Below are 56,959 nucleotides of genomic sequence, written 5' to 3'. Positions count from 1 at the left end.
CGGCCCAACACCTGACTCAATGCACGCCATGAACTGCCCGTTGATGGCGTCGATTTTCGTTCGGTACGGTTGTGAAAAATCCCGCAGGTGCACGCCCGCATCCCGCAACATTTGCCAGCCTCTTCTCGTCACCAGTGGGTTCGGGTCATACCTGCCGATGACCACCTCCCGGATGCCTTCACGGATGATGAGCGCACTGCAGCTTTCCTGGCGCTGGTCGGGAGTCAATTCGACGCAAGGCTCGAGCGTGGTGTACAGCGTCGCTTGTGCCAGCGGCACGCCAAGCGCCTTCGCCTGCTCGAAGGCATCGCGCTCGGCATGAATGCCGCTCCGCCGGGACCCGGTCGCAACAACCCTGCCGGCATGGACGATGACTGCACCCACCTTGACCCTGCCTTCGCTCTTCGCCATTGCTTCCACCGCGTGCTCGAAGAAGGGCATGTCAGACAGCTGGTGCACGGCGCGGTTCCTTTGCAGGGCTATTCGAAAGCGGGGACGGCCGCGACCGGAATCGGCGGCCAAACCAGTTTTTCAGTACTTTTGCGACAAGCCAGTCGCTTTGGGCAACCCAGCGACATGCGCCTGATGGAATGTGCTCACGCGGACAACCATGCGCAAGCGCCGTTGCAAATGTTGATGGATTCAGGACAGTGTGTTGTTTTTCTCCAAGCCGAGAAAGCGCACTTGCCCGATGTTGCCGGGTGATGTGATCGCCGTAGCCGGACGGGGTTCTGTGTAAGCGTCGTTTGGTGAGCAGCAACAGTGGGCCCAGGGCGACCGACACCGTGGCGAGTGACCGATGGCAGCATCCGGCAGCCGTGCGGCTTGCCGATGCATCTCGTATCAACCTTGGCCCTGGCGCGAGTTTTGCTTCCACAAGACTGGGCCGGATTGGTCCGGTGTTTTCAAGGACGCTCATGTATACGCAAAACCTGTGCTCCATTGTGCCGACGCAGGCCGACTACGCGACCGTGAAGTCGAAGTTTTCGACGCTCAAAGACACCAACGTGAGCGGGACAATGACACGTCAGATTCAGCGGATGCTCGACAACATCGACACGCTCTCTGGCTCTGGTTCCGCCGAAAAGCTCCTCGACGGCGCTGGAGTGAAGGACAGCGATATCGCCAACCTGTCTCCCGACGAACGGGCCCGGCTATCGGAGAAGGTGACCAACCGCTACATGAGTGCCATCAAGGAAGCGGCAGGGGATACGGGAGGCAGCTTCGCCGACGTCTACGGCAACTGCAAAGACGCGGCCGCAGCTTCTGGTAGCTCCGTGTCCCCGCGTGCAGCAACGCCCCCCAAAGCCGCTTCAGCCGGCGCAGGAACAGCCGCCAGCCCGGCTGACGGGTCATCTGCGGCCGTTGACCCGCAAGGGCCCGGTCCAGCTGCGGCGCTCGTTGACCTCTTGGTGCGCAGCATGGGCCTCGGGATGCACAGAAAGCATGCCGATGCAGCAGTGAAAGATCCCGGTGCGGGCAGCAGTTCCGCGGTGAGTGCAGGAACAAAAGCGCCCTGAAATCCGGCTTGCGCGAACAATCGTCTTCTGGGGTTGGCCAGGGCTCCGGGGAGCGGCGCTTGGTCCGCCGGAACTTTGACGGTTGCCGTCCACCACGAGGCTTCTTCCGCAAGGCAGTGACAAAAAAGCATCCCTTGGTGATGCGCCACAATCTCATTCGGGCGGAGTGCCTCTTCGGCCACACGGCTTTTGGCCGAAGATGCCGCCCAGGCCGTCTCCCTCCCAGCGACCGACAGGGAGGGAGGYGGCAGGCCGGTGCTGCAGTCCGCGCACGTGCGTGCAGTCAGGGACCCGCTGACCAGATGACGCTGCCTTTCCAGACAATCTGTGCAACGCCATCGTTGCGAATATTGAACCAAGCGCCCGGGTGTCCGGCAGTGCCACTGGCCCAGCGGGCGGCGCCATTGGTGTCGTACTCAACGAGATTGCCGTCACCTTGCATCACCGTCGTCGGAATGGCGTAGCCCGCTGTGCCGCTCGAGTAGAGCTTTTGCGTGCCGCGATAGACGACCAGGTCCCCGTTCGGATCTTGCGAAACGTGCACCAGGTTGCTGCACGAAAAAACCGGATGGGTCGCGTCGATTTTCTGGTTTGCCGTCAGCGTTCCGCACTCGGGCATTGGGTCGAGCGGACCCGGGTCGGTTGGCACGACAGGCGAAAGCGGGTCGATGCCCTTCATCATCCGGCTCGCGTTCCACACGACCCGGAGATACCAGTCCGACGGCAGGGACAGCCCGTCCGCGTCCTGGTTTATCCACGTGGTCTGGCTGGGTGCCTCACTGGCGTTGCGGGCGTTCTTCACAAGTGCCGTCCCTTCATTCACCTCGTCGAACATGGCAATCTTGATGAACTTCACGCCAGCACTCTTGGCGTTGTACACCTGCTCCCACAGGAACTGCCCGCCGACGCGTGGCGCGTCGTTGGTGGCAAGCTTGGTTGTCGCGTCCCGGCCGGATGAGCCCGGGATGGCCACAGGCATGTAGAGCTGTTTGCTTGCGGCCGTCAGGGCAAGGTCCGGGACAATCTTGGTTTGCTTCCAGTTGTCGACCCCGGCAACCGTGCTGTAGGCGCCAACGGTCCAGGGCTGGATGATGTCTGCTTCGGCCAGTACGCGTGCCCAGTCCGGATCCGCACCACGGTTGGGGTCTTCCCAGTTGTTCGGTGTTCCGACCATCACCTCGGCGTGCGCGACATCCTTGAACCAGCGGATGATGCGCTCGCCAAGCGCAGCGCGCGGGACATGGCTGCCGTCCTTGGGAAAACCCATACCCCAGAGGGAAACCACCGGCTTGCCGGATTGGCGCTGGTAAGCGGAACTGTCCGTGATGTGCAGCTGGGAGGTCAGGTACTGCCAGTCGGCGGAGAGGTCGGCGATGACCTGGTCGTCGGATACAACGTCGTAGTACCCGCCGTGGGAGAGGTCGTACTCGACGGCAAAAGTGCGCTGGTTATCCTCCGCGGCCGCCATGGCATGGCGCAGCACAGCGTCATCGCCGGCTTTGTAGTTCGGGATCTCACCGGTAAAACGCTGGATGAGCGCGCCGTCGATGCCGTACTCCCTCATCCAGCGGAAATGGATGTCGGTGGTCTCCTTGCGGAAAGACGAAAACAAATAAGCAGGCGCGCCATTGATGGTCAGCTTCGCCAGCGGGCATCGTCCCGCCGGGCTCCATTCGGTCGTGATGGGATAGTTCGTCACATAAATGTCGGTTCCACTCGGAGTGCTGCCGGTCCAGTGGGAGTAGTTGCTCTCCGGGCTGCCATCACCGGGGCAGCGAAACCACCCCTGGTAGCCGACGAGAATCTTTCCGTCGAGCGTCGACGGGTCGACCGGTGCCGAGTCGGCGCTGGCAAGGGAGCTGACCGCAGTCAGCGAGAGGCTGAGCGCTGCGGCAAGGCGTCGGGTAACGGGGGACGTGGTCATGGGTTCTCTCGGCACAAGCCCCGAAATGGGGCGGTCGACATTGTCACCGAGTCTTTTTCCGCCATTCGTGCGGCAACGCACACGATGGGTTGGCAACGCAAAAAAACGCGTGTGTACAAACATCATCATCGCGCGGCGTGTCTTGTTCGTGCTGCAAGCGTGCTGTGCTGTCTGGGGCACGACACTGAAAGAACTGCCAAATTCAGTCACAGTCGGCTTTCGGTGTGCAAGAGACACCGATCAAAGCGTAAACGGTCGCGTGTTCGCTTTCGCTTTTTCGTCGGGGTTGTCCGTTCGATGCGCGGCCCATATGAGATGCGTTACCCGCAATGGTTTTCGGACACTTTGTTGCTTTGGTGCAATCGGACAATGACGCAATCCACGATTCTCGCCGGTGGTATATGCAAAGCCTTTCTGACGCCTTGCCGCCTTCGCAATCGATGAGGTAAAAACCATGGCCTCAGGCCGTCCCACGCCTTGGCATGCAGCAGACATCACCATCCGGAAGCTGTACGGGTTGCCAGAACCGACCGACCCTGTTTCCCGCGCCTCGGTGCTGTTGTCGCACGCGTCGTTTCGCGCCCTGTTCGACGCCGTATCACCCGATGCCTATCTGGGCGACATGGCTGTGGCGACCTATCTCGGCGTCTCCAAGCTCACCATTGAGCGCAAACTCAGCGAAGCGTTCCGGGGACCGGAGAACTCGTGGCGAAGTGCGCTGGCAGGCCACGTGTCGACCGGGGGGCCAGCAATGGCTGACCTCCGCCTTCGCTGGTCGTTTGTCACCGGCGAACTCGAACCGATGCTCCATGCGGAGAAAAAACGCACGGACGTCCGCAGGCATGACCTGCAGTCGCGAAGGAAGTCCCCTGCAGACATCGGCCCGGTGCACGGTCTTTGTACCGTGGCAGACGCCCAGCAGTTCGTTGTCGATTCGGCGGGTTGGATTGTGGGCGCGCTGGGACAGGCAAGCATGTCAGCGGGCGTTTTCATTGGCGCTCTCAACAAGGGCGGGGCCATCGTCAAGCTCGATCCGGTGTCTGCCCTCAGCCTTGCATGGTCCGACGCCATCGCCCGGGAGGCGTGGGATACGGCCATCCGCGATGTGCTCGCCGGTCACGTTGACCAGATTCTTAGACAGTTGGACGAAGGAGCCATGGCCACAGGCAAGATGGGTGACCAGACGCAGCCCACCTTCGTGTTTCCGCGCCGGAAGCATTCGCACCTGTAAGGATTGGGATATGGGAAAGTTCGGATCTAGTTCCGCCGGAACGGCCTGCCGGCGTCCCGCCCGTGATCCAGGTCCGCATCAGCGAAGTCATCTGTCAAGACGCGGCTGGCCATCCGTTGCCGGCGCATGTCTAGCCTGCCTAGCCCTGGATGGTTGTTGTCCCGGGTAGTCCACCGCAGGACATTGGCTGGTTTGTCACCATGTGCTGGCAGTTGCCGGCGCACTGGCTCTGGGCTATGCGCCCTGACCAGCGACCGGGTGAAACACAGTTTGAACGCCCTGGTCTTGCCACAGCGAATGCACGCCTGACCAGTGCTGGCGTTCCGAGTGCCAGTGGCTGATGCACAACTGGAGTGCGCGGTCTGATTCATGCCGCGCTGCCTCAGCAGGGCAGCGGGCAAGGGCCGCCAAAAAGGTGTGTTTCCAGAATTCATTGATGGTCATGCAGGTTTCCTGGTAGCGAAGACACAAGATCTAACCTGGTCTCGCTTGCTGTCAACCACGTTTGCCTGGACAAAGGGCCGCACTGATTTTTTCTCGGCGTGACGCTGCGCACCGGCTCCGGGCCACCTGCATGTCACCGGGCACGCAAGCTTCGGTTGCGCGCTTGTGTAAGTCAGCATCGCTGCTCTGAACGAAGTTGTGTCGTCTTCGCGAAAGTACGAGCGTGGTTTTGTCTTCAAAAGTCATTTTGTCGCAATCCAATCCTTATTTCGAAGGATTGGATGAAATTCGTAAATATTTGGTTGACAGCCACTCGGTGGATCCATAACTTCCCGTTCGTCGTGCGGTCAATGTCCCGTTAAAAAGGGCACGTGACGACAGAAATCCCTGTTTCTTTTGTGCGCTCGGGGGAGCGCGCAGGTGCAAGTGTGCCTGCAGGAAGCCGGGCCAAATTGGCGATCTACGCCAAGTTCAACATTCCGGCCTGCATTCAGGTCGAACTGGGGAGTGTTTCAATGAGTGTTGCTTCTTACCGTCGTGCCCTGCGGCCGACCGCGCTTGCCGCCGCCATGCTGGTCAGTCTTGCCGCTTCGCCTGCCTTGCTGGCGCAGGCAACGACTGGATCAATTTTCGGTCAGGTGCCGGCCGCTGCCGGTGAAGCTGTTGTCGCCACGAGCGATACTGGCTTTAGCCGCGAAACCGCGGTCGATGCCGACGGCCGTTATCGCCTCGGAAACCTGCCGCTGGGTAGCTATACGGTCAGTCTCAAGCGCGACGGCGCCATCGTCGATTCGCGCAAAAATATTCAAATCAAGGTGGGCGGTAGCACCGACGTCTCGTTCGCAGGTGCCGGTGGCGCTTCAGCCGCTGCTGCCCAGTCGCTCGACTCCGTCACTGTTGTCGCCAATACGCTGCCGCCCATCGATACCACGCAGGTGGATGCGCGCACGGTCGTCACCGCCGAAACCCTTGCACGCCTTCCACTTGGCCGCAATGCCGAAGCCATCGCGCTCCTTGCGCCCGGTGCAGTTCCCGGTTCGAGCAACCTTGGCAACGGCCGCTACCGCACGGTGTCGTTCGGCGGGTCGGGTGCGTCAGAGAACGCTTACTACATCAATGGCTACAATTCGTCGGACCCTTACCGCAACCTCGGCGGTGTCGGCTTGCCCTACGGTGCAATTGACCAGCAGGAAGTCTATACGGGCGGCTACTCCGCCAAGTATGGCCGCTCCGACGGTGGTGTGATTTCGCAGGTCGGCAAGCGCGGAACCAATGAGTGGCATTTTGGCGCCCAGGTTCTTTGGGAGCCGAAGTTTGCCTCGTCTTCGCCGGGCAGCGTGTATTACGGCCGTCGCTCCCTTCCTGCCGGCTACGGATATCAGGAGCCGGATGAAGTCGGCTCCATCTATCGCTCCGGCAAAGACAACGGCAAGTGGACGACGACCTACTCGGCCTACGCGGGTGGTCCGTTGGTCAAAGACAAGCTCTTTTTCTTTGTCGCAGCGGAAGCCGAAAAATCCGAAGGCACGAGCACGTCGACACGCGAGGCCAATCCGGTCGCCAACAACAACTACACCTACAACCTGCCGAAGTACTACGCAAAACTTGACTGGAACATCAACGACTCCAACATCCTCGAACTGACGGGCATTCATTCCACTGACGAACAGCGCGGCGTGTACACCGGCTACGACTACGCCACGCGGGAAACGACCGGAAAGACGGGTGCGAGTGCCGACACCTCCAAGCTCGAGTCGAAGTACGCCATTGCGAAGTACACGTCGTACATCACCGATGACATCACCTTGTCGGCGACTTATGGCAAGGGCTGGACGACCGATTACCTGCAAAATCCGACACCCGGCATTGACCAGCAACCGTATATCTGGAACCCGCAGCTCCAGAACCCGGCACTCAACGGGGGTAACCCCATCTCGAACCTGAACTCGAACAACAACTCCCAGGATCCGGGCGCTGGGAGCAACACGCACGGGCTGCGCCTTGACCTCGAGTGGATCGTTGGCGACCACCACCTTGCCGGTGGCATCGACAACATGCACTACAAGGGCACGAATGAAGGCACGTCCACCAGCGGACCTGGCTATTACTGGCGGTATGGTGTCTCGGCCACGCCGAACAAACCCATTAGCGCGGCACTTGGCGCAGGCGCCCCTGGTGGCGACGGCTACTACGTGAGCCGCCGCATCTTCTCGAGCGTAACGAACATGTCGCTCGACCAGCGCGCCCAGTACATCGAGGACCGCTGGCAGGTCACCGACAAGGTGCTGGTGAGCGTCGGTGTGCGCAACGACGGGTTCAAGAACTACAATGATCAGGGTCGCTCCTACGTCAACAACCAGGCGCAGTGGGCTCCGCGCCTCGGCGCTTCCTGGGATGTCTTCGGCGATTCGTCGCTGAAGATCTACGGCAACCTCGGTCGCTACTACCTCGCCCTGCCGAATAATGTCGCAGTCCGTGGTGCGAGCCCGTCGACGCTGACCTACGAGTACTTCACCTATTCCGGTATCGACAGTCTCGGTCGCCCGACTGGTCTGAAATCAATCAGCAGCAACGGCCCGGCGTCCCCGGATGGCGAATATGGCCAGACGATTGATCCGGTGTCCGTCTCGGCACGCGACCTGCGCTCGCAGTACCAGGACGAAGGCATCCTCGGCTTCGACAAGACCTTCGGGGCTGGTTGGGTCACGGGTGCAAAGGTGACGGTGCGCAAGCTGCGTACTGCCATCGATGACGTGTGCGACACCGGTCTCATCGGCGACAAGCTCGCTTCCGAGGGCATCGACCCCGCTTCCGTGTCGATCCCCGGCTGCGTCATCTTCAACCCAGGCTTCACCAATACCTTCAGCCTCGCCAACGCCAATGGCGTGGGTCGCACCGAAGTGCAGATGAGCGAGGCCGACTGGGGTTTTTCGGACAAGGCCAAGCGCGCGTACTACGCGCTCGACCTGTATCTCGACCATCCCTTTGACGGCAAGTGGCAGGGCCGCATCGACTACACGTTCTCGCGCTCTTACGGAAATACGGAAGGCCAGACCAAGTCGGACATCGGTCAGACGGACATCTCCAAGACCCAGGACTGGGACTCCGCGTTGCTGATGGAAAACGCCAACGGCCTCCTGGCCAATGACCGCACCCACCAGCTCAAGGCCTACGGCGCCTACCAGATTGCGCCCGAGTGGCTTGTTTCCGGCAACCTGCGTTTGGCTTCCGGCTCGCCGAAGTCCTGCCTCGGTTACCTCGACGGCCAGGCAAAACCCGATCCCCTCGGTTACGGTTCGGCGTATCACAACTGCAACGGCCAGCCGTCGCACCCGGGCGACAAGCGCAACCCCTGGTACAAGCAGCTCGATCTGGCGTTGACTTATCGCCCCGCGTACTTCGACAGCAAGCTCGCCTTTGGCCTGTCGGTCTTCAATGTGACGAACGAGCGCAAGCCGCTCAATTCGTTCTCGACGTACGAAGCGTCCTCGCCGCAGACGGTGCTCAACAACTACGACGTCGGCCAGTACTACCAGACCCCGCGTTATGCACGACTGACAGCGACGTACGACTTCTAAGTCCTTGGACTTGACCTGAACAATCAAAATAACGCCCAGGGACGGGCGCAGATTTCCCCGTGCCGCTTCCCCCCGAAGCGGCTCTTTTTTGGGTGTTCGACACAGGTCTGCGGCAGGGTCGTGTAAGAATTGGTCCTCTGACGCGTTGATGAGCAAGGGCAGGCGAAGCAGGGGTAACGCGACCACGCGGTCGCTGTTGTCCTCGTGTCCAGGCAATACGCTCCCGTCGCCGCGCAGGTCGGACGCTACAGTTCGAAGACGAACTCGACCGTCACCTACGCGAACAAGTCAGATGACCCATCGCCGGGGTCAAGGGAACGATGGTGTTTCGCACCCTCTTCGGCGACCCCATCAAGCGGCTGGGTATCGCAATGACGGACGCCATCGACGTAGCAAGACCCTGGTCTGGGAACGGTCGGCCGACTGGAATCAGTTTGAAAAGGAAGGCAGCGAACTGGCCTTTATGCCCTTTGAGAAAATGAGAAGCGCGTTTGAATCGTCCGTGGTGCTCGTGGCTGACGGGCCCCGCTCCCGGCCGACAAATGAAAACCCTGGTTCGCGCCCGGTGTCAGGCCCGCGGAGCAATTGCACCGGCGACCCCAGACCGCAAGGATCTTCGGCGGCGCAACTCAGGCGGCGACACCCTCGTCAAAAGCGTGCATGCCGCGAACAAACCCTTCGCGGCCAGCAATGCGCGCGAACCATTCGGACAGGCGAGGACGGGTAACCCAGTGGTCGTTGCCCCGGATGGAGGCAATCAGCGTCGCTGCGGAGATGTCGGCGAGCGTGAACGTGTCGCCGGCCAGGTATGGTGACGCGTCGGCAATGTGCTCGAGCCAGTCGAGGCGCGACAAAACCATGTCGTTGAGCAAAGCCGAGCCCGGACGCTGTCCGGACAGGTGAAGCATGAACGCGGCTTGCGAGAAGGCGACCATGTCAGTGGCAACCATGAAGAGACGTTCCATGGCGTGGGCGTGCGCCAGGGTCCCTTCCTTCGGCATCAGGGGCGTCGTGCCTTTGCTCGACGCCCACAGCATGATGGCAAGGGACTGGGACAGGACGAGTGGTGTGCCGTTTGAAGTGTCGACCATGGTCGGCACTTTGCCCGTTGGGTTGAGCTCAAGGAACGCCGGCTGCATGTGCTGGCCACGGCCAAGGGCGACGCGGCGCGTCCTGTAGGCGAGGCCCGCTTCCTCAAACGTCACCGCAACCCGAAGACAGTTGCCGGTGCGGTCACCAAAAAGTTCAATCACGACAAGTTCCTGTGCGCACTCTCGAAAAAGCGAAGGTCAGCGGCGCCTTGGCTGGTCGCGTCCTTCGCCGCCCGACAGGTAGCCGGGACTTCTGGATGCGCTGCCGTGCTTCGTCGCGCAACGCGGAAGTGTCCACGGGAACGCCGGGAATCGCTTGTTTGTTGGCCGGATTTTTGCCTGAAACGCGCAAAGAGCGGGCATATTTACCTCGTTGAATGCAGGCTGGCCGCCGTGCGACCCTTGCCGCCCTTGTGCTGGCTGGTGGCCGGTCAGCCGGACCCTGGAAGGAATGACATGACCTCTGTCTTGGATACCGAACTTGTCTTGCCGGAAGAAACCCATCTGGCAACCTTGAGGCAGGTGCTGGAGGAAGCTTTCGACACGCGCGTGACATCAGCCGCGCGGGAGCTCAAGGACCTGGTTGAGCCGCTCGTTTCAAAAGCGAGGTCGTCGGAAACAGTCRGGGACTTTGGGCAGATCGAAAAGGCGTTCAAAGGTTTTTTCGGACGTCTTCTCAAGGAAGACAACGTCCTTGGAGTCGACCATGCCTTCAGCTGGCCAAGCCGCGACGGCGGCCGCGCGGTGGACCGTGTTACTTTGGTTTTCGATGAGCGCGAAAAAACAATTCGCGCGCTGACGCTCCACACCTGGTCGTCCCTTGTCGTCAGTCCATTGGGGAAAATGTCGGAAAGCATGGGTCGAAGGGCCGTTCAGCAGGCGGCCATTACCTACCGGCGCCATCTGGAAGTGTCGATGGATGCGTCGCGGGTCTGGTTGCGAAAAGAGTTGCGGGAAAAGGTCCGTGATGACTTTTCGCGCCGGCACATTGAAGACCTCGCGGCGCAGGCGAGTAGTGCCAGCATCGCTGCGAGCGAGGCCACGATTGTCATGGCAGACCAGGGCCGCAAGACACTCGCATGGGCTCGCTTCGCCGCGGGCTCTGCATTTGTGACCTTCCTGGTTTATGTTTTGCAGGCCTTGCTTGGGCTTGCACAGATTGGCTATACAAAAAATCTGCTCGAGCTCACGAAGTGTGGCGATACAACCCAAACGCGCGCCGTCGTGGTGCCCGACATCGTCTGTCCCCCGCCTGAGGTCACCGGAAAAGGCGGTCATTCAAATTCGGGGGAGGCGTCTCCGGCCGTCACACCGAAGAGTCCATCGACGACCAGCAGCTCGTCGGTGTCCACGCTTGTGCGGTAGCCAATAATCGTGGTGAGATCGGACGCCTGACGCGCCTGACGCGCCTGACTGCGGTGGATGCTCAGCCGGGAAGGGGTGTGCAGGTTCCCTCCGCGCACCCCTTTTCCCTTACGGCGTGTAGTGCCAAATCACGTTACCCTGGTACACGACCTGGGTCGTGCCGTCGTTTCGAACGTTGAAGTAAGCACCCGGATGACCGGCCGTGCCTGTCGCCCAGCGCGGCACGCCATTGGCGTCGTACACGACGAAGTTGCCGTCCCCCTGCATGCCAGCCGTGCCAGGCCTGGTGCCAGCGGTGCCGGCGGCATAGAGACTGGTGCCGTTTTGATACACGGCCACCTCACCGTTGGTGGCAAGGGTCAATGACACCGTTCCGTCGCAAGACTGGAGTGGGTTGCCGACCGTCACTGACTGGTTGGCCGTCATCACGCCGCAACTCGGCGCCGGGTCGAGCGGGCCTGGATCCGTGGGCATGGTGTCTGACGGTTCCACTTCGCCATGGAACACCCGGCCGGCCTCGTACATCACGCGGAGATACCAGTCCGACGRCAGCTTGTAGCCGTCGGTGTCAAGATTCACCCAGGTGCTCTGGTCGGGCGAGGTCGCTGCACTCGGCGACGTCTTGATGAGCTGCGTGCCCTCGTTGATTTCGTCGAACATCGCAATCTTGATGAAATTCGTGCCCGCACCGTGTGCGGCGACCACTTCCTGCCACAGCTGTCGGCCGCCGCGTCGCTCGGTGCCCGTGTCGTCGGCGGTGTCGTCGCTCCTGCGGCCGGCGGTGCCGGGGATGAGGACCGGCATCAGCAGCTGCCTGTTGGCGTCCGTCACCGCCTTGTCCGGGATGAGATTGCGGGTCCGCCACCCTTCAACGCCGTTCGGAGGCGGCTTGTTGTCGATGACGCCCACGGTCCAGGGCTGGACGACGTCGAGTTCGGCAATCACTTCCGCCCATCCCGGTTGCGTGATGCTGCGCCAGTTCGGATCCACACCGCCCATCACCTCAGCGTGCGCCACCGTCTTGAACCACTGGATCATCTTGTGGACAAGTTCGGGCCGCTGGGGTTTGCCACCCGCGTCAATCATGCCAATCCCCCAGATGGAAACGAGCGGCTTGCCCTTTTCTTTCTGGTAGGCCGGGCTGTCAGTCAGGTGGACATCGTTGACCAGATGCAGCCAGTCGCTCTCGATGTCGTTGAGAATGACGTCGTCACTTTGTGAGTAGTAGGGAATCGATTGCCCATTGACCGTGATGTCGCCGTGCGACAGGTCGTACTCTATGGCGAAAGACCGGCCGTTTTCTTCGGCCGCCTTCATGGCATGGCGAAAAATGGCTTCATCCTCCGTCCGGTAGCCGGCAACTTCTCCAATGAAGCGCTGCATGAGCGCACCGTCGATGTTGTACTCGCGCATCCAGCGGAAGTGGATGTCGGCAGTCTGCTGCGGGAACGACGAAAAGATGTAAGCGGGACCACCGTTGACGGTCATGTAAGGGTTGAGACAACGGGCGGGTCCGTCGCCGAAGTCGCTCACATCCGGGTAGCTCGGGGGATAAAAATGGCCGGGCTTCGGTTCGGAACCGGACCAGTGGAGCCAGTTGTTGTCGGGGCTGCCATCGCCAGGGCAGCGGAACCACCCCTGGTAGCCGACCATCACCTTGCCCACGATGGTGTTGGTATCGACCGGCGGACTGTTGGCAGACGCGGAAAAAGACCAGGTGGCGGCGAGCGCAAGTGCAGCGAGTGCGGCGCGGTAGATCGGGCGGCGGCGGAATGCAAGGTGGGGAGGGAACATCGGAAGTCTCCGTGGGGCGCTGGGGACGACCGGCAGGTGCGATGGGGCATCGCACCTACACGCGTCGGGCGAGTGATTTCACCGCGCCGATGGTGCGTTCAAACCATCCATACCAACAGGGCACCAATCACAAAAAAGGACGTTCGTCATGCAATGGGCGAAAGTCTGGCAAGGTGAGGGAGGCGTTTCACGCCCTCCCTTCCTTCCTCGGTCCTCAGTCTTCGCCCGGGCGCAGCGTTTCGGGTGGGACGATAACGTCGACGCGGCCGGTCGCGACGTCGTAGACCATGGCCGAAACGGTGGCTTGGCCCGAGATGTCGGGATTGCCACGGAGGGACTCGATATCGATGGACACTGCCTTGTAAGGGTCGTTGATGGCGAGCACTTCGAGGTCGGCGTGGTCTACACCCATGTACTTGGCTACCAGCTCGGGCGCTTCGTGGTAGCACCCCTTGATGCCACAGTCGGTGTGCTGCAAGAGGACAAGGTTCCAGCCGGGACCGAGGTCGTTGCCCCGCGAACGGGACAGGGCGCGCAACATGCCAAGCGTCTCGAACAACGCAGGATTGACGCGACCGCCGACGTTGCGGACCACGGCCGCTTCACCAGGCCGAAGCTTGAGGATGTCCATGGGATCCACACGCGGGTCGAGGCAGCTGATGATGAGGGTCTTCAGCGACGGCATCATCTTCAGTTCGGAGACGAAGCCGTCTTCGGCGAAGCTGGCATTGCGATCTTGCAGGGTCGAGATGAGGTCCACGGGTTGTTCCTGTCGGTTCAATTGAACGCCCGGTTGTTCGGGCAAGAAGGGTTGACGCTCAGCCTGCTTTGCGACCCGGCCATGGCACATCGGTCCAGGACGAGAGGTCCGCGTTGGCGCCTGCTGCCACGGCGTCGAGGGTGTCGCCCACGATGCGGGGCGGCGGGGCTGGCCACAGGGGGGCGTTGAGCAAGGAAGGCGGGGGCAGCGCCAGGACGCCGATGACTCGCGTTTCCTGCGCCGCGAAACTGTCGCGGACACTGCGGGTCAGCGACCGCGCCGCCATCTGGGACGCCGCATACGTCGGCGAATGAGCAGCAGACATGCGGTTGGACGCCATCAAAACGTTGACCAGCACACCGTTGTTGTGGGCAAGGATCGGCGCAAATCGCGCCGTCATGTCGAGCAGGCCGAGGTAGTTGACCTCCATCTCAAGACGGGCGGCATCGACGTCCGGTGGGCCGGAGTGGCGCAGCGTGGGCGCCTGGTGCGCGTTGTTGATGAGCAGGCTCACGTCGCCAGCCACTGTCGCCGCTGCAGCCACCTGATAGGGGTCGGTGACGTCAAGAGGCAGCGGAGCGAGCCTGCGGTCGCCGCCCTTGAGCAATGCGCGCAACAAAACCGTGTCGGTCGCTGCCACATAGACTTTCTTGGCGCCGCGAGCCAGCAGCTCCGCAGCAAAGACGGGGCCCAGCCCCGCTTCGGCAGCTGTGACCAGGGCAACACATCCAACGATATCCACGGTGTTGCTCCGGTCATAAACAATGGGGCTGGACCGGCGCAGCTTCGCGCCGGTCCAGGTGCTTACTTGCCGTTGAGCTGGTCGGCGTGGAGGCGGGCGAACTCACCGACGGTCATTGATGGACGGCCCGTGAGCATCTCGACGTTGTTGTCGGCGCCACTCATGTGGCCAGTCTGGTAGTCGGCCATGGCGCCCCGGAAGTGCTCGACCGGGTAGCTCGGCACGCCCATCTTGGCGAGCGAATCGCAGTACTCGTCGATAGGCAGGTCCTGGTAGACAATCGTGCGCCCAAGCGCCTCGGACAGTTCGGCAGCCATCTGCGTGTGGTCCATTTCAACCGGGCCCGACAGGTTGATGGTCTCGCCAATGTGGCCGTCGGCGTTTTTCAGCAACGCTGCGATGACTCGGCCCTGGTCGTCTGCGGCAATCGGCGAATGACGACCCTTGCCGGCGGGGATGCGAAGCACGCCTTGCTGGATATAGGGAAGCTGGAAGGGATAAAGGAGCCATTCGAGAAACAGGGTGGGACGAAGGTGGACAACCGGCACACCCGACCAGTCAAACACCTGTTCGGCGATGTACGTGTCACGGCATGAATTGCTGGTTGACTCGCGGTTGGCCGAGCGCTGGGAAAGGTTGAGAACGTATTTCACGCCGGCTTCCTTCGCCGCCTGGGCAAAGTTGACCGTGGCGGCAATCAGGCCTTCCTGGACGGGATAGACGAAGTAGGCTGCATCCACACCCTGCATGGCGGTGCGAAGCGAATTGATGTCGGTCATGTCACCAACCACAATCTCGGCGCCTTGTGACTGCAAGGCATTCGAGCGGTCGTCAATCTTGCGCACCATGGCGCGCACTTTCAGACCGAGAGCGAGGGATTCGCGAACCGCAGCGCGGCCGGTGTCGCCGGTTGCACCAGCAATGAGGACATTCTTGGACATGACAGGGTTTCCTGGTTGGGGGTTGTTGATGCGCCGCCGGTGCCAAAGTGGCGAGGCTGACGCGAACCGRAAGGTTGCCCGGGACGGGCGTTGCGAATCCGATGGAAGAACTATCCGCCCGTCGGACGAATGCCGGTAGCCATGCATTCCGGCTAAGACTTATCCTGAATCAGCATGGGCAACGCCGGACGGTCGAAAACGCCGTGCATGCACTTCGCACGCACGTCATCCGTCGCCGCTGCGCCTCCATGTCTTCTCGTTTCGCAGGACCCCCATCACATGAAAGACATCCTTTCGCTTCGCCTCTACACCCGGGTCGCCCGCCTCGGAAGCTTTTCGGCGGCCGCGCGCGAAAGCGGTCTTGCCCAGTCCCAGGTATCGAGGATGGTGGCTGACCTTGAAGCGTCACTCGGTGCGCGCCTGTTGTCCCGTACCACACGCGCGGTGCAGCCGACCGAAGCTGGCCTCGAGTTCCTCTCGCGCATGGAGCCCATTCTCGCCTTGCTCGAAGACGCGGAAAACAGCGTGCGGGAAACCGGGGAGCTGCGCGGTGTGCTTCGGATTGGCATGCCGTCGACCATGGCCATCCGCGTGGTCATTCCCCGCCTGTGGCTCTTTGCCGAGGCGCACCCGGCGCTGCACATTGACTTCATGCTCGACGACCAGTGGCAAGACATGGTGCGTGAAGCGGTCGATGTGGGAATTCGGGTGGGAAGCCTGCCGGACGGAGCGGGCACGGCAAGGCTCGTTGGCCGCATGCGCCGCGTGGTGGTCGCATCCCCCGCCTATCTGGCTCGCCACGGCGTTCCCGAGCGTCCTGAGGAGATCTGCCGCCACCGGGTCATCGGCGGCCCTGCGGCGTCGCAGGTGTCGTCCTGGCAATTCGAAAGGGACGGCGTTGTGGCAGACGTCGATTTGCACCCGGTGATGTCGTCGAACGACACGGCAGGCGCTCTGGCGGCCGCGGTAGGTGGTCTGGGGCTGACATCCACCACGTCATGGGCCTGCAAGGAGGAGCTCGACCGTGGCGCCCTCGTCGTGTTGCTGCCCGACTGGACAATGGCGTCGCTGCCGGTGCACGCCTACTTTCCCCTTGGCCGGTCCACCCGCCTCGCTGCCCGGGCGTTCGTTGACTTCATCGCCGGAGAACTCGCTGGCGTCGACRACCCCGGCAGCTGACCGGGTCGCCCGTCGCGGCCGACAGTGTTTTTGGGCAAAACGGCATGGCGCAGACAATCGGCCGGGGCAGGGCGGGGGTCATGATGGGCCTATTCCCGACATGAGAGACCGCCATGGACTTCCTCGAAACCATGCTCGAGCGCAACAAGGACTTTGCCGAGAACGGCTTTGTCGATGACCTCAAGATGCTCCCCAGTGCGCGTACGGTCATCATCGGCTGCGTCGACCCCCGGGTGGATCCGGCCGACATCTTCGACCTTCAGCCTGGCGAGGCCGTGGTCATCCGCAATGTCGGCGGCCGCATCAACCGCGCCCTCATCGAAACGATGGGCATCTTGCGTACCGTGGCCCAGTCGAAGGGCAAGGACATCGGGGAAGGCTGGAACCTGGTCATGCTTCACCACACCGATTGCGGAATCATCGGGTGCTATGAGCATGCACCGGCATTGCTTGCCAAACACCTCGACACCACCGAAGACGCCCTCAAGGACATGGCCATCGCAGACCCGGTTGCCGCAGTGGAGCAAGACGTCGCCACGTTGAAGGGCATGAGCCAGTTGCCGGGTGGCTTCATGGTTTCGGGGCTGGTCTACGATGTTGCCACGGGCCTGACCCGGACCATTGTCGCCCCGCACCGGCTCCGCGACGAAGCCGTCTGACGGACCCGCACCATGAATGCCGGACAGACTGTGCGCCAGTCCAGACTGTTGCTCTTGCTGTGCGTGTCGGTTCCGTCGTTCATGATCAATCTCGACGGCAACATCGTTGCCGTGTCGTTGCCGTCGATTGCGCGCGCGTTGCATGCGGATTTTGCGTCCATCGAATGGGTCATCAGCGCCTATACACTGCCGTTTGCCGCACTGGTGATGCCCGCCGGTGCRCTCGCCGACCGCTATGGCCGAAAGCGCATCCTCCTTATCGGGCTTGCCCTCTTCACATTGGCCTCTCTCGCCTGCGGTGCATCGCCAACGGTAGCCATCCTCAATAGCGCACGCGCGGTCCAGGGGGGCGGTGCTGCGTTGCTGCTGAGCGCTGCACTGGCGCTTCTTTCAGCAGGATTCCAGGGCCCGGGAAGGGCTGCTGCATTTGCCTTTTGGGGGTCGGTCATCGGCATTGGCATCACCCTCGGCCCCCTTGTGGGCGGTGTGTTGACGCAGACCCTCGGCTGGGAATGGGCGTTTTACGTCAATGTGCCCGTGGGCGCTGTGATGTTCGCGCTGAGCGTGTTTGCTGTACCCGAATCGAAAGACCCCGACAGCGCCAAGCTCGACTGGTGGGGATTTGCCACGCTCGCCTCGAGCCTGTTCCTGCTGACCTACGCCCTGATTTCGGGCAACCACCGCGGATGGTCTGACCGGCTCGTCGTGATTTCGCTGGCGTGGTCAGTCGCCCTGTTTGGCGCGTTCATTGTTGTTGAAAAAAAGCAGGCGCGGCCGATGCTCGACCTTGCCTTTTTCAAAGTGCCGACTTACGTCGGTGCCAACCTCGCGGGATTGACCTATGCCGCAGCGTTGCTGACGATGCTCACGTTTTTGCCCCTGTATTTCCAGGGTGGCATGGGTATTTCCCCCATCGCGGCAGGCCTGATGATGTTGCCCATGGCACTGCCTTTGTTTGTGGTGCCCCGCATCGTCTCCCGCTACCTCGACCATCGCTTTTCAGGCCGCGCTCTGCTGACCATTGGCCTCGGATTGGTGAGCCTCGGCCTGACGGCGCTCGCAGTGCTTGCCTCCAGTTTCCATGCCGCACCAATGATGGCGTGGATGGTGGTCGCCGGCATTGGTGCCGGGATACTGAACGGTGAGACGGCCAAGGTCGGGTTGAGCGTCATTCCGCCCTCTCGCGCTGGCATGGCCGCCGGCGTTGGCGGCACGGTGCGCTTTGCAGGCATCGTCGTGGGTTTTGCAGCCTTGGGTGCTTTGCTCTACCAGAAGGTGACCAGCACCCTCGTCCACGCTCTCCCGGGTCTTTCGCATGAGCAAATGCGCGCTGCCACAGGAGAAGTGGTGGCGGGAAACCTGCATGCAGCGGCACAGCTGGGGACGGGGGCAATGTCGGCCGTGGTCGACAGCTTTGCAAGCGGCTACCAGTGGGTCTTTGGTGCAGCGGCCCTGGTCGCCGCTGCCGGTGCGTTGGCCAGCTGGACACTGGTTGCGCCCGTCATCATGGGCGAGGTGTCTCCAAGCCGGGCGACCGCGGTCGCCGGGATCGAATGAAGACGCGGCGGGCCTTGTTCCGCCGCGTCTTTGACCGGAGACGAAGGCGAGGTTCAGGCCTCGGGACCAACGAAGGCCGCTTCGATGTTGTTKCCGTCGACGTCGAGGATGTAAGCGGCGTAGTAATCGGGATGGTATTTCGGACGCGGACCCGGGGCACCATTGTCCCGCCCGCCGGCTGCAAGCGCCGCCTCGTGGAATGCGCGCACTTCAGCGCGGGAACTGGCGGAAAACGCGACGTGGCAGTAACCCGGACCACTCGCCGAGCCGCCAATCCAGAAAAAAGGTCCGGTCTGGTCACCAAACCCGGCTGCTGCGAGTTTGCCGCTGTCCGGATCCTTGACTTCCATCAGTGGCGACGCCGAGAGCGTGGCCAAAACGGGCTTGTAAAACGCAAACGACTTTTCAGTGTCGCCAACGGCAACGAATACATGCTTGATCACAGAAACTCTCCTTGGTTTGGCTTGAATGGCAATCTGATGATGACGCAGGGTGGGGCAACGCGGCGTGTTTCCGACTGCAATTACGGCGCTATCGATGCGCGTAACACGAACACAACCGGTGCCTTGATAGTATCAGCGTAATGCAAGGCATTCCGTCGGTGAATCACCGGCTTTGAAAGAAAGAAGATGAAGGAAAGCCCATGTCGACCCAACAAGCCAGCGTGACCGAACACCGCGTCCCCACCGAAAACGGCAACCTCTTCGTCAAGGATTACGCAGGCGGTGGAGACCCGTTCGTGCTCATGCACGGATTCCCGGACAATCACCATATTTACGACGCGCTCGCACCCCTGCTTGCCGCCGGCGGACGCCGCACCATCGTGTTTGACTTTCTCGGCTTTGGCCAGTCGGACCGGGCCAGCGGCAAATACGGGTTTGCCCAACAGCTCGGCGACCTCAAGGCTGTTGTCCGCGAGCTCGACCTCGGAGGCGTTGTGCCCGTCGGTCATGACGCGTCAGGCCCGGCCGCGCTCAATCTGGCAGTCGAGCAGCCTGAGAGCGTCGCGGGCGTCGTGTTGCTCAACAGCCTTTATGCGGCGGGGTCCAACATTCGCGTGCCGGAACTCGTGATGCTGTTTGCGACCGCCAACCTCAATGCGCTGAGCAGTGCCATCGCGGCGGATCCCGCCCAGCTTGCCTGGCTTTTGAAGTTCCAGCAGAAGATGTTCCACGATGCGCTGCCCGCGGACCTGCAGCCAGGCTTTGTGGCAAAGACCGCATCCATCATCAATGACAATTTCCTCGGCGAGCGCAGCTCGGGGGAAGCGTTCGCCGAGCTCGCCGCCGACCTGCTGCCTGAAGTCGGCAGAAACACCGCGCAGATCGCGCGCCTGGCGGGCATCACGGTTCCGGTGTCGCTCATCTGGGGTGACTACGACGCCTATCTCAATCCCGGCGTGGCCAAAGACCTCATGCCGCACCTCAAAAATGCGACGTTCAAGACGCTTGCCACCGGCCACTGGCCACAGCTCGACGCGCCGGCTGATGTGGCGCGCCTGATGCTGGCCTGACACGTCTTCCGGCATGAGTACCTTCCGGGGGATGCAAACCCCGGTCCTTCCCTGAGTTGAAGCCATCCACCCATGAATACACAGCATCAGACCCCCATCCTCGTGACCGGCGCAGCCGGCCGCATCGGTTCCGTCGGCCGCATGGTGACCGAGTTGTTGCTCGCCCAGGGCTTTCGCGTCCGCGCGCAGGTCCGCGTTGACGACGAGCGCGCAGCGCTGCTCAGTGACATGGGCGCCGAAGTCGTCGTGGGCGACCTTCTGGACATCAATGCCGTGCACAAGGCCATGGATGGTGTCGACCGGGTTTGCTTTGGCATGTCGGTTGCGCCCACTTATCTTGAAGCGGCAACCAACGTGGCGGCGGTTGCAAGGCATCACGGGGTCAAGGCGTTCATCAACCTCTCCCAGATGACCGTCAATGAAATGGACATCTTCAACACGACCGACAGCCCGCAGCAAAAGCAGCACTGGCTCTTTGAGCAGGTGTTGTCATGGTCGGGCCTTCCCGTCGTTGAGGTGCGGCCCACCGCATTCATGGAAGGGCTGTTTACGCCAGTTGCAAAGGGCATTGTGGCCTCCGACCGCATCATGGCGCCGTTCGGCACCGGCAAGAACTCGGCGATTGCCGCATTTGATGTGGCCCGCACCATCGCAGTCATAGCAGGCAATCCTGACGCGCACATTGGGCAGACCTATCACCTGACTGGCCCCGTCTCCCAGGACATGAACGCCGTGGCCGCCGAATTTTCGGCAGCACTTGGTCGCACCATTACCTACGTTGACGTCCCGGTTGAAGCGATGAAGGCACAACTGGCGTCTTTCGGCATGCCACCGCACGTCGTCAGCCACGTGGCCACAATGGCGGGACTGCACAAAAACAACCGCTACGACCGCTCGAGCAATGATGTCGAAAGCCTCACCGGTTCCATGCCGATGAGCCTGACAGCATTCGTCAAGGCAAATGCTGCGATGTTCACCTTGCCGCCCGCCCCGAACTGAAAGCCGGTTAAGCCACGCGCAGGCTTCTGCGTGCGCGTGGAAAGGCTTCACGGAGTCATGGGGTCACGTGGCCCGGCAGTGGGGCTGGTTGGACTTTCAGGACAAACCAGTGCTCGCGCCCTTTTTCATCCCGGCAGCGGTAGAGCTCAGGCACCAGTCCGTTTTCGGCGCACCAGGCGGCAAACGGACGCCACACGGGGTTGTAAGGATGCGTTTCACTGCGGATGTCGTAGTCCGCGTTCCAGCGAAACGTTTGCAGGATGAGGGCGACGGTCATGTTTTGGCCGTTGCCGAGAAATACCGGCTTGACCTCGGCATGGGCGAGGATGCGCCCCGTAAACCACGTTTTGGCCTGGTCGAAAAAGTCCCGCACAAGGCCGAGGTCCTGCTCGGCACACGGACCGAGGTCGACCGCGCTGCGCTCGAGTTCGCGCAGGCAGTCTTCGGTCTTGCACGCTTGAGTTGCGCGGAGGATGTCGCCGAGGGACGTTTCGGTCATGCAATGCTCCATGCCCGGGTGTCGGTCACCGGGCGTCAGGGTCTGAGGGCGACGGGGCCGGCGTCGTCGGGGGCGATGTCCGGGCGTCGGCCAATGGCGCTGTCGGGTTGAGCGGAAAGCCGTCCCAGCCGCCGCCGAGGGCGCGGACAAGATTGACGGTCGATGTTGCCCGTGCACCCCGCAGTCGCACGGCGACCAGCTCGGCCTGCAACTGCACCCGCTCGCTGTCGATAACGTTGAGATAGGCAACGGATCCATCGTCGTATTGGACGCGCGACAGTTCGGCCGCGCGCGTGGAGGCCTTGACCTCGTCATTTTGCACACCGGTCTGTGCGCTGAGGATGCGAAGGTTCGAGAGGTTGTCTTCGACTTCCTGGAATGCGACGAGCACCTGCTGCCTGTATCTGGCGACACTTTCCTCAAGCCGGGCGTGCGCGTTGGCGAGGTTGCCCTTGCGGACGCCCCCGTCAATGAGCGGCAGGTTCAGTGAGGTGCCGACGAGGGGGCCAAGCAGGAATGTGCGGCTCGACCACCTGAAAAGGTCGCCGAAGTTGCCCGACTCGTATCCGCCCGCACCCGTGAGGACAAGAGACGGAAAATAGGCGGCGCGGGCGATGCCGATGCGGGCGTTTTCCGCAGCCATGGCCCGCTCCGCTGCAGAGATGTCAGGTCGCCGCTCAAGCAGCGACGACGGCAATCCGGGTGGCAGGAAGACGGACACGGTCTCGAGCGGCTGGGGCGGCATGGCAAAGGTCGACGGCGACTCGCCGACGAGAACCGCGAGCGCATGCTCGGATGCGGCACGCTGGCGCTCGACCGTCATCGCGTCCGATTGTGCCGAAGCGAGTTCCGCTTTGGCCTGGGCGACTTCCAGGTCGCTGACGTCACCGGCGTCCATCCGGTGCTGGACAAACGTCAGTGCCTCCGTGCGAAGGTCCACCGCCCGGTGGAAAACGGCCATCTCCGCATCGAGTTCCCGCAGGTTGAAGTAGTTCTCGGCCACGTCCGCCTGCAGGGCGAGTTTCACCGACTGGTACAGCGCCTCGCTCTCTTCGGTGTCCGCGCGCGCTGCATGGACCGTTGAAGCCACCCGGCCGAAGAGATCAACTTCGTAAGACACCGTGCCCTGAGCGCGCCACACGGTCTGGGCGGCCGGACGGGGCGCGTTGTCGGGTACCCCAAGCGACCCTGGTGCGTACTGCTGGCGCGTGGGACTCAAGCCGGCACTGATTTGCGGAAAGCGCGGTGAATCCTCGACCCGCTCGATGGCCCGCGCCTGTCGCACGCGGGCGGCGGCCGCAGCGAGGTCCTGGTTGGCCTGCCGGGCACGCGCTTCGAGGTCGTTGAGTCTTGCGTCGCCAAAGACGGTCCACCACTGGCCGCGTGCCATGGCTTCAGCCGGCACGGCCTGTTGCCAAAGCGTCCCTTCGGCGCCCTGGTACGTTTCCTTGAAAGCCGTGGCCGACGGTACGGCCGGCACGGTGTACGACGGAGCCAGAGAGCAGCCGGCAAGGGCCATGAGCGCGCCACCGAACAAGCATGGGAAAGGCAGCTTCATCTCACACTCCTCCCGGACCCGCGTCATCGATGCCGATGACCCGAGCGTTGTGGCCATGCTTGTCGATGAGGCGCTTGCCGCCGGACACACGCCGCAGCAGGACGTAAAAGACCGGCGTCAGCACCAGACCGAAGAACGTGACACCCAGCATGCCAAAGAATACGGCGATGCCCATGGCGTGGCGCATTTCAGAACCCGGACCCGAGGCGAGAATCAGCGGCAGCACACCCATGATGAAAGCAATGGACGTCATCAGGATGGGGCGCAGCCGCAGCCGGCTCGCCTCGATGGCAGCGTCGACAATGCTGCGTCCTTGCATCTCGAGCTCGCGTGCGAACTCGACGATGAGAATGGCGTTTTTGCATGCAAGGCCAACGAGAACCATCAACCCCACCTGGGTGAAGATATTGTTGTCGCCGTGGTTGAGCCACACGCCGGCCAGCGCGCACAAAATGCTCATGGGCACGATGAGGATGACGGCAAGGGGCAGGGTGAGGCTTTCGTACAGGGCAGCAAGGGTGAGGTAAACCAGCAGAAGGCTCACGGGAAACACCAGCAAGGACGCGTTGCCAGCGATGATTTGCTGGTAGGTCAAGTCCGTCCATTCGAGCTTGAACCCGCGGGGCAATGTCTCTGCTGCAATACGCTCGACTGCAGCCTGCGCCTGCCCCGATGAGTAGCCCGGCGCCGGGCCTCCATTGATGTCGGAGGCAAGGTACCCGTTGTAGCGGACCACGCTCTCCGGACCAAAGGTGGTCGTCACTTTGACCAGCGACGACAGTGGAATCATCGCGCCGGCGTTGTTTCGCGTTTTCAGCAAGCCGATGTCTTCAGCGTGCGCACGGAAGGGTGCGTCAGCCTGCACGCGCACCTGAAACACGCGACCGAGCCGATTGAAATCGTTGACGTACTGCGAGCCGAGATAAACCTGCATCGTGTTGAACACATCCGTGATGGCCACGCCGAGCTGCTTGGCGTTTTCCCGGTCGAGATCGACTTTGAGTTGGGGCACGTCAATCTGGTAGCTGGTAAACGAGGGTCCAAGTTCCGGGGTCTTGGCTGCCTTGGCCAAAAACGCCTTCGTTGCTGCGTTGAGCGCGCTGTAGCCCTGTGCGCCGCGGTCTTCAATCTGGAACTTGAATCCGCCAAGCGTGCCAAGGCCAAGGATAGGCGGCGGTGGGAACACGGCGATGTATGCGCCCTTGATTGACGCGTACTTCTTGTTGAGGGCCGCAGCAATTTCACCTGCCGACTCGCCCGCGCCGCCCCGTTCGGCAAACGGCTTGAGGGAGAGGAACATGACCACCGCATTCGACGAATTCACAAAGCCGTTGATGGACAAGCCGGGATGCTGGACGGCATGGGCGACGCCGGGCTGCTTCATGCCAATCTCCCCCATCTGCCGCACCACAGCCTCGGTGCGGTCCAGCGACGCGCCATTCGGAAGCTGGGCAATGGAGATGAGGTAGTCCTTGTCCTGGGCAGGAATGAAGCCACCCGGAACAATGTGGCCGACGAACACAGCCAGTCCGAGCAAGACGGCATAGAGACCGAGCATCATGCCCTTGCGCCTGATGACGCGGGATACGCCGCGACCATAGCCGTCGGACGCCCGGTGAAAGACCTTGTTGAACCGAACGAAGAAGGGGCCGAGCACACGGTCCATGCCGCGCGCGAGCCAGTCTTTCGGCTCATCGCGCCCCTTGAGCAAGAGGGCGGCGAGCGCGGGCGAAAGTGTCAGGGAGTTGAATGCGGAAATGACGGTCGATATCGCAATCGTCATCGCAAACTGCTTGTAAAACTGGCCGGTCAGGCCATTCATGAACGCAAGGGGCACGAACACGGCCACAAGCGTCAGCGCAATGGCAACAATTGGCCCGCTGACCTCATTCATGGCCTGGTAGGTCGCTTCCCGCGCAGACAGGCCGGACTCGATGTTCCGCTCGACGTTTTCAACCACCACGATGGCGTCATCGACCACGATGCCGATGGCCAGCACCATCCCGAACAAAGACAGCGCATTGATGGAGTATCCCAGCAGCAACAGCAGGGAAAACGTGCCGACAATCGACACTGGCACGGCAAGTAATGGAATGAGGGACGCCCGCCAGGTCTGGAGAAAGACGATGACGACCAGCACGACGAGGCAGATGGCTTCAATCAGCGTGTGGATGACCGCCTCGATGCTCGAGCGGACAAACAGGGTTGGGTCATAGACGATGTTGTACTCGACCCCTGGCGGCATGTCCTTTTGCAAGTCGGCCATCGCCTCCCGCACATCATGGGAGACCTGGAGCGAATTTGCGCCGGGCAGCTGGAATATCCACATCGACGCCGCCTGCTTGTTGTCGAGCAGGGCACGCGACCCGAACTCCGCCGCGCCAAGCTCAACACGGGCGACATCACGAAGGTGCGTGACGGCCCCCTTGGTGCTCTTGACGACGATGTTGCCGAACTCCTCTTCAGACTGAAGCCGCCCTTGCGTGTTGATGCTCAGTTGCAGTGGCACTTCCGTTGTCATCGGCGACTCACCGATGACGCCAGCCGCCACGGGAATGTTTTGCTCGCGAATGGCCGCCGTCACATCTGACGCCGTCAGTTCGCGCTCGGCCAGTTTCCCGGGGTCAAGCCAGATGCGCATCGCGTAATCGCCTGAGCCTTTCGGGACCACCTGGCCCACGCCCTGGATGCGCTCGAGGCGCTCTTTGACGTTGATGAGCGCATAGTTACGCAGGTATGTCTGGTCGTAACGCCCATCCGGCGAGGTCAGGTGCACGACCATCGTCAGCGTCGGCGACGATTTCAGGGTTGTCAGGCCGAGGAGCTGCACGTCGGGCGGCAGGCGGGGGAGGGCCTGGTTGACCCTGTTTTGCACCAGCTGCTGCGCCTTGTCCGGGTCAACGCCGAGACGGAAAGTGACCGTCAGTGCCATGTTGCCGTCAGAACTCGCCTGCGACTGCATGTAAAGCATGCCTTCGACCCCGTTGATTTGCTCTTCGAGCGGGGCGGCGACGGTGTCGGCAATGACTTTCGGGTTTGCGCCCGGGTAAGACGCGTAGACGACGACCGTCGGGGGTACGACTTCCGGATACTCGGAGATGGGCAGCTGGAACATGGCAATGACGCCCGCCAGCAAGATGAGTGTGGAGAGCACACCGGCAAAGATGGGGCGGTCGATGAAAAACCGGGAGATGTTCATCAGGGCGTTCCTCGGGCAGTCGCCGCGTTCACGGGCTCACCGCCACGGAAGACTCGCCGGTCATCGGCACTGTCTTGGCTTTGACCGGGTCACCGGGGTGGACGCGCTGGAGACCCTCGACCACGATGCGGTCGCCTTCTTTCAGGCCCGACGAAACAATCCGGAGGCCGTCGACCGTCGCGCCGAGGACAACTTCCCGGTACTGCGCGTGGTCCTTCTCGTCGAGCAACAAGACGAACTTCTTGGCCTGATCCGTCGACACGGCGCGGTCGTCGATGAGAATGGCAGGATGCGAACTGCCACCACCGACCGCCACGCGGGCGAACATGCCAGGCAGCAGCGTCGCATCCTTGTTGTCAAACGCCGCGCGCACACGGATGGTGCCGGCCGTGCTGTCGAGCTGGTTGTCGACAGAGGCGACTTTGCCGGTGCGGGAAAAACCCTGCTCGTTGGCCAGCCCCAGCCGCACCGGTCCTTCCGCTCCCGCGCCCTTGTTGAGGTAGCGCAAGAAGGTGTCTTCGTCCACATCAAAGCCCGCGTAAATCGGGTCGATGGAGACGAGCGTCGTCAGCGGCGGCGCACTGAACCCGGCGGCAACGATGTTGCCAACGGTCTGCTCGGCGCGTGACATGCGCCCGTCGACGGGTGCAACAATTTTGGTGTAGCCAAGGTCGACCTTCGCCGACTCCAGCGCTGCCTCGGCTGCCTTGACGTTGGCCACCGCTTCCAAAGACGAGTTGGCGCGGTCGTCAAAGTCGCGTTTGGAAATGGCGTTGCCGGCAAGGAGTTTCTGGGCCCGGGCATAGTCTTGCGTGACAAACTGCGCGCGCGCCTTTGCCGCTGCGACCTGGGCTTCGGCACGGTCGACAGCGGCCTGGTAGGTGCGGGGGTCAATGAGGAAGAGCGGGTCACCCTTCTTGACCATCTGGCCGTCTTTGAAATACACGGCCATGATGGTGCCCGGGACGAGCGCCCGCACGTCAACGTGGTCGACGGCCTGCAGCCGTCCCGAATAGCTCTGCCAGTCGGTAATGGTCTTGGCGGTGACCACCGCGGCGTCGACCTCGGCCGGTCCCGGCGCAGGAGCGCTTCCCGAGCCCTTGCAGGCGGCCAGTGCGGCGGCCGACACGACAACGCCAACCCTGATTCCCCGAATAACCATCTTGCGCATGCCAGGCATGACGTGCCCCTGTGTGTGCCAGCCATCCAGGAGCCGGATGACTTCGCGATCAAATCAGGTACCGGGCCGCCGCCTGCATGGGGCAGGCACGCAAACAGAACACCCTTCCGCGAAAGGTGCGACAGTTCCTTTTGGCCGGCGCTACGGTACCAATGTGCGGTGGACGACCATGCGCCACCTGGAACCATTGTTCACGTGCGTTGCACATCCTGATAGGAGCGGCGAAACGTTTTTGCCCGATTGGACTTGCATCGCTCGCCCGCACCCCGCAGCCAAATTGGGCAATTGGGACCGGACGATCCAAGCGCACAGCCGGCATCTTGCCGATGCTGCACGGAACCGTATCAGGAGTAACAGCCATGACTTCAATTTCTTCCCTTCGCCGCGCCACGGCCAGTGCCCTGTGCGCTGCTGCCCTCGCTCTCGGTGGTCTCGCGTTCGCACCAGCGGCCCTTGCCGCAGACGCCCCCAACGCAGCGGCCACAAACAAGGTGCCCACCACGAAAGTTGTGGCCATCGGCAGCTTCACAAAAAAGCCGACCAAGGCCCAGCTCGACGCCATGGTGCCCAACGAGGTGTCGGACACGGCGTGGATCTACATGGACGGAAAGCTCGACCAGTGGTTTGCCCGGCAAGATGAGGAAGGCGTGGTCTTCCTCATGAATGTGTCGTCCACCGCCGAAGCGCAGGCGTTGCTTGAAAAACTGCCGCTTGGCCGTGCTGGCCTGATGAAGTTCCAGCTCATCCCGGTCGGTCCGCTATGGCCGCTGACGTACCTGATGCACGCGCGGCCCGCCGCTACGCCCTGAGGTGGCGGAAGCAGGGAGCGCCGTCATCACGGCGCTCCCTGTTTTGTTGTCAGTGCATGGAAGACACGGTGTCTTCTGCTGCAGCGATGATCGCGTCAGCGACCACGCGCGGGTGGCTGAGCAACGACACATGGCTCGACGGCACGCGGATGACGGCAGCGCCGATGTTGGAGGACATCTTCTCCTGCAGGGCCGGTGCAATGAAGCGGTCTTGCGTGCCGAGCACCCATATGGAGGGCTTGCTGTGCCACGCGGCCCGCGTGACCTTGTCAGCAAAGCAACGCTGGGCCCACGGGCCCTGGGTTGAGGTAATCAGGCGCTCCTCGTCTTTGGGCAGGTCCTGCGCAAAGTAAGTGTCGATGCCGGTCTCGGGCAGCGTGAGGAAGCCGGCAGTGTCTTTGACAAAAAGTGCAGCGTAAGGGGGCGGCGGCGAGCCTGCGATGAGGTCATTGATGGACTGGCCCGCATCAGGCGCGAACGCGTCGACATAGACAAGGTCCTTGACCTTGTCGCTGTTGCCGGCTTCCGTGATGACCACGCCGGCCCACGAGTGACCGACGAGCACGACCGGACCATGTTGCTGTTCGATAGCCCGCTCCGTGGCCGCCGCATCATCGGCCAGCGACGAGAGGGGGTTTTGCACAGCAACGACGTGGAGGCCACGGGCTTGCAGCAGTGGAATGACCTTTGACCAGCTGTTGCCATCGGCAAAGGCGCCGTGGACCAGGACGACGTTGACGTCGGAAAGGTCGGGCGGATGATGATGGCCGTGTCCGTGATCGTGGTCGTCGCCACTGGCAAAGGCGGGCGTGTCTGCAAATGCAGCCAGGCCAAGGGCAACGGCGATGGTGACTGACAACAGGCGTTTCATGCGGGATTCTCCGGAAGGGATGCCGGCGTGTGGGCGGCTTCCCATCGTGGCCCTGCGAGTAATGTTCCCGCTAGCACGTAGCAAAGATTATTGCCCGAAGGAGGCCGCGGGCATGGTGCAAAGCGCGATGCCCGCTTTACGCATGACGCACATTCTGCCCCTTTACTGCGCACCCGGGGACTGGCGGACCCGTTCAAACGCTTCCTGGCGGTTGGCCATCCGACCCCACCGGCTGGGTGGTGTGCCGACCATCGACGTGAAAATGCGGGTGAAATGGCTCTGTGTCGCAAAGCCACACGCGTTGGCAACTTCCAAAAGCGACAGCTTGCCCTGGCTGATGAGCTCTTTGGCGGAATCAATGCGGCGCACCAGCAACCAGCGATGCGGGGGCATGCCAAACGTTTGCACGAACGCGCGCGAAAAGTGACTCACCGACAGGTTGCAGGCGCTCGCGAGCTCTTGGACAGGGAGCTTGCCATCCAGACGCGAGCTGATGAGCTCGGCGGCAATGCGTGCCTGCCAGGAAGTGAGCGCCTGGCGCGCCCGTGTCGGCTCGCGGTCACCGCCAGCGTAGGTGCGAACGACGTGCGCATGGAACGCATGGGCGATGTGGTCGACAAACAGTGTGCTCGCTTCATCCGGGCGCTCAAGCGCCGGCAGCATGGCGCGTGCCAAATGATAAAGGACCGGGTCGTACGCGCCGAGTTTCGGCCTTTTGAGACCCGCACAAGGCACCTGGCCTGCCTCACGAGACATCACTTCGAGCGTGGGTGCAGAAATGTGAAAGCGCACAATGTCAAAAGCGGTGTTGAAATTGACCATGGTCGATGCCTGCAGATCAAGCAGGTACACACCACCCGGCCGGTCGCCTTCGTTGGGAACGTTCGCGCCGCCTAGGCGAAAATCGACGTTCGCGGGGCGCATGGCAACGTGAACAGCAAACGCGTCCTCGCACGCCATCGCCCGAAGCGGGCCGTGGGCAGGTTCGCCACAGGTCAGCCTCGAAATGCTGACTGGTGACGACATCGGCCTGGTCGAGGAGATGGTTGGAGCCGACGGGAGCCTGAAACGGCGGGCGATGTGATTGTTTGACATGAGTCTGATCAAGAGGGGGTGCGGCGACGCTGTTGCCGCCATACGGCGGGCGTGGTGTCGAGAAGGACGGAAAAGGTCCGCGTCAGGTGGCTCTGGTCCGAAAAACCGCAAGACAAGGCGATGTCGGAAATCGAATCGTCCGTGTTGACCAGCAATACGCACGCTCGCTCGAGCCTGCGCCGCATCAGCCACCGATGGGGCGTTTCACTCGTGGTGTGACGGAAAGCTCTGGAAAAATGGACGACGGATACGCCGCACCGCTCAGCCACGGTGGAGACCGGGAGACGCAAGTCAAGCCGGTCGAGCATGGTTTCCTCCGCAATTCGCAGCTGCCAGGGCGACAACCGCAGCCCGGGCTCTCCAGTCGCCGGATTTGTCGGCGCGGCGCAATAGGTGCTTAGAAAATGAGCCAGCAATGCCTTGGCGATGGAGTTGCCGAAGACTTCATCGAGGGCATTTTGCGGCGCAGGCGCGGCAAGCAATGTAAGGCACAAGTGGCGGGCGGCACGGTCGTCGGCAACGCGGTGGACACCGGGCCGGATGCGCCCGCCAGACAGTTGCCAACCCCCGGAGACCGACTCGAACGACCGCTCCGGAAGGTAGGCAAGCAGGGCATCGTCCGGGTTTTGCCGGAAAATGGCGCCTTCGTGAAGGCTCGCAAGTCGTGCGTGGCCCATGCCCATCGGCGTGCCGGCATCAAGCACCAGCGCGTAGGCTGGTTGTGCATCCATGACCACGGGTTTGTCGCCTGCCGCGTCGGAGAAGCGAACGACGGCAACACCGCATCGCGTCCGTTTTATGTCGGCGCAACGCTGGACAAACGCCGCCAGGGCTTCGTCGGTGGTATGGCCAAGCGCGGGCTGAGTCGATTGCCACATGGTTCGAAACCGGCGTCAGGGAAGGGAGGCTGCTCGACGTTGTCGATCCCGCGTTTTCGGACGCAGGTATTGGCGGGATCCAGGTTTGTCTTGCCAAGGTTGCCGGACCTTGGCCGAATGGGCATCCCTCACTTTGCCATTTTGCACGACAGGTCAATCGGCATGCGAAGGGATTGCTGGCGTCCCGCCCCTGCCTCCCATCGACACCACTGATGCGAATACGGCAAAAAGAGATGTTGGGCATCATCCTCGGTCCCGACCGTTCGGAGTGCTTGCCCGCTGCTACGACTTTTGCCTGAAACTGCGCACCATTTTTGACCGTCGGAGCCAAATGTCCAGGCACATCGTCAAGACGCAGGAGAAAACACCCGCCATGATTCATTCTTTCCGTAATTTCATCAAACCGTGACTTCCTTGCCTGACGAACGAAAACGCGTCCTTCTGGTCGACCGTCAACCGCTGTTGCGGCGCGGTCTTGCCGAGGCCGTCGCAAACGTCCCGACTGTGCGTGTGAGCGGTGAAGCGGGAAGCGTGCCGTCGGCCGTCAGGCAACTCCGCAGCAGCCACGTCGACATCTTAGTGCTCGACGTCGGCATTCGCGGGGAGGGTGGGCTCGACCTGCTCGTTCCGGTTGCTGCAGAGACGGGAGTCCGGCTCCTGCTCGTCGCATCCCCCGTGACACCGCTGCCGCATGGGTTGATGGAGCACCCGACGGTCGCTGGCGCGGTGCTGCGCGCCGATGGGGTAGAGGAGGCGGCTTTGGCAATTGCCACGCTGGCAGGGGGCGGGCGATATGTGAGCAAGGGTATCGAGGGCTTGCCCGGCGGAGGCGCATTGCCACCCGTAATTTCATCCCGGCAACGGGTCCTCTTGCAACTGGTGGCCGAAGGGCTTCCCAACAGCACCATTGCAACAAGGTTGTCTCTGTCGGTGTCATCCATCAACGCCGAAATGCAACTGGTGCTCCGCGCATTGGGGGCTGTCGACCGTACGCAGGCGGTGCTGCTCGCCCTCGAGCGTGGCCTGCTGCCAACGCTTCGGGCAAGAAGCACGCATGAAGGGCAGGCATCGGATTGAGTGTGCCGCTAGTCGAACCGGACAGCGTCAAACGACACGTTCACCGATGACGCGTGCGACCCCGAAGGTGCCCCCGTCATGCGAACGCGGTGGTGGCGGGCAATCAGCAACCCTTCTTGCAACGCGTAGGCCGACATTGAGACCGAGGTGAAGACAGGCTCGCTCCGTCGGAGGTGCACGGCACGCAGCACGCCTTGTGCGGAAAACATCGCCGTTGCGGACAGCGCAGCGATGCCGTTGGCCGGTGGGGTGTGAACGACCACCCGGCGAACGCGCGCTCTGGCTTCGCCGTCATCTGCGCTGACAAACGCGTCGGCTGCAAAGACAAACGGGGCATTGAGCGCAAACCAGATGGCCTCGCTGGCGTCGAAGACGCGCCAGGCGGTGTGCGCGGCGTCAGTGTCCGGAGGGGCTGTGACCGGGCTCACGCCGTCGGACTCGTGCACAGAGAGGATACCGTTGCGAAAGCTGCTGATTAGGCCGCCGCTGACGCGCTGGGCGAGACACAAGACGGGCACGCGCGTGCTTGCGATGAGGTCAAACTGCATCTCGGCCCGCGCTCGCCCCGGCCGGCCAACCAGCACTGATGCCGTGGCGCGAATCGCGGAGATGCGCTGCCAGCGGTCCATGCCGCCATGCACACGCACCGCCGCAGCCAGCAGACTGCCCATCGCCCGTTTCCTCAAGAAGGGCGAAGCACAAAGGCTCCGCCCGGATGCGGTCAGGCCTTGAGAAAGGCCAGCAGATCCGCGTTGACCTTGTCGGCCTCGGTGACACAGAGCCCGTGCGGGGCGCCCGGGTAGACTTTCAGCGTCGGCTTGGGCAGCAGTTTTGCCTGGCGTTCTGCGGCAATGCCGATGGGCACAATCTGGTCTGCGTCGCCCTGGATGATGAGCGTGGGGATGGTCATCTTCTGCAGGTCGGTCGTGAAGTCGGTTTCGGAAAAAGCCTTGATGCAGTCATAGGCAGCCTTCACCGACGCTTGCATGCCCTGCGCCCAAAAAGAATCAATGACCCCTTGCGACACCTTGGCGCCTGGCTTGTTGTAGCCAAAGAACGGCACCGCCAGGTCCTTGAAGAACTGGGTGCGGTTGGCGACCACCTGGGCACGAAGACCGTCAAATACAGACATCGGGGCACCAACGGGATTGGTTGCCGTCTGCACCATATGGGGCGGCACGGCCGAGATGAGTACCGCCTTCGACACACGTGAGGTGCCGTGTCGGCCGATGTAGCGCGCCACTTCCCCGCCACCCGTCGAATGACCAACAAGCGTTGCATTCTTCACGTCGAGCGCATCGAGCAGTGCCGCCAGATCGTCGGCATACGTGTCCATGTCGTTGCCGGTCCACGGCTGGCTCGAGCGTCCGTGACCGCGCCGGTCATGGGCGATAACGCGAAAGCCCTGCGCCGACAGAAACAGCATCTGTGCGTCCCACGCATCCGCCGTCAGCGGCCAGCCGTGCGAGAAGGTCACGACCGGGCCTGTGCCCCAGTCACGGAAGAAAATCCGCGTGCCGTCTTTGACGGTCAGGTAGTCGCCGTTGGACGCGGAGCGGCCCGGAACATCGGTGACAGTCCTGGCCTGCGCTTCCGGTGCAGCGAAGGTGCCACCAATACCGGCGGCGAGGCCGGCGACTGCGACCGAGGCCTTGGTGGCGTCAGCGAGAAAGCGGCGGCGGGGCAGGGGCGGATTGGATGCACTCATGGCGTGTCCTTGAAAGGTAGGCTCGAGAGGTTGACGCGTGAACGGCCCGTGAGACTGTCGTCCCAGCCAGTGCCTCCGCGCTTGTGTGGGGACAACCCTTTTGCCTCAAACCACCCTCAATCGTGGTTGATCCGTCCAAACTGTTGACTTGACCACGTCCTCATGGCGAAGTGAGGGATGCTCAACTGCCCTGTCCCCATGAGCCACACTCCCGGTTCCGTTCGCGTGCTCGTCGTCGACCGTCATCCCCTCACCCGCAGGGGCCTTGCTGTGGCCGTCACTGGCGAGTCCGGCCTCTCGCTCGCGGGCGAGGCCGCAGATGGTGCCGAGGCCTTGCTGCTGGCATCGACGCTCCGACCCGATGTGCTGGTGCTTTCCTTGCGGCTGCCGAAGGTCGACGGACTTGAGGTCATCCGGCGGCTGCGTGTGGAGGCAGACAAGCCGAAAGTCATCGCCCTTGTGGACCCCGGCCGCACGATGCAGGCCCAGCTCGCCGTTCGCGCGGGCGCCTCTGCCTGCGTGTACGTGTGCATATCCAAAGAAGAACTCGGCCGCCTGGTCCATGAGGTCCACAGCGGTGCGCTCGTGCAGGACGCGGAGCGCTGGGGGCGCGCGGGCCATGATGTTCCCACCTTGCGCGAAGTCGACGTGTTGCGATGCGTGGGCCTTGGGCGCACGAACGGGCAGATTGCTGCAGACCTCGGCATCTCGCTCGAGACGGTCAAGGCTCACCTCAAGAACCTGTTTACGCGACTAGGTGCACGCGACCGCACCCATGCCGCGGTCCTCGGCTACCAGCTCGGCATCATTTGCCGGGCGCGATAGGCGCTTTTCCAGGCGTTCTGTCAAAAAACGTTGTCGTCATCCAAGCCCGACGACGTCTATCCACGCACCATGGGGCATCCATCGGAGACGCCCATGAACGGTCAGGCCAAATCGCTGTCGATGCCGGTTGCAGACAATATCCGTGTAAATCGCGACGGAGGCGCGCTGTCGGTGCGGCGGTTCCCGGGAGAGGGGCCCGCGTTTGTCCTCATGCACGGATTCCCCGACAACCAGCACATCTACGACGACCTCATTCCCCACCTGGTGGCCGCTGGCCGCGAGGTGGTGTCGTTTGATTTTCTCGGCTTTGGCGATTCGGACAAGCCCGAAGGCTTTCAATACAGCTTTCGCCAGCAACTCGACGACCTCCACGCGGTCGTTGTCGGACTCGGCCTCGGCAAGGTCGTGCCCGTTGCCCATGACTCGTCCGGCACAGCTGCGCTCAACTATGCCCTCGACCACAAAGACCATGTCGCAGGCGTTGTTGTGCTCAACGCGGTTTACTGGAATTCCCCGACCATCCGGTATCCGGAGTTCATCGAGCTCTTTGCCACGGAAAGCCTCAAGGCGCTGTCGCAGGCCATGTTGCGGGAGCCTGAACACTTTGCGTTCGTGTTGCAGGTCCAGCGTGCGGCGTTCCAGCGGGACTTGGCTGACGACCACAAGTCGCGCTACGCGGAGTTTCTCGGTCCCCTCATTGACGCGAATTTCAGGAGCAAGCCCAGCTCCGCGACCGCGTTTGCGCACATGACCGGTGAGCTGTGTGCCGAGGCGGCCCGAAACGGGCAACGACTCGGTGAGCTCGAGAAGCTCGATGTTCCCGTGCGCCTCGTCTGGGGACAGCGCGACCCGTATCTCAACACCGGCGTCGCAGAAGACATCAGGGCACACCTCAAACATGTCACGCTCGACTTTCTTGACGCGGGACACTGGGTGCAAATCGACCTTGCCGCGGAGACCGCGTCACGGATGCTTGCCGCTCAGGGCTGAGCTTGCGGCGGTGCGGGCCATCCCCCTCCCAATGCAAGAAACACCTGCACCTGGTCGGCGGCAACCCGGGTCTGCTGTGCAGCAACCGACTGCTGGATGGACAGCAGGCTCATGTCAGCGTCCAGAACCGGGAGGAAGCCGCTGCGGCCCGCCGAAAACAGGCGCCGCGCGTCGTCCGAGGCACGCTGTGCACTGCGCTCCGTGGCCTGCAGGCCGGCAAGCTGCTGCAGGTCGTCGCCATAGGTGGTCAGTCCTGACTCGACTTCGCGGAGCGCGTCGAGCACCGCGCCGTCAAAGCGTGCGAAGGCGGCATCAATCTGCGCCTGTGCGCCTGCGATGGTCGCCCTTGCGCGGCGACGGTTGGGAAACTGCCAGGTAACAAGCGGGCCGATGGAGAACTTGTACGTGTCGTCCGAATTGAAATTCTTCATCAGGCCCACTGATGCACCCGACGCCCCGAGAGAGATGCGTGGGTAGAGATCCGCCGTCACCACGCCAAGGTTCGCGGTCGCCTGGTGGAGCTCCGCTTCGGCCCGCGCAATATCCGGGCGCCGTGCAAGCAGGGCGCGGCCGTCGCCGGTGGGGATGGGTTGGGCGAGGGTGGGCTCCTGGCTGCAGTCGGCAAGATTCGGCGGGAACTGCGCGGGGGGAAGCCCGGTCAGCACCGCCAGCCGGTAAAGCGATTCCTTTCGTCGGCTTTCGTACACCGGAAGCGTGGAGCGGAGCTGTTCTTCCTGCGTGGTCGACCGGGTCACATCGAGCGAAGTGGTGCGGCCACCGTTGAACTGGCGGCTTGCCAGACGCGTGGCCTGCAGCTGGATGTCGATGGCCCGGCGCGCAACGACCAGCTCCCGGCCAGCCGCGCACGCGCCGATGAAGGCCTGGACGGTTTGCGCAGCCACCGTCATGCGGGTGGCCGCTTCGGCGGCCCGCGCGGCATCGACGTTGGAGTTGGCAGCCTCAATCGACCGGCGCACCTGGCCAAACAAATCCACCTGGTAAGACACCGATGCCCCCAGCGCGTAGATGCGCTCGTTGGGCAAGGGGCCGGCGACCAGCTGTTCCTCGGCGGAATCTCGCGCGTAGCTGCCGGATGCCTGGAAGCCCACTTGCGGCAGGCGCGCGTCCCGCGACACGTCAAGCCCGGCCTGTGCACGCGCGAGATTCGCCAGGGCGACCCGCAGATCCGTGTTGGCCGTCAAGGCACGACTCACGAGCCCGTTGAGCTGCGGGGCGTTGTACAGGCGCCACCACTGGTCGATGGCGGGTGCTGCCGTGATGGCGGGATTGGCATTCGCGCGGAAGGCCCCCTGGACGTCCGGCCGTGCCATCACCGCGTCGGCGGGACGTCGGTAGTCGGGCGTGAGCACTGTGCACCCGGCAATCCCTGCCAGGGTTGCAGCCACCAGAAGTCGCCAGCCCCTCACTTCGGACACCGGTTGGCAGCCTGCCGGATGCGTACGGTCGCTGTGCGCCCTGCGATGGGCAGAACGCTGCCCGGGATTGCATCGAGCGTGACACGCACTGGAATACGCTGGGCGAGGCGCACCCAGTTGAAGGTGGGATTGACGTTGGCCAGCAGCCTCGGACTGCTGACCGTGTCGCGGTCCTCGATGCCGCCGGCAATGCTCTGGACGCGGCCATGCAGGACGGTCGACTCGCCCATCAAAATGACATCGACCGCATCACCCACGTGAATGCGGGGAATTTTCGTCTCCTCAAAATACCCCTCTACCCGCAGGGATGCCGTGTCGATGAGGGCGAAGACCGGTTTGCCAGCGGTGGCGTAGTCGCCCGGTTGGAGTTCGATGTTCGACACAATGCCGTCCGTCGGTGCCACCACGTCGGTGCGGGCAAGGTTCAGGTCGGCAGTATCGAGCGCAGCTTTGGCCTGCACGCGGTTGGCTGTGAGTGTGTCCACCTTCATCTGGCTCTCTTCGCGCATCTCGTTGCTCACCAGATCCCCAAGATGCCGGTTTCTGGCGTTTTCACGCCGCGCCTGGTCAATCTGGATGTCCATTGAGTGCACGTTCGCCTCGGCCTGCGCGCGCGCCAGTGCAAAGCGGGGATGGTCGATGACGAACAGAAGTTGTCCGCGCCGGACCCTCTGGTTGTCCCGGACGTGGACTTCGGTGACCAGTCCCGTGACGTCCGGGGTTATCTGGATGGTGTCGGCGCGAATGCGTCCGTTGCGGGTCCAGGGGTCGACCTTGTAGTACTGCCACAGGAAATAGCCTGCGAGGCAGGCGGCAAGCACCACCAGCAAGGTGACGATGACGCGGATGGTGCCTTGCAAGGTGGGATTCATGCGTCGCCTGTCGAGGGAGTCAGCGGGGGAACACGGCGGCGACGCCGGCCCAGAGAATGACGAAAAGCGCAGCATCGGCAAGCCCCGGATGCCACATCCAGGCATACGCATGGGTGCGTCCCAGAACCCAGCGGACCAGCAGGTGCACGGCGCCCGCGAGCAACGCCGTCACCAGCGCGCTGTGGAGAAACACGCCGCCAATGTCCCACTCACCGGTCAAGGCGGTTTCCGGTTGTCAGCGTGTGGCGCAGACCCACCCATGCCGATACCGCGCGCAGCCGCGTGCGGTAGGGCATCAATGACAAAACGGCCGGTTGTATTGACGTCAGCGCGTCGGTCACGTGCGTGGGCGTGGGCGTGTCTGGCCTGACGGCGAGCATGTCGAAGTAAGCGCCGAGCGACTCGCGCAGGCGCACGAGGCCCTGCAGACCGCTCTCATCCATGACGGGTCCGAGGGCCATCAGTTCGCTCAGGCCCACGCCGATCCGGAGATCCCGCAGGCTGCCCGCCGCCACCCGGGACGCTGGCGGAATTCTCGGCAGCAGCAGGCCCACCCGGTCGAGCATGCGCATGGCAAACGGGATGACGGACTCGGGTGGCCGGCGCGCGAGGCGGGAGAGATCGCGCCAACCCGAGCGCTTGATGCGGCGCGCCACCCATTGGCCTTCCATGACCCGCACGGCCTGCGTCAGCAACAGGGCCACTGTCGTGCCAAGCGACGACGACAGGGCAAGGTTGGCGAAGGCCTCCATGTCCCCGTGATAGCTCGGCTGGATGCCGATGACCGTTGTGGAAACAAGCAGAACCGACAGCGCACGGAGTGCATGCCGGGGCACGGTCATGATTGCTGCGGGAACGGCAATGGCCGGAAACAGGACGATGGCGAGGGGAACGAACCCGTCGACCAGCGGCAAGATGGCAAACACGTACACGGCCCCAATGGGAATGGACACCAGTGTCCACACGAGCATTTTGCGCATGATGGGGGTTGGGTCGTCGAAGGCGGCAAACAGCGACGTCAGCACGGCGGCAATGCCGATGCCAACAGTGGCGGGCGGCCACTGGATCCAAAGCGCCAGTCCCCCGCAGACCAGCACGGCGAGGGCGGCGTTGAGTGCAGACCACCCGGCCACGGCCTGGTCGACATGCAGGCTCAGCACGGGCGTGTGGACGACCAGACGGGAGGCGGTTGCGCTCAGCGGCTGGTCGGGGGTGGCAAGGGCATGGGCCAGATGCAGGCATTCGTGCCAGGCGACTGCGAGCTCGCACAGGCGTTCGGCAAGGCTGATTTCAACGAGGCCCGACCAGTCCGTGGCCGCGTTGGCCGCTGGTGCCGCCGCGCGGAGTTGGACTTCCAGTGCGCGGATGGCGAAAGCATCGAGCCCGTCACCGGAAAACCACATCCGTGCAGCATGGAGGGATCCTCGCAAGGGACGGCTGCGTCGGCCGGCTGGCAGCTGGTGGAGGCGGTCATCGACGGCGGACAACTGGGGCAGGAGCGCGGCGAGCCGCTCGGCAAGGGCGCGGGCTGCGGGTGCCCGGCTCTGCCCTCTCGGTGGCTCGAACGCAAGCACGGACGCCTGCAGGGCTACATCGATGGTTGCGGCGGAAAACCGCAAGCGGTCAAGCTCGTCGGACGGTGTGGTGGTGCCATCGATGACCCGAATAATGGCCCCTCTGGCGCCATCGATGGCCGCATGGACCTTGGCGTTGAGCACGCCATGGACACTCCGGGGAAAGATGAGCCCGTGGGCAGCGGACGCACAAACGACACCGATGAGAATTTCTTCCGTGCGCGCGACGGCGGTGGTGAAGATGTTGACGGGATTGTCGATGACAGGAAGGCCAACGAGGATGGCGCCGTAGCCGGCCAGCAAAGGCAGGTAACCGCGTGGCGTGCGGTCTTGCAAGGAGACATACACGCAAACCGCAAGCCAGGTGGCGAGTGCAACGAGCATCAGCTCGGGAGCGTCGACCATCGTGGGAATGATGGCGAGTGCGGCAACAAGCCCGATGACGGTGCCGCCCACGCGGAACGCGGCCTTCGCCCACACGGCACCCTCGATGGAGGGCTGGCTGGTGAGGAACACCGTGATGACCGCCCACCATGGGTTTGGCAGCTCAAAAGAAAATGCAATCCAGAGCGCTGCCACTGAAGCCAGGTAGCAGTTGAAACCGAACAGAAGCGACCGCCCATTCATCTCACGCCCGGGCGGCGGCCATGAGTCGCTGGACGACCTCGTCCATGTGCCCGTCGAGGCCCTTGCCCGGGGCGTCGAGCGCCGGGTTGTCGAGCTGGGCCAGAAACGACGACGGCAGGTCGTACATGATGGTCGCCGTGGTCATGTCCGGCGGGGTGAACAGCGTTACACGGAACGGCACGTACATGGCCGCGCGGATGTCGATGTCGAGAATGCCGTTTGCAGTTTCGGCGTTGCCCACGAGGTAAAGCGCGCATTCCTTCGTGCGACCCGACAGGGACGTGATGGCGCCCTGGTCGACCTTGTGAAAGCGCATGAGCCCAAGCGAGCCGGCAAGCCCGTGGACGTAGGCCTGCAGTTCCGGCCATGGCGCCTTCGCCCCCACGAGTTGCTCTTCGACTGCTGGATCCCAGGCCTTGATGATGTCTTCAAAGGCGGCAATGGCCCTGTTGTAAACGAGGCCCGTGTCGAAGCTCACGCGCTGGATGCTTTTGGTGTTCATGATGATCCTCATGCGTTGATGCCGCCATCGACTGCGATGACCGCACCGGTGACAAAGCTCGCTTCGGGAGAAGCGAGGAAGGCGACGACGGAAGCGATTTCCTCTGCTCGGCCATACCGGCCCAGGGCAGTCAGCGCCTTGAGCCAGCCAGAAATGTCTGTGTCTAGCGGGTTCATGTCTGTTTCAACAGGCCCCACTGACAGGGCATTGACCGTGATGCGACGACTGGCAAGGTCCCACGCGGCGGCCTTGGTAAAGCCTTCAACCGCCGCCTTGCTCGCTGCATAATCGGCAAGGCCCGGTGTGCCAACGCGGGTGGCGGACGCAGAAGAAATGGAGATGACGCGGCCGTCGTCTTGTAGCACGCGGGCTGCCGCACGGATGGTCGACAGGGTGCCTTGCGCGTTGACCGCAAACACCTTCTCCAGCCGCCCGTCATTGGCCTCTTCGGCAATGGGACCGAAATCGATGATGCCCGCGTTGTTGACCAGGATATCGAGCCGTCCGAAGTCCCGGCTCACACGTGTGATGACATCTTCGATGTCTTCCCGGTTTCCCTGGTCTGCGCGGTAGGCACGCGAACGAATTTTCTGGCGGGCCACGAGCTCCTCACTGATGCTGTCTGCCCGTTCGCGGCTTGACGCGTAGGTGACGGCCACGTCCGCGCCGCGCGCGGCAAGCAGCCGCGCGACGGCTTCACCGATCCCGCGGCTGCCGCCGGTCACAAGGGCCGTCTTGCCGGCAAGTGAGGTGCTCATGGCGTTCTCCGGTTGGGGTCAGGCGCGTTCGCGGTCGAGCCAGTCAGTCAGGTTATTGACCGTGTCGCCATAAAAGCGCTCATAGAGTGCGCGGGACACGTATCCGATGTGCGGCGTTGTGATGAGGTTCGAGGGGGCGCGCCGCAGGCGGTCGTCGGGGGGCAGGGGCTCGGTGTCGTAGACGTCGATGGCAGCACCGGCGATGCGGCCAGACGTCAATGCATCCCAGAGCGCGTCAGCATCGACGATGGCGCTTCGGGAGGTGTTGATGAGGCGCACACCCGGCTTCATCCAGGAAAATTCCTGTGGTCCGACCAGACTCCGTGTCCGCTCGCTTAGCTGCACGTGGACGGTGATGAAGTCCGACTGTTCAAACAGCGCCTGGCGCGAGACGGCCTTGACGCCGTGGCTTGCAGCATCTTCGGCGGTGAGGTTTTCGCTCCAGGCAATCACCGTCATCCCGAGGCAAAGCGCTACACGGGCCACCTCGCGGCCGATGTTGCCAAGCCCGACAATGCCGAGGGTCGCCTCGTTCAAATCGGCCCCGACGGTGGTCTGCCAACGCCCCGCCTGGACGTTGTTGTGCTCGAGAGGAATGTTTCGAGCACAGGCGAAGAGCAGGGCGAGCGTGAGCTCAATGGTCGGCGATGAGAAATATCCGGTGTGGACCACCTCGATGCCAAGGGCGCTCGCCGCGTCCATGTCGATGGCGGCATTCCGCGGTGCCGTACTGGCAATCAGCCGCAGGCGAGGAAGGCGCTTGAGCACCGCCGCCGTCAGCAGGGTGCGTTCGCGCATCACGCACACCGCGTCAAAGGGCGTAAGACGACCAACCAGCGCATCGGGGTCGTCGACGTGGTCGCAGAAAAATTCCACATCAGCACGCTGCTCGATGTCCCGCCAGTCGGCGAGGCTTTGAGCCTGCATCTGGAAATCGTCAAGTACCGCCACGCGCTTTCGTGCGTTGCCGCTCATCGTGCAGCCCTGGTAAAAAGTCACAGGGCAGCGTAAACAGCACAGCCAAGTTCGCCTAGGACGAATGCAACCGTTTGGCTGCATTCCACCGGAATCTCACTGCCGCGTTCGCGATTCGCTCGCGTCTGACGTGTGCACCGTTTGCCGGCGCCATCGGCCAGGTGAGACACCTTCGAGCGCTGTAAACACGCGGGTGAAATGACTTTGGCTTCCGAAGCCGCACAAGACGGTGATTTCAGCGAGCGAGCTCTTCCCTTCTTCCAGCAGCTGTCTTGCCCGGTCGACACGTCGGCGCAGCAGGTAGCGGTGTGGCGGCATGCCGAGGGTCTGGACGAAAGCGCGGGAAAAATAGCTCTGCGACAAATGGCACTCACGGGCCAGCGCGTCGATGGACAGCTTTCCATCAAGGCTCGAGTCGATGAGCTCGGTGGCAAGACGCATCTGCCAAGGCGCAAGACCGGGTCGTGTCCGCCGAAGGTCGAGGCATGGGCCGGCGTAGCGGCGGACAAGGTGCGCGTGGAAGGCCAGCGCGATGTAATCGACAAAGAGCTGGCTTGCGCTGTCAGCGTGGCCAAGGGCAGGCAGGGCTGCCTGCGCGAGATTGAAGATAACGGGATCGAGCGCGCCGAATGTGGGTCGTTCAAGCGAGCCGGTTACTGGCGTTTCCGCATCGCGCGCCAGACGCTCGAGCGTTGCGCGGGAAATGTAAAAGCGTACGAAATCAAAGGCGGTATGGAAGTGGCAGATGGGGTCAGTCTGCAGGTTAAACAGGTAAAGGCCCCCCGGCGGGCTTCCCCCGCGCTGGACCGTCTTGCCGTGGATGCGGATTTCAGCCGACACCAGGTCGGCCACTGCCACACTCGCGACGTAGGCGTCCTCAACAGCGACCGGGCGCGAGGGACCGTGCTCGGGCTCGTCGCACGCGATGCGCGATATCGTTATCGGCGACTTGCAGGGCGTGCTCGACCGCAAGGTCGGGGCGATTCTGACTCGAAAGCGATGTGCGATGGCGTCTGTGGACATGAAAAAGGCCCCCCGGTCGGAAACGGACCAGCGAGCCTCCATCGTCTGTGAGCGGCGGAGTAGTCCGCTTGCCTGATTCGCTCAATCTTTCGCAATCCGATCATTCTTGCGTGAAACCACTTTCACGCCGAAGCCGTGACGGCACCCGAAGACGCGCCGTCTAGCGCCGCGGTGAAAGCGGCGCGGACGTCATCACTTTCGGCGTGCGGCGCACGGCGACGATGGCCACGATGACCGTCACAGTCAGCAAAACGCCCTGGGCGACCTTGAACGGGGTTTCCTGGCCAGTGGGAGCGAGGGCATGCAGGGGGGCGACTTTCAGGAACGACTGGGCAATGCCGACGAAGATCAAAAAGTACTCGGTCAAGACAAGCGTGATGGTGTCGGCGTAGCGCCAGCCTCCCTTTCGGTGCATGCCGTAGCGGGCCAGAAGACACACGGCGAGCACAACGGTCGACACGATGCCAACACCGATGGCGGGCGTAAAGCCGTGAAACGGAAAAAGAAAGCCGGTCAGGGTCGTCACAAGGGCGGTGACCAGAAACCAGCTGACGAGCCGCCGGGCATCGTGCCCGCGAAGCATCGCCGCCATGACCGGCAGGCCGATAAGGAGGGCGATGATGCTCATGGCGGTGTGGAAGGTGGTGAATAAGGCAAGCGGGGAGAGCGCGTTCACGTGGGTTGGTCCGGATGTGGAATGGCGGGAGGCATTGTTCTTTGGGCAGGTACAGACCGGATTGTCTGGCGCAACAACAATTGCCCAAAACAATCGAAACTGTGAAGACTTCGTCTTCGGGGTATCGATGACCATCAGACGCAACATGCCGTGGTATTTTTGCGACAAGTTGCTCGACAGCTTCAAGGCGTTTGTTTGCTGGCGCGTTAGCCTTGCCGCGTCGCCCGGCTACTGAGCGCATCCGTGTCCCGGCGTGAGCCGGCGCCGCGCCTCCATCAACGCTGTACTGCCCCGGGCCGGGCGACAACCGCTCGTCTCGTAACGCGAGACGGCTTCGTGCAACGCCGCTTTCTCCGCTGTCGCTAGACCGGGCCGATGTCGTTTGCGGCTGTCAACAGTTTGCGGGAGACAACACGCCATGCCCGTTCGCGCTTTGCCCGATATTCCTCCCACCGACGAGACGTTCCTCGCGCAATGGGCCAGGCGTGCTTGCGCACTGGAATCAGCGGGCGCGTACGCGTGGATGGCCAGCCAGATCTTTGGCACCCACCGCGTCTTTGAGGTCGGATGTGGAAGCGGAGAGGGCACACTTGCATTGCTGCAGGCCGGCAAGCGGGTCATTGCGGTCGAGGCTGATGAAGCGGCGCTGGACGCCTGCATGCGCCGGCTCGCGACCAGTGGCCAGACCGCGGTTCGAGCAAAGTCGCTTGCCGAGGGTGCGAGTGCGCAGTGCGATGCGGTGCTTGTGTCTGGCGATTTCCTGGCGCTGGCGCCCGGTGTCACGACCAGCGTCTGGGCTGACGCCATCGTCTGCTGGAACATGGGCGCGTCACAAGAACGCCTGGCGACCCATTTCGGCATGGCCCCGGATGCGTTGCCGCCCCATGCGCCTGACCGGTACCGGATGCACGTCCAGCGGGCCTGCTACGTGCTCGCCAACCGCATCCTCGTACCCGGGTCTTTCGTCCACGTCGTCGACACTGACGCGGTCTCGGATACACATGCTGGTCACTCCGTGCGCGAAAGCACTGAGTTCCAGCGCGCGCTGGCGGGAAACCTTGTCTGGATTGACCCGGTTCGCACTCTGGTTCGGACCTTCGACGCGCCCGCACCAAAGGCCGGCCTGCTGGAAGGGCCGCAGGTGCCATGGGCCGCTGGCGCCGTCGTCTCGACGGTGGGCATTGTGGCCTGACCTTCGCAGGCTCTCTTTCGCGACCCCGGCCCCGTACGGCCAGGCGCCGTATCAGCGCCAAAGCCGGGTGGTTCCGGCCTGACGGATAAGTGTTAGCACAAAAACGCATAGGCAAAACCCTTGTTTGCACGGGGTTTTGCCATGAAAGTATGGCCATCATTCAAAGCCAAGAGGTGTCCCGTGTCCGCAGTCGTTGATGTTCCTGTCGCATCCAAGCGACGTATTGGTTCCCGCAAGCTCATCCTCGGCGGGGCCATTGCCCTTGCCCTCGTCGCCTATGGTGTTCACTGGTGGGTCGATGGCCGGTTCGTGCAGGAGACCGATGACGCCTACGTCGGCGGCGACGTGACCATCGTCGGCTCCAAGGTCGCCGGCTACATCGAAAAAGTGCTGGTGTCCGACAACCAGGCAGTCCACAAGGGTGACTTGCTTATCCAGATTGACGCCCGCGATTACAGCGCGGCAGTCGCCCGGGCCCAAGCCGCTGTCGCGGCACAGGAAGCGAGCCTTCGCAATCTCGACGCAACAAGCGAGCTGCAAAAGAGCGTGATTGCCGAGGCAAGGGCAGGGGTATCGGGTGCCCAGGCCGAAAGCACCCGCGCAAAGCTCGACGACGCGCGTTACGCAGAACTCTCCGGCCGCTCTGCAGTGTCCATTGAAAGCGCCCAGCGTGCGAAGGCCGCCTTCCAGACGGCGCAGGCGGCGGGTGACAAGGCGCGCGCCGGCGAAGCGGCCGCACGCAGCCAGCTTGACGTCATCGACACCCAGCGCGGTCAGGTGGAGGCTGCACTCGCCCAGGCAAAGGCAGAACTCGACGTGGCCCGCTTGAACCTGTCTTACACCGAACTCCGCGCCCCGGTCGACGGCACCATCGGCAACCGTCGGGCCCGCGTTGGCATCTTCGCTTCGGCCGGCAGCCCCATGGTGTCGGTGGTGCCCGCCCACGGTCTGTGGGTGGATGCAAACTTCAAGGAAGACCAGCTTGCCCGCATGAAAGTCGGTCAGGCGGTCGAAGTGCGGGCCGACGTAATGCCCGACCGCCATTTCCGCGGCCACCTCGCGTCGCTGGCGCCCGCCACCGGTTCGCAGTTCAGCATCCTGCCGCCGGAAAACGCGACGGGCAACTTCACCAAAATCGTCCAGCGCGTCCCCATCCGTGTTGTCCTCGATGGCACCGACGGTGACCTCGGTGTGCTGCGTCCGGGCCTGTCGGTCACCGCAAGCGTGGACACCAAGCAATGAACGCCATGTCCCGCCTCAGCCCGCGCCAAAAGCTCTTTGCCTTCGCCACGATGTGCGTGGGCATGTTCATCGCACTGCTCGACATCCAGATTGTTGCTGCATCCTTGCGTGACATCGGCGGTGGCCTGTCGGCGGGCGCGGACGACACCTCGTGGGTTCAGACCAGTTACCTGATTGCAGAAATTGTTGTCATTCCACTGTCGGGCTGGTTGTCCCGCGTGTTTTCCACCCGCTGGCTGTTTKCCATCTCTGCTGCAGGCTTCACGCTGACGAGCCTTCTGTGCGGTCTGGCCTGGGACATCCAGAGCATGATTGTCTTCCGCGCCGCCCAGGGCTTTCTGGGCGGGTCAATGATCCCCCTCGTGTTTACCACCGTGTTCGTCTTTTTCGAGGGCAAGCAGCGCGTGGTCGCCGCTGCAACGATTGGTGCACTCGCGTCCCTCGCCCCGACCATCGGGCCGGCGCTCGGTGGCTGGATAACCGACCATTTTTCTTGGCACTGGCTCTTTTTCATCAACCTCGTCCCGGGCGTGTTCGTTGCCATCGTTGTTCCGTTGCTGGTGAAAATTGACGAACCGGACCTGGCGCTTCTCAAGACCGGTGACTGGATTGGCATTGCGCTCATTGCCACGTTCCTTGGCTGCCTTGAGTACACCCTGGAAGAGGGCCCGCGCTGGAACTGGCTGCAAGACGATGTCATCCGCACGACGGCCTACATCACCGTGGTCTCGGGTGTCCTCTTTGTCTGGCGTGGCCTGGCGGCTGCCCATCCGGTCGTCGACTTGAGGGCACTCAAGGACCGCAACTTCGCGCTCGGTTGCCTGTTTTCGTTTGTCACCGGCATTGGCCTGTTCGGCACCATTTACCTGACCCCTTTGTTTCTCGGTCGCGTGGAGTCTTACAGCGCGCTGCAGATTGGCCAGGCGGTGTTTTCCACCGGCATCTTCCAGATCCTCTCCATCCCGCTTTATGCCTTCCTTGCCACCCGGGTGGACCTGCGCTGGCTGCTGATGTTTGGCCTTGGCCTGTTTGCCCTCTCAATGTTTGAGTTCACACCGATTACGCACGACTGGAGCGCAACGGAACTGCTCTTCCCGCAGGCCCTTCGTGGCATTGCCCAGCAGATGTCGGTCCCGCCTGTCGTCACGCTGACCCTTGGTGGACTGGCGCCGTCGAAACTGAAGCAGGCGTCGGGCTTGTTCAACCTCATGCGAAACCTCGGTGGTGCCATGGGCATCGCCGGATGCGCAACGATTCTCAATGACCGCACCAACCTGCATTTTGCCCGTCTTGCCGACCATCTCAATTATTCAAACGAGACGATGAACAGCTTCCTCTACAGCATCGACCAGGGTGCTGAGACTTCAACGGTGGCGCTGCGCAACCTCTGGCAGCTGACCTTCCGCGAAGCCCAGACCATGACCTACAGCGATGCCTTCTTCTCAATCATGGTGTGCTTTGTCATCGCGACACTTCTCGTGCCGCTGATGCGCAAGGTCGCCCCGCCCACTGGACCCTCCGTCGATGCGCACTAAACTTCTCCCCCTCCTCATGACTGTCGTTCTTGCCGGCTGCACGGTGGGTCCCGATTACGTCAAGCCAACCCTGTCCGCCACGCCGGCCTTCCAAAACCAGGACGCACTCCAGGCACGCAGTGCGAGCCCGGCTCCCGCCCTCGATGCATGGTGGACCGGCTTTGATGACCCGGAACTGGAGGCCATCATCAACCGCGTCCTGGCCGAAAACCTCGACCTTGCCGCGTCCGCCGCCCGCGTCGACCAGGCCCGCGCCGTGGTCGAGCACGAACATGCAGGCCGCCTCCCGCAAGGCAGCCTTGACGGGTCAGCGGCAAGGCTCCGCCAGTCCGAGCGCAGTCCGCTCGGCAAGATTGCAAGCCAGTTCCCCGGCTACGACCGCAACCAGACCTATGAGGAAATCGGTGCGGGTGCGAGCTGGGAGCTCGACCTTGCCGGCGGCCTGCGTCGGGGCGAAGAAGCGGCCCGCGACGAGTTCGAAGCGGCCGAAGCGACCCACGCCGGCGTTCGCGTGTCCCTTGCCGCAGAGGCGGCCGACGCCTACTTCCGCGTCCGGGGTGCGCAAGAGCGCATTGCCATTGCCGAAGAGCAAATCAAAAACGAGCAGGGCCTCGTGGATCTCGTGCACCTTCGCACCGAACACGGCGTCGGCACAGCCCGTGAATCGGCGCAGTCCGAAGCACTGCTGCTCCAGGCAAAGGCGACCATTCCGCCGCTCAGGGCAGAGCTTGCCATCCAGCTCAACCGGCTCGACGTGCTGATGGGCGCAGCGCCCGGGACCTATGCGGCCGAGACGTCAAACGCCACGCACACCTTCGTGGTCCCCACCATCGATGCAGCGGGCGGTCCGGCATCCTTGCTCCGCCGTCGCCCCGACGTCATCGCCGCAGAGCGCACCCTTGCTGCGAGCAACGCCAAAATCGGCGTGGCCGTCTCCGCGTACTACCCGTCGGTGTCGCTCTCCTCACTCCTGGGCTTTGCGTCGTTGGACTCCGGCAAGCTGCTGGCCGGCTCGAGCTTCCAGCCGCAGGCCGCACTCGGTCTGCACTGGCGCCTGTTTGATTTCGGCCGCGTTGACGCCGAGGTTCGCCAGGCAAAAGGGGCCAATGCCGAAGCCATGGCCAAATACCGCAGCGCCATGTTGCGGGCAACGGAAGACGTCGAAAACGCCATCGTCAGCCTGACGCAACTCGAAGCACAGCATGCCTTGCTCTCCGACGAGGTCAGCGCCCACACCCGTGCCCGCGATGCCGCGCAGGATGCCTACACCGGCGGTGCGGTGAGCCTGCTGGAAGTCCTGGACGAAGACCGCCAGTTGCTCGCATCCCGCGATTTGCTCTCCCGTGTCCACACCGACGACGCGCGGTCGGCCGTCGCTGCCTTCCGCGCCCTCGGTGGTGGCTGGAATGCACCGGTCGCCAGCGACACCGTCGCACTCAACCGCTGAGGACTTTGCTCATGCGTTACTCGAAAGGACACCGGGAGAAGACCCACAGCCACATCATCGAGACGGCGTCGCGCAATTTCCGTGCACACGGTCTCGATGACGGCATCGCGTCCATCATGCAAACGGCGGGCCTGACCAATGGTGCGTTCTCCAACCATTTCACGTCGAAAAACGAACTGATTGAAGAGGCCATCACCCACGCGCTCCAGGAGCGGGTCGACAACCTCAATCTGTACATCGACGCCGGACGCGGCCTGCCGGGCATCATCGAGGGGTATCTGTCGGTGCGCCATCGCGACGAGATGGCCAGTGGGTGTGCCACATCGAGTCTGGCCGGCGAGATTGCGCGCTATCCGGCAACCGTGCGCAAGGCCTTTACCGACGGCATGGCCAACATCGTCGACATTCTCGCGGCCCAGTGGCCGCAGATGCCGAAGAAAAACGCCCGCTCAAGGGCCATGGTGCTCTATGGCCTGATGGCAGGCGTGCTCCAGCTGTCGCGGGCTGTCGACGACGATGCGCTGTCGCGACAGGTGCTCGAAGAAGGACAGACGGCAGCCCTGGCGTTCGCCGGTGCGCCGGCTGCCCTCTAGCCCGGGCCGGGGTCTCAACGCCGGCATGCGGGAACCGGCGGCCCACCTTCGCCGGGCTGGGCCGCCGGCGTCACCAGGATGGACGTGATGGTGTCGAGGGACACGAGGCGAAGCCGCACGGATGACGCGTCCGGCCAGAGCACGAGGTAGCTGTCGCCGAGCGACCGCACAAGCCGCCAGGTGTGGTCCGGGTCGTCTTTGAGACACACATCCGGGTGGTACTGGCGGGCGTTGCCCGAAAGCACGCGTGTGGCGTCCCTTGTGCCTTCAATCATCGGCATGGCGATGAGCATGACCAGCGCCATCAGTCCGCCTACCAAAAACAGCCAGCGCCGGTCTTTGTCCGGAGCCGGCCGCCAGACAACCAGTGCGGTAAGCGACAGGCCCACGACGTAGGCCATGGCGACCGTTGCTGAAAGCAAGAGCCAGTATCCGGTGCGCCCCTGGGCGAGGACCGGCCACAGCAACGGCGCACCAAACGTGGGCACCCACACCACGCACGCGAAAACGAGACCGCCCTTGAGTCCCCGCCAGGACAACACGCCACCGGCGGTCAGGGTAAACACCAGGGCCGTGGCCAGCAAAAACACGAGCGCGTTGAGCCCCCCGGTGCGAATCATCGCCACGTAAGAGACGGCGTCGAGCGCAAAGGACGCGTGCAACGCGTCGAGCAACGCCTGGTAATAGGCCGCGCCGGCGATGAGCAAGAAGGCGGAAACCCCCAGCATGCTCGCACCGATGGCCGGCAGCGTCCGCAGCATGGCGCCCATGAGCCCGAGCATGTCGTCGTGCTTGCGCAAGGGGTCGGCGTTGGGGGGAGCCCCCGGGCCGGGCATCCCGGCTGACGCGTCGGGTGTCGCAGAGTCCGGCGCAGGGTTATGGGCCATCGGGGCTGTTTTCCAAAGGCAAAGCCGGGTTCGTCGATGGGTCGGTGCGCTCCGCCGCACGTGACGCCGGGGCAAGGGCGACCGCCAGAACAAGACAAGAGGGCACGAGCAGTGCGTGGCCGCCTGCCTGCCGAAAGAGCAGGGCACCTCCAAGTGCGCCGCCAACAAACGAGGTGCACACGAGCAGACTCAGCCGCATCCGGCGCCCGTCAGCACCCTCGCCCCGGACCAGGAGTCCGCCGGCTGTTCCAAGGTCGGTGAGCATGCCCGTCAAATGGGTGGTGCGAAGCAACGCGCCCGTGGTGACGCTCGAGAGCCCGTTTTGCAAACCCATGGCGAAGGCACAGACAACCAGGGCCCCGGCGACATGGGTGTCAAACACCAGGGCGCCCATGGCCAACAGCACGGCTTCGACCATGAACACCATGCGGTGACGCGGCCCGACTTGCCAGCGGGTGGGGCCGACCAAGCAGGCGCTGAGCACACATCCGGCAACGAACACGGCAATGACCAGCAGCGCATGGACCCACATGCCCGCGTCGCCAAGCGCGATACCGATGGCCGCCTCCGTGGACACCCCGGTCAGGTGCGTGACGCCGCCTCTGTGCAGCGCCATGAGGGCGATGGCGTTGGTGGCGCCGCTGACCGCGGGCAGCAACGCGCCCCAGCGCCATACCCAGCGGGGAAGGATTGGAACCATGGTTGTCCCGTGTTCGGTTCGGCCGATTGTAAGGTCAACCAGTCCCCGATGGTTTTGCCGCGTCGGCCACGCAGACTTTGTTCTTGCCCGACGCCTTGGCGAGGTAAAGGGCGCCGTCCGCCTGCCTGAGCAAAGCCAGCGGGTCCGTGCCGTCTTTGGGCGCAACAGCCACGCCCACGCTCAAGGTCACCGACAGGATTTGCCCGGCCCAGAAAAAAGGCTCGCGTGCAGCATCGACAAAGCGTGTGGCAAGCGCGAGCGCTTCCCGGGTCGACACCGGCGGGGCAAGGAGGGCCACAAATTCGTCACCGCCGAGGCGACAGACCGTGTCGGATGACCCGGCGAGGCCTGAAAACACGTCGGCTATCTGGCGGAGCAGCTCATCGCCGGCGCCATGGCCATGCGCGTCGTTGACCGCCTTGAAGCCATCGAGGTCCATGTACAACACGGCCAGGGTGTCGCCTGGATGCAAACGGGTGAGCGCATCGCGCAGGCGCTGGTCAAACACGAGGCGGTTGGGCAATCCGGTCAGCGCGTCCGATTCGGCAAGCTGGCGCATGCGCGCGGCAACCGCCTGGGACACCGACACGTCCCGCAACACGAGCACGCCGCCCACAACGCGGCCTTCGCGGTCGCGGATGGGTGCGGCGACGTCTTCCACATCCATGCTCGACCCGTCGGCAAGGCTGAGCTTGCGGGGGTGGGGCATGTCGACGACCCGTTGCTCGGCGATGGCGCGGCGCAAGGCCGTTTCGTGCCGGTCACCGACCGTGTCGGAGAGGACCACGAGGTCATCGACTGGCAGTCCGCGGGCGCGCACGGCGTTGGGCAGCAGCAACTCGGCGCGCTGGTTGAGGAACGTGACAAAACCCCGTTCGTCGGTGGTGATGACGGCGTCCCCGATGGAGTCGAGGGTCACTTGCGCCAGTTCCTTGGCGGCAAACAGGCTCTCTTCGAGCCGCTTTCGCTCGGTGATGTCGGTGACGAGGACATAAAAGCCACAGTAGCGGCCGTCCGCATCAAACTCGGGCGTATAGGTGACGTCGCCGACAAAGGCGCGGCCGTGCAGGTTGTCGTGACGCATTTCCAGTCGCACCGCATGCCCGGCGCGCACCCGCTCGAAGGCAGGAGACAGGTGGGTGTAGGCAGTCACCCCGAGAAACGAGCGCAGCGTGGTGCCGACCACAGGTGCGGCGTCGCCAAACCAGGCGGTGTAGGTGCGGTTGACGAAGCGGTACGTTTCCGTCGCGTCGAGGCGTGCCATCAGGGCAGGAACCGTGTCGGTCATCCGCCGCATCCTCGAGCGGCTTTGGGACAGCTCGTCTTGCAGTTCGCGCTCGCCGGTGATGTCTTGCATCACGGCGACGAAGCCGGTGATGTCGTCCGTCCCTTGCACTGCCACGGCGTGGGTCCGTGTCCAAAGCCGTGTACCGTCACTCGACACAAACCGGAACACCTCGTCAAACCGCCGGCCGGTTTCAACCAGGGCCTGCCAGGCGTGTTCGACGCGGGGCCAGTCGTCGGGGTGGACGGCGTGGCGCATGGCGGTCGTCACTGCCGTTCCGGCATGCGCCCCGGCCAGCGCGCCGGCCTTTGCGTTCAGCCAGATGGGGACACCGCACCGGTCGAGGTGAAAGACGGCAAGGGGCGTCGCATCGGCAAACGCAACAAGCTCGGCACGACTGCGGTCGATGGTTTCAAACGCGTCCCGCAATTCACCGATGAGCACGCGTGCGGTCTTTCGTGAGCGGCGCATGGTCAGAACCGACCAGACCACCAGGGCGGCCAGGCTCAGGCCGGAAACGGACAAAATCACCCGCTGGCGCATCTGCAGGGAAGAAAGCTCGTTGCGCTCAAAGGTCGACAACGCATCAAGGGCACGGGCGAGGTCGGCATTTTTTGCCTGGTACCCGTGGCCCATGAGCATCGTTGCCGACGCCTCGCGCTCGGGCCCGCTGCCAGGGGAAAGGGCGAGGAGCGGAACGGCCGCACCGATGCGCTCGTCGAGATGGGACACGATGGCATCAATCAGCGGTTGCTGGGCGGACGGCCCCGGCATCTGTCGCAATTGCCCTGCCTTCAAAGACGCCTGTTGCGCCAGATGCTTCCAGTCGTCCCTCGACGATTCGTCACCGCGCAAAACCCAGGCGCCCATTCGCAGGCGCATCGACTGGACCTGGTCTGCCACGGCATCGTTGGCCACGATGACCTCATAGCTCGACGCGATGCGTGTCTCGGCCCACAGCAGGCCCACCGTTGTGCCGATGCCGGCGAGCGTCATCAGGATGATGAGGAGGGTACTGGCCCTGATGCTGCGGTCGACGAGGCGCGCGAGGTGGGGTTGGCGTTGGTTGGGCATGCAGCCAGGGGCCATTGGAGGTCATTGGCAATGTAACAGCCAAAAACGGGTGCAACGGCGCCCGGCGGCACGGATTGGAAAAATTTGGCAAGTCGAGGGAGGCATTGGCGGGACGCCCGGCGGCAATGCGGCCCCGGGGCCGCTTGACGAACCGCGAAAATCTGCTTGACTGAAAACACCCATCGGCAAGGACGCCACCATGAACCACCAAAAACAGCGAATGCTCCACGACGCGGCATGGGATGGCCGCACGGACATCATCCTTTTCCTGCTCAGCGACCCCGAAGTTGATATCGCAGGCCAGCACTCGTGTGCCTTGCTCCACGCGGCACACCGTGGGCACGCCGAGGCGCTGCGACTCTTGCTGCCCCGTTCGGACGCAACGGCCCACCGCTCCGAAGCGTTGCTCCGCGCAGCAACCCACCGGCATCGCACCTGCATTCGGATGTTGCTGGCCCACTCGGACCCGACCCAGTGGTACCCGCACGAGTGGGCAGCGCTCCGGCCCAACATCCGGGCCATCATTCTCGGCAAGGCGGCGGGGCAGCCCTGAGAAGCCCCCTCGCGCAAGACGCCTGGCCAACACGCGCACGCGAGAACGGCAAAAGGGATCGGATCGGACAAGCGCTCCTGCGCCTGATGGACGAGTCTCGATTGCAACGGCGACCAGGACACACGACGCCCCGCCGCTCCACTGTCCTCGCGGCCGTAACAGGATGACAATGCGGGACGACACCTGCACGAGGTGCGCCATGACTCCGACCACCACGGTCTTCTCCCGACTCGCCGGCAGCCTCGAGCGGCTGCGGGTCGAGCGGCAAAAGACCATCGACGACGCGTTCGATTCCCTGTGCGCGCAAAAACGTCTCCTTGCGTCTTTGCTCATCGAGCAGTTCGGCGATTCACACCGGGCCGCGCGCTGGATGGCCTCCCACCAGCGCGCCTTCGGCGGCCGCTCACCTCTCGAGCTGCTCGCAGACGGTGACGAAGACTTGCTGTGGGATGCCCTGCACAGAGCCGCCGCCAATGGCGAGGAGGGTGGTTTTGACGCGGACGTCAACGCCACCGGGTGACAGCCTTCGCCTCGTCGTATGGGAAATGTCGGAAAACACGCCTTTCCTGGGGAGACAGGCAGGGACGTGGCGGCTTCATCCCGGTCCTTGCCGGAGCAGGTGGCATGGCGTCCAAACCGCAAAAAACCGCCGCAGGATTGGGCAATTTTCCTCGTGCGGCACAAGCCGTGTGCGCGTCGCTCTGCCATCGTGAGCCGGCAGGCCAGCCGCACTCGATGTCCGGCATTTCTCCATACCCCGGAATCCCAATGCCGTCGTCGCTCCGCCCATCACGCCCGCCCCAGCCCGCAAAGGCCGCCGTCGAAGCGTGCTCGTGTGACCTGATGCGCAGGGCAGGTCGGGCACTGAGCAGGCTCTACGGCAACGCGCTCCAGGACGCGGGGCTTACGGCCTCCCAGCTTGGCATTTTGCGCGAGGCTTCCCTGAATCCGGCTCCCACGTTCTCCGCACTCGCATCAATCATGGTGCTTGACCGCACCTCCTTGCACCGGGCGCTTGCGCCCATGGTCAGGAACGGGTGGCTCTCGGTCACGGACGGGGCAGGGCGTCGTCCGAGCCTGCGCACCGTGGCACTCACCCCGACCGGACGAGCCGTGCTGGTCGAAGGCAGTCGCCGGTGGAACCACGTGCAGAAAAAACTGGCCGCCGACTTTGGCCAGTCGCGCTGGGAGACGCTCCAGTCGATGATGGGCGAACTGATGGAGGCATGCCTGGCGCTCGACGGCAAACAGTTGGCCGGGTAGGGGGCAAGCGCTTCAGTGGAAGCGAGTATGGACGCTTTGGTGATAACGGCAGCCGAATGTCGGAGCAGACGACCTTGTCTGAACTGGCGTATCAAAACTAAAACGGAGCCAATCGACTCCCGGAGATTCCCATGTCAGTCCAGACCGTTTTCCAAATCAGCCTTGTGCTCGGCTACGTTGCGTGGTTCCTGTGTTTCCGCACCTACATTCTGCCGTGGCTGCACGCCCGTGACCGCTTTGATGCCCACCGCGCCATCGCAACCTTGCACAGCTTCCGGTTCTTCGGATTGGCCTTTATCGTGCCCGGGGTCGCCGGCTATCACCTGCCACCTGACTTCGCCGTCTTTGCGGCGTACGTGGACCTCGCAACCGGTGTCCTTGCCCTGTTTGCATTGCTGAGTACGAGAATCCGGCCCCTGTTCTGGTTCTTCGTGGTCGCCTTCAACGTGGTCGGCCTGTTTGATCTCCTGGTCGACAACTACCACGCCATCGCAAACGGTGTGCCTGCCATCGCTGGTGAATTGGGCGTCACTTACGGCATTGTCATCATCGTCGTCCCGCTGCTGGTCATCACGAGCATCTGGGCGCTTTATTCGCTGGTGCGCCCAAGGCCCGTCGTCGCTTGAGGCACCATGCCGCAAGGGTGTGAGAAGAGGCGGGGCGACACTTTGCCCCGCCCGTTCCCATTGACGGACGCGCAGCAGCCGCTTGAATAGGGCCTTTGCGGACATCCGCGCTGCCTGAGCCTGCCTTGACGAC

At 63.1% G+C, this 56,959-nt stretch carries 52 protein-coding genes (1 of these 52 cut by a window edge); 22 read left to right on the top strand and 30 right to left on the bottom strand.

Annotation, left to right across the window (positions count from 1 at the left end; genetic code table 11):
- Window positions 1–459, bottom strand: partial view of a deaminase gene (locus AC1DYM_RS16945; RefSeq protein WP_477340308.1) — the 5' portion only. It extends 378 nt beyond the left edge of the window; the window shows 459 of its 837 coding nt (coding positions 1–459); its start codon is at window positions 457–459; its stop codon lies off the left edge, out of view.
- A 458-nt stretch (window positions 460–917) separates the two neighbouring features.
- Between AC1DYM_RS16945 and AC1DYM_RS16940 the strand changes: the two genes are divergently transcribed.
- Window positions 918–1,520 (top strand): hypothetical protein, encoded by a 603-nt coding sequence (locus AC1DYM_RS16940; RefSeq protein ID WP_477340306.1) that lies wholly within the window; start codon window positions 918–920, stop codon window positions 1,518–1,520.
- A gap of 283 nt (window positions 1,521–1,803) precedes the next feature.
- Here the strand turns inward: AC1DYM_RS16940 and AC1DYM_RS16935 are convergent, their stop codons facing one another.
- A complete protein-coding gene (locus AC1DYM_RS16935) occupies window positions 1,804–3,444 on the bottom strand; it encodes a glycoside hydrolase family 99 protein (RefSeq protein WP_477340304.1) in 1,641 nt (546 codons plus the stop codon).
- A gap of 454 nt (window positions 3,445–3,898) precedes the next feature.
- Between AC1DYM_RS16935 and AC1DYM_RS16930 the strand changes: the two genes are divergently transcribed.
- A complete protein-coding gene (locus AC1DYM_RS16930) occupies window positions 3,899–4,675 on the top strand; it encodes a hypothetical protein (RefSeq protein WP_477340302.1) in 777 nt (258 codons plus the stop codon).
- Between the two features lie 234 nt (window positions 4,676–4,909).
- On the opposite strand, the gene AC1DYM_RS16925 is transcribed toward AC1DYM_RS16930, so the two are convergent.
- Window positions 4,910–5,119: a hypothetical protein gene (locus AC1DYM_RS16925; RefSeq protein WP_477340300.1), complete on the bottom strand. Its 210-nt coding sequence runs from the start codon at window positions 5,117–5,119 to the stop codon at window positions 4,910–4,912.
- A 515-nt stretch (window positions 5,120–5,634) separates the two neighbouring features.
- Here AC1DYM_RS16925 and AC1DYM_RS16920 point away from each other — a divergent pair.
- Complete coding sequence (locus AC1DYM_RS16920) at window positions 5,635–8,697, top strand: TonB-dependent receptor (RefSeq protein ID WP_477340298.1); 3,063 nt, start codon at window positions 5,635–5,637, stop codon at window positions 8,695–8,697.
- Between the two features lie 629 nt (window positions 8,698–9,326).
- Here AC1DYM_RS16920 and AC1DYM_RS16915 read toward each other — a convergent pair.
- A complete protein-coding gene (locus tag AC1DYM_RS16915; protein ID WP_477340296.1) occupies window positions 9,327–9,950 on the bottom strand; it encodes a glutathione S-transferase family protein in 624 nt (207 codons plus the stop codon).
- A gap of 294 nt (window positions 9,951–10,244) precedes the next feature.
- On the opposite strand from AC1DYM_RS16915, the gene AC1DYM_RS16910 reads away from it, so the two are divergent.
- On the top strand, window positions 10,245–11,153 hold the full coding sequence (locus tag AC1DYM_RS16910) for a hypothetical protein (protein WP_477340294.1): 909 nt from the start codon (window positions 10,245–10,247) through the stop codon (window positions 11,151–11,153).
- 108 nt (window positions 11,154–11,261) lie between these two features.
- On the opposite strand, the gene AC1DYM_RS16905 is transcribed toward AC1DYM_RS16910, so the two are convergent.
- The 4 genes from AC1DYM_RS16905 to AC1DYM_RS16890 all read right to left on the bottom strand — a co-directional run bounded on the left by AC1DYM_RS16905 (window position 11,262) and on the right by AC1DYM_RS16890 (window position 15,390).
- Complete coding sequence (locus tag AC1DYM_RS16905; protein WP_477340292.1) at window positions 11,262–12,947, bottom strand: hypothetical protein; 1,686 nt, start codon at window positions 12,945–12,947, stop codon at window positions 11,262–11,264.
- A 214-nt stretch (window positions 12,948–13,161) separates the two neighbouring features.
- The gene (locus AC1DYM_RS16900; RefSeq protein WP_477340290.1) at window positions 13,162–13,707 is read right to left on the bottom strand and encodes a carbonic anhydrase; all 546 of its coding nucleotides are present in this window, start codon (window positions 13,705–13,707) and stop codon (window positions 13,162–13,164) included.
- 58 nt (window positions 13,708–13,765) lie between these two features.
- On the bottom strand, window positions 13,766–14,449 hold the full coding sequence (locus AC1DYM_RS16895; protein WP_477340288.1) for an SDR family NAD(P)-dependent oxidoreductase: 684 nt from the start codon (window positions 14,447–14,449) through the stop codon (window positions 13,766–13,768).
- 62 nt (window positions 14,450–14,511) lie between these two features.
- Entirely contained in the window at window positions 14,512–15,390 is an 879-nt protein-coding gene (locus tag AC1DYM_RS16890) for an NmrA family NAD(P)-binding protein (RefSeq protein ID WP_477340286.1), read from the bottom strand.
- 279 nt (window positions 15,391–15,669) lie between these two features.
- Here AC1DYM_RS16890 and AC1DYM_RS16885 point away from each other — a divergent pair, with 279 nt between their 5' ends.
- From AC1DYM_RS16885 to AC1DYM_RS16875, 3 genes are all read left to right on the top strand, one after another.
- On the top strand, window positions 15,670–16,569 hold the full coding sequence (locus AC1DYM_RS16885) for a LysR family transcriptional regulator (RefSeq protein ID WP_477340284.1): 900 nt from the start codon (window positions 15,670–15,672) through the stop codon (window positions 16,567–16,569).
- 113 nt (window positions 16,570–16,682) lie between these two features.
- Window positions 16,683–17,228: a carbonic anhydrase gene (locus AC1DYM_RS16880; protein ID WP_477340282.1), complete on the top strand. Its 546-nt coding sequence runs from the start codon at window positions 16,683–16,685 to the stop codon at window positions 17,226–17,228.
- A 12-nt stretch (window positions 17,229–17,240) separates the two neighbouring features.
- Window positions 17,241–18,785, top strand: a complete 1,545-nt coding sequence (locus tag AC1DYM_RS16875) for an MFS transporter (protein WP_477340280.1) — start codon at window positions 17,241–17,243, stop codon at window positions 18,783–18,785.
- A gap of 53 nt (window positions 18,786–18,838) precedes the next feature.
- On the opposite strand, the gene AC1DYM_RS16870 is transcribed toward AC1DYM_RS16875, so the two are convergent.
- On the bottom strand, window positions 18,839–19,228 hold the full coding sequence (locus AC1DYM_RS16870; protein WP_477340278.1) for a VOC family protein: 390 nt from the start codon (window positions 19,226–19,228) through the stop codon (window positions 18,839–18,841).
- 200 nt (window positions 19,229–19,428) lie between these two features.
- Here AC1DYM_RS16870 and AC1DYM_RS16865 point away from each other — a divergent pair, with 200 nt between their 5' ends.
- Both AC1DYM_RS16865 and AC1DYM_RS16860 read left to right on the top strand, forming a co-directional pair.
- On the top strand, window positions 19,429–20,298 hold the full coding sequence (locus AC1DYM_RS16865; protein WP_477340276.1) for an alpha/beta fold hydrolase: 870 nt from the start codon (window positions 19,429–19,431) through the stop codon (window positions 20,296–20,298).
- A gap of 72 nt (window positions 20,299–20,370) precedes the next feature.
- A complete protein-coding gene (locus tag AC1DYM_RS16860; protein ID WP_477340274.1) occupies window positions 20,371–21,297 on the top strand; it encodes an NmrA family NAD(P)-binding protein in 927 nt (308 codons plus the stop codon).
- A gap of 55 nt (window positions 21,298–21,352) precedes the next feature.
- On the opposite strand, the gene AC1DYM_RS16855 is transcribed toward AC1DYM_RS16860, so the two are convergent.
- From AC1DYM_RS16855 to AC1DYM_RS16840, 4 genes are read right to left on the bottom strand one after another with little or no spacing between them, the layout of a single operon-like run.
- Window positions 21,353–21,796: a hypothetical protein gene (locus AC1DYM_RS16855; protein ID WP_477340273.1), complete on the bottom strand. Its 444-nt coding sequence runs from the start codon at window positions 21,794–21,796 to the stop codon at window positions 21,353–21,355.
- A gap of 25 nt (window positions 21,797–21,821) precedes the next feature.
- Window positions 21,822–23,354 carry an efflux transporter outer membrane subunit gene (locus AC1DYM_RS16850; protein WP_477340271.1) on the bottom strand — a complete coding sequence of 511 codons (1,533 nt, stop codon included), beginning with the start codon at window positions 23,352–23,354 and terminating at the stop codon, window positions 21,822–21,824.
- 1 nt (window position 23,355) lies between these two features.
- Window positions 23,356–26,553 (bottom strand): efflux RND transporter permease subunit, encoded by a 3,198-nt coding sequence (locus AC1DYM_RS16845; protein ID WP_477340269.1) that lies wholly within the window; start codon window positions 26,551–26,553, stop codon window positions 23,356–23,358.
- 28 nt (window positions 26,554–26,581) lie between these two features.
- The gene (locus tag AC1DYM_RS16840) at window positions 26,582–27,724 is read right to left on the bottom strand and encodes an efflux RND transporter periplasmic adaptor subunit (RefSeq protein WP_477340267.1); all 1,143 of its coding nucleotides are present in this window, start codon (window positions 27,722–27,724) and stop codon (window positions 26,582–26,584) included.
- A gap of 368 nt (window positions 27,725–28,092) precedes the next feature.
- Between AC1DYM_RS16840 and AC1DYM_RS16835 the strand changes: the two genes are divergently transcribed.
- The gene (locus AC1DYM_RS16835; protein ID WP_477340265.1) at window positions 28,093–28,542 is read left to right on the top strand and encodes a hypothetical protein; all 450 of its coding nucleotides are present in this window, start codon (window positions 28,093–28,095) and stop codon (window positions 28,540–28,542) included.
- 49 nt (window positions 28,543–28,591) lie between these two features.
- Here the strand turns inward: AC1DYM_RS16835 and AC1DYM_RS16830 are convergent, their stop codons facing one another.
- The 3 genes from AC1DYM_RS16830 to AC1DYM_RS16820 all read right to left on the bottom strand — a co-directional run bounded on the left by AC1DYM_RS16830 (window position 28,592) and on the right by AC1DYM_RS16820 (window position 31,386).
- Entirely contained in the window at window positions 28,592–29,413 is an 822-nt protein-coding gene (locus tag AC1DYM_RS16830) for an alpha/beta fold hydrolase (RefSeq protein ID WP_477340263.1), read from the bottom strand.
- Window positions 29,414–29,575: 162 nt separating this feature from the next.
- Window positions 29,576–30,439, bottom strand: a complete 864-nt coding sequence (locus tag AC1DYM_RS16825) for a helix-turn-helix domain-containing protein (RefSeq protein WP_477340261.1) — start codon at window positions 30,437–30,439, stop codon at window positions 29,576–29,578.
- 77 nt (window positions 30,440–30,516) lie between these two features.
- Window positions 30,517–31,386, bottom strand: a complete 870-nt coding sequence (locus AC1DYM_RS16820; RefSeq protein WP_477340259.1) for a helix-turn-helix domain-containing protein — start codon at window positions 31,384–31,386, stop codon at window positions 30,517–30,519.
- Window positions 31,387–31,800: 414 nt separating this feature from the next.
- On the opposite strand from AC1DYM_RS16820, the gene AC1DYM_RS16815 reads away from it, so the two are divergent.
- Window positions 31,801–32,463, top strand: a complete 663-nt coding sequence (locus AC1DYM_RS16815; protein WP_477340257.1) for a response regulator transcription factor — start codon at window positions 31,801–31,803, stop codon at window positions 32,461–32,463.
- Between the two features lie 8 nt (window positions 32,464–32,471).
- On the opposite strand, the gene AC1DYM_RS16810 is transcribed toward AC1DYM_RS16815, so the two are convergent.
- Window positions 32,472–33,134, bottom strand: coding sequence for a hypothetical protein (locus AC1DYM_RS16810; protein WP_477340255.1), 663 nt, complete (start codon window positions 33,132–33,134; stop codon window positions 32,472–32,474).
- A gap of 50 nt (window positions 33,135–33,184) precedes the next feature.
- Entirely contained in the window at window positions 33,185–34,171 is a 987-nt protein-coding gene (locus tag AC1DYM_RS16805) for an alpha/beta fold hydrolase (protein ID WP_477340253.1), read from the bottom strand.
- A gap of 225 nt (window positions 34,172–34,396) precedes the next feature.
- On the opposite strand from AC1DYM_RS16805, the gene AC1DYM_RS16800 reads away from it, so the two are divergent.
- Together AC1DYM_RS16800 and AC1DYM_RS16795 are read left to right on the top strand one after the other, a co-directional pair.
- The gene (locus AC1DYM_RS16800) at window positions 34,397–34,996 is read left to right on the top strand and encodes a response regulator transcription factor (RefSeq protein ID WP_477340251.1); all 600 of its coding nucleotides are present in this window, start codon (window positions 34,397–34,399) and stop codon (window positions 34,994–34,996) included.
- A gap of 93 nt (window positions 34,997–35,089) precedes the next feature.
- Window positions 35,090–35,986 carry an alpha/beta fold hydrolase gene (locus AC1DYM_RS16795; protein WP_477340249.1) on the top strand — a complete coding sequence of 299 codons (897 nt, stop codon included), beginning with the start codon at window positions 35,090–35,092 and terminating at the stop codon, window positions 35,984–35,986.
- Here AC1DYM_RS16795 and AC1DYM_RS16790 read toward each other — a convergent pair.
- The 9 genes from AC1DYM_RS16790 to AC1DYM_RS16750 all read right to left on the bottom strand — a co-directional run bounded on the left by AC1DYM_RS16790 (window position 35,977) and on the right by AC1DYM_RS16750 (window position 44,615).
- Window positions 35,977–37,392, bottom strand: coding sequence for an efflux transporter outer membrane subunit (locus AC1DYM_RS16790; RefSeq protein WP_477340247.1), 1,416 nt, complete (start codon window positions 37,390–37,392; stop codon window positions 35,977–35,979). The genes AC1DYM_RS16795 and AC1DYM_RS16790 overlap by 10 nt on opposite strands.
- A gap of 17 nt (window positions 37,393–37,409) precedes the next feature.
- Complete coding sequence (locus tag AC1DYM_RS16785) at window positions 37,410–38,294, bottom strand: efflux RND transporter periplasmic adaptor subunit (RefSeq protein ID WP_477340245.1); 885 nt, start codon at window positions 38,292–38,294, stop codon at window positions 37,410–37,412.
- A 19-nt stretch (window positions 38,295–38,313) separates the two neighbouring features.
- Entirely contained in the window at window positions 38,314–38,514 is a 201-nt protein-coding gene (locus tag AC1DYM_RS16780) for a DUF1656 domain-containing protein (protein ID WP_477340243.1), read from the bottom strand.
- Window positions 38,504–40,495 (bottom strand): FUSC family protein, encoded by a 1,992-nt coding sequence (locus tag AC1DYM_RS16775; protein WP_477340241.1) that lies wholly within the window; start codon window positions 40,493–40,495, stop codon window positions 38,504–38,506. Before AC1DYM_RS16775 ends, AC1DYM_RS16780 begins: the two co-directional genes overlap by 11 nt.
- 1 nt (window position 40,496) lies before the next feature.
- The gene (locus tag AC1DYM_RS16770; protein WP_477340239.1) at window positions 40,497–40,997 is read right to left on the bottom strand and encodes a hypothetical protein; all 501 of its coding nucleotides are present in this window, start codon (window positions 40,995–40,997) and stop codon (window positions 40,497–40,499) included.
- Between the two features lie 8 nt (window positions 40,998–41,005).
- Complete coding sequence (locus AC1DYM_RS16765; protein ID WP_477340237.1) at window positions 41,006–41,755, bottom strand: SDR family NAD(P)-dependent oxidoreductase; 750 nt, start codon at window positions 41,753–41,755, stop codon at window positions 41,006–41,008.
- 18 nt (window positions 41,756–41,773) lie between these two features.
- Entirely contained in the window at window positions 41,774–42,730 is a 957-nt protein-coding gene (locus AC1DYM_RS16760) for a D-2-hydroxyacid dehydrogenase family protein (protein WP_477340235.1), read from the bottom strand.
- A gap of 96 nt (window positions 42,731–42,826) precedes the next feature.
- Entirely contained in the window at window positions 42,827–43,753 is a 927-nt protein-coding gene (locus tag AC1DYM_RS16755) for a helix-turn-helix domain-containing protein (RefSeq protein WP_477340233.1), read from the bottom strand.
- Between the two features lie 160 nt (window positions 43,754–43,913).
- Window positions 43,914–44,615 (bottom strand): hypothetical protein, encoded by a 702-nt coding sequence (locus AC1DYM_RS16750; RefSeq protein WP_477340232.1) that lies wholly within the window; start codon window positions 44,613–44,615, stop codon window positions 43,914–43,916.
- Window positions 44,616–44,847: 232 nt separating this feature from the next.
- Here AC1DYM_RS16750 and AC1DYM_RS16745 point away from each other — a divergent pair, with 232 nt between their 5' ends.
- The 5 genes from AC1DYM_RS16745 to AC1DYM_RS16725 all read left to right on the top strand — a co-directional run bounded on the left by AC1DYM_RS16745 (window position 44,848) and on the right by AC1DYM_RS16725 (window position 50,438).
- Window positions 44,848–45,621 carry a class I SAM-dependent methyltransferase gene (locus tag AC1DYM_RS16745; protein WP_477340230.1) on the top strand — a complete coding sequence of 258 codons (774 nt, stop codon included), beginning with the start codon at window positions 44,848–44,850 and terminating at the stop codon, window positions 45,619–45,621.
- Between the two features lie 120 nt (window positions 45,622–45,741).
- The gene (locus tag AC1DYM_RS16740) at window positions 45,742–46,863 is read left to right on the top strand and encodes an HlyD family secretion protein (protein WP_477340228.1); all 1,122 of its coding nucleotides are present in this window, start codon (window positions 45,742–45,744) and stop codon (window positions 46,861–46,863) included.
- The gene (locus AC1DYM_RS16735) at window positions 46,860–48,398 is read left to right on the top strand and encodes a DHA2 family efflux MFS transporter permease subunit (RefSeq protein ID WP_477340226.1); all 1,539 of its coding nucleotides are present in this window, start codon (window positions 46,860–46,862) and stop codon (window positions 48,396–48,398) included. The genes AC1DYM_RS16740 and AC1DYM_RS16735 overlap by 4 nt, the downstream gene beginning before the upstream one ends.
- A complete protein-coding gene (locus AC1DYM_RS16730; RefSeq protein ID WP_477340224.1) occupies window positions 48,388–49,845 on the top strand; it encodes an efflux transporter outer membrane subunit in 1,458 nt (485 codons plus the stop codon). Before AC1DYM_RS16735 ends, AC1DYM_RS16730 begins: the two co-directional genes overlap by 11 nt.
- An 11-nt stretch (window positions 49,846–49,856) precedes the next feature.
- Complete coding sequence (locus tag AC1DYM_RS16725; RefSeq protein WP_477340222.1) at window positions 49,857–50,438, top strand: TetR/AcrR family transcriptional regulator; 582 nt, start codon at window positions 49,857–49,859, stop codon at window positions 50,436–50,438.
- 14 nt (window positions 50,439–50,452) lie between these two features.
- Here AC1DYM_RS16725 and AC1DYM_RS16720 read toward each other — a convergent pair whose 3' ends face one another.
- Genes AC1DYM_RS16720 through AC1DYM_RS16710 form a run of 3 tightly spaced genes read right to left on the bottom strand, consistent with a single transcriptional unit; the run spans window position 50,453 to window position 54,384 of the window.
- Complete coding sequence (locus tag AC1DYM_RS16720) at window positions 50,453–51,325, bottom strand: hypothetical protein (protein ID WP_477340220.1); 873 nt, start codon at window positions 51,323–51,325, stop codon at window positions 50,453–50,455.
- On the bottom strand, window positions 51,315–52,025 hold the full coding sequence (locus AC1DYM_RS16715) for a YoaK family protein (protein WP_477340218.1): 711 nt from the start codon (window positions 52,023–52,025) through the stop codon (window positions 51,315–51,317). The genes AC1DYM_RS16720 and AC1DYM_RS16715 overlap by 11 nt, the downstream gene beginning before the upstream one ends.
- 34 nt (window positions 52,026–52,059) lie before the next feature.
- Window positions 52,060–54,384 carry a diguanylate cyclase domain-containing protein gene (locus tag AC1DYM_RS16710; RefSeq protein WP_477340217.1) on the bottom strand — a complete coding sequence of 775 codons (2,325 nt, stop codon included), beginning with the start codon at window positions 54,382–54,384 and terminating at the stop codon, window positions 52,060–52,062.
- Window positions 54,385–54,583: 199 nt separating this feature from the next.
- On the opposite strand from AC1DYM_RS16710, the gene AC1DYM_RS16705 reads away from it, so the two are divergent.
- The 4 genes from AC1DYM_RS16705 (at window position 54,584) to AC1DYM_RS16690 (ending at window position 56,826) form a co-directional block, all read left to right on the top strand.
- On the top strand, window positions 54,584–54,937 hold the full coding sequence (locus AC1DYM_RS16705) for an ankyrin repeat domain-containing protein (protein ID WP_477340215.1): 354 nt from the start codon (window positions 54,584–54,586) through the stop codon (window positions 54,935–54,937).
- 199 nt (window positions 54,938–55,136) lie between these two features.
- Entirely contained in the window at window positions 55,137–55,457 is a 321-nt protein-coding gene (locus AC1DYM_RS16700) for an MbcA/ParS/Xre antitoxin family protein (RefSeq protein WP_477340213.1), read from the top strand.
- Window positions 55,458–55,960: 503 nt separating this feature from the next.
- Window positions 55,961–56,200, top strand: a complete 240-nt coding sequence (locus AC1DYM_RS16695; RefSeq protein WP_477340211.1) for a hypothetical protein — start codon at window positions 55,961–55,963, stop codon at window positions 56,198–56,200.
- A 131-nt stretch (window positions 56,201–56,331) separates the two neighbouring features.
- Window positions 56,332–56,826 (top strand): hypothetical protein, encoded by a 495-nt coding sequence (locus AC1DYM_RS16690; RefSeq protein ID WP_477340209.1) that lies wholly within the window; start codon window positions 56,332–56,334, stop codon window positions 56,824–56,826.
- The last annotated feature ends 133 nt before the right edge of the window (window positions 56,827–56,959 follow it).

It is taken from the genome of Luteibacter sp. P1_D3 (assembly GCF_056406135.1).
Note: the sequence above shows the minus strand (reverse complement) of the source record. Positions and strands in the feature narration are given on the sequence as shown.

What these genes read in the sequence shown, in the direction of transcription:
- AC1DYM_RS16940 (WP_477340306.1), top strand. Translation starts at nt 918, where the DNA reads ATGTATACGCAAAACCTGTGCTCCATTGTGCCGACGCAGGCCGACTAC.
- AC1DYM_RS16935 (WP_477340304.1), bottom strand. Translation starts at nt 3,444, where the DNA reads ATGACCACGTCCCCCGTTACCCGACGCCTTGCCGCAGCGCTCAGCCTC.
- AC1DYM_RS16930 (WP_477340302.1), top strand. Translation starts at nt 3,899, where the DNA reads ATGGCCTCAGGCCGTCCCACGCCTTGGCATGCAGCAGACATCACCATC.
- AC1DYM_RS16925 (WP_477340300.1), bottom strand. Translation starts at nt 5,119, where the DNA reads ATGACCATCAATGAATTCTGGAAACACACCTTTTTGGCGGCCCTTGCC.
- AC1DYM_RS16920 (WP_477340298.1), top strand. Translation starts at nt 5,635, where the DNA reads ATGAGTGTTGCTTCTTACCGTCGTGCCCTGCGGCCGACCGCGCTTGCC.
- AC1DYM_RS16890 (WP_477340286.1), bottom strand. Translation starts at nt 15,390, where the DNA reads ATGTCCAAGAATGTCCTCATTGCTGGTGCAACCGGCGACACCGGCCGC.
- AC1DYM_RS16880 (WP_477340282.1), top strand. Translation starts at nt 16,683, where the DNA reads ATGGACTTCCTCGAAACCATGCTCGAGCGCAACAAGGACTTTGCCGAG.
- AC1DYM_RS16865 (WP_477340276.1), top strand. Translation starts at nt 19,429, where the DNA reads ATGTCGACCCAACAAGCCAGCGTGACCGAACACCGCGTCCCCACCGAA.
- AC1DYM_RS16860 (WP_477340274.1), top strand. Translation starts at nt 20,371, where the DNA reads ATGAATACACAGCATCAGACCCCCATCCTCGTGACCGGCGCAGCCGGC.
- AC1DYM_RS16855 (WP_477340273.1), bottom strand. Translation starts at nt 21,796, where the DNA reads ATGACCGAAACGTCCCTCGGCGACATCCTCCGCGCAACTCAAGCGTGC.
- AC1DYM_RS16850 (WP_477340271.1), bottom strand. Translation starts at nt 23,354, where the DNA reads ATGAAGCTGCCTTTCCCATGCTTGTTCGGTGGCGCGCTCATGGCCCTT.
- AC1DYM_RS16845 (WP_477340269.1), bottom strand. Translation starts at nt 26,553, where the DNA reads ATGAACATCTCCCGGTTTTTCATCGACCGCCCCATCTTTGCCGGTGTG.
- AC1DYM_RS16840 (WP_477340267.1), bottom strand. Translation starts at nt 27,724, where the DNA reads ATGCGCAAGATGGTTATTCGGGGAATCAGGGTTGGCGTTGTCGTGTCG.
- AC1DYM_RS16835 (WP_477340265.1), top strand. Translation starts at nt 28,093, where the DNA reads ATGACTTCAATTTCTTCCCTTCGCCGCGCCACGGCCAGTGCCCTGTGC.
- AC1DYM_RS16830 (WP_477340263.1), bottom strand. Translation starts at nt 29,413, where the DNA reads ATGAAACGCCTGTTGTCAGTCACCATCGCCGTTGCCCTTGGCCTGGCT.
- AC1DYM_RS16825 (WP_477340261.1), bottom strand. Translation starts at nt 30,439, where the DNA reads ATGTCGTCACCAGTCAGCATTTCGAGGCTGACCTGTGGCGAACCTGCC.
- AC1DYM_RS16820 (WP_477340259.1), bottom strand. Translation starts at nt 31,386, where the DNA reads ATGTGGCAATCGACTCAGCCCGCGCTTGGCCATACCACCGACGAAGCC.
- AC1DYM_RS16810 (WP_477340255.1), bottom strand. Translation starts at nt 33,134, where the DNA reads ATGGGCAGTCTGCTGGCTGCGGCGGTGCGTGTGCATGGCGGCATGGAC.
- AC1DYM_RS16805 (WP_477340253.1), bottom strand. Translation starts at nt 34,171, where the DNA reads ATGAGTGCATCCAATCCGCCCCTGCCCCGCCGCCGCTTTCTCGCTGAC.
- AC1DYM_RS16795 (WP_477340249.1), top strand. Translation starts at nt 35,090, where the DNA reads ATGAACGGTCAGGCCAAATCGCTGTCGATGCCGGTTGCAGACAATATC.
- AC1DYM_RS16785 (WP_477340245.1), bottom strand. Translation starts at nt 38,294, where the DNA reads ATGAATCCCACCTTGCAAGGCACCATCCGCGTCATCGTCACCTTGCTG.
- AC1DYM_RS16775 (WP_477340241.1), bottom strand. Translation starts at nt 40,495, where the DNA reads ATGAATGGGCGGTCGCTTCTGTTCGGTTTCAACTGCTACCTGGCTTCA.
- AC1DYM_RS16770 (WP_477340239.1), bottom strand. Translation starts at nt 40,997, where the DNA reads ATGAACACCAAAAGCATCCAGCGCGTGAGCTTCGACACGGGCCTCGTT.
- AC1DYM_RS16765 (WP_477340237.1), bottom strand. Translation starts at nt 41,755, where the DNA reads ATGAGCACCTCACTTGCCGGCAAGACGGCCCTTGTGACCGGCGGCAGC.
- AC1DYM_RS16760 (WP_477340235.1), bottom strand. Translation starts at nt 42,730, where the DNA reads ATGAGCGGCAACGCACGAAAGCGCGTGGCGGTACTTGACGATTTCCAG.
- AC1DYM_RS16755 (WP_477340233.1), bottom strand. Translation starts at nt 43,753, where the DNA reads ATGTCCACAGACGCCATCGCACATCGCTTTCGAGTCAGAATCGCCCCG.
- AC1DYM_RS16745 (WP_477340230.1), top strand. Translation starts at nt 44,848, where the DNA reads ATGCCCGTTCGCGCTTTGCCCGATATTCCTCCCACCGACGAGACGTTC.
- AC1DYM_RS16730 (WP_477340224.1), top strand. Translation starts at nt 48,388, where the DNA reads ATGCGCACTAAACTTCTCCCCCTCCTCATGACTGTCGTTCTTGCCGGC.
- AC1DYM_RS16725 (WP_477340222.1), top strand. Translation starts at nt 49,857, where the DNA reads ATGCGTTACTCGAAAGGACACCGGGAGAAGACCCACAGCCACATCATC.
- AC1DYM_RS16720 (WP_477340220.1), bottom strand. Translation starts at nt 51,325, where the DNA reads ATGGCCCATAACCCTGCGCCGGACTCTGCGACACCCGACGCGTCAGCC.
- AC1DYM_RS16715 (WP_477340218.1), bottom strand. Translation starts at nt 52,025, where the DNA reads ATGGTTCCAATCCTTCCCCGCTGGGTATGGCGCTGGGGCGCGTTGCTG.
- AC1DYM_RS16710 (WP_477340217.1), bottom strand. Translation starts at nt 54,384, where the DNA reads ATGCCCAACCAACGCCAACCCCACCTCGCGCGCCTCGTCGACCGCAGC.
- AC1DYM_RS16705 (WP_477340215.1), top strand. Translation starts at nt 54,584, where the DNA reads ATGAACCACCAAAAACAGCGAATGCTCCACGACGCGGCATGGGATGGC.
- AC1DYM_RS16700 (WP_477340213.1), top strand. Translation starts at nt 55,137, where the DNA reads ATGACTCCGACCACCACGGTCTTCTCCCGACTCGCCGGCAGCCTCGAG.
- AC1DYM_RS16695 (WP_477340211.1), top strand. Translation starts at nt 55,961, where the DNA reads ATGGTCAGGAACGGGTGGCTCTCGGTCACGGACGGGGCAGGGCGTCGT.
- AC1DYM_RS16690 (WP_477340209.1), top strand. Translation starts at nt 56,332, where the DNA reads ATGTCAGTCCAGACCGTTTTCCAAATCAGCCTTGTGCTCGGCTACGTT.